Consider the following 57,671-nt stretch of genomic DNA (forward strand, 5'->3'; position numbering starts at 1 on the left):
TTGGCCTGCCGCTCCTCGACCGACTGGCAGGTGCGCATGGCGGGCGCCAGACGCCTTTCCAGAAAGCTGCCCATGGTCTCGTGCCCCTGAACCGGCGTTTCGGCAAGCGCGCGAATACGTTCATGCACGATGCCGTCATAGGCGCGGCTGGCGCCAAAACGATAGAGGCTGAGCGCGGCATTGGCTTCCAGTTCCGCCGCAAGCCGGGTCATCTCCGCCAGCAGCGCATCGGCCTCGTCGCGCGCGCCGTTTTTCATGCGCTGGGTGATTCCCGTCAGGCCATCTTCGATGCGACGGATTTCCGGCGACAGCGTCTGCGCCATCGGCAGTCCGAGCATGGCGAGCGTGCGATAGGTCTCGATATCCAGCAGCCGCTGCACCAGCGCACCGCGGCTGTAATCGCTCAAGCCACGGTCGATCACCAATATCTGCGTCAACCCGTCGCGATCCTGACGGAAATCGGTGAGGATCGCCGCCTGCCCGTCGCGCACGTCGCTGTAACAGAGGCTCGTCGGCTCGAACATGGTCTCCGCGTTGGGGGCCGTTGCGCCTTCTGGACGGATTTCCAGCCGTATGCCTGATATCAGGGAGCCGGGTGGTGAAAAACCGTCGCCGAACGGGTCGCCGACAATATCGCCGCCGAATTTTTCCGGCGCGGGGCCATCCCAGAACCATGTCGAGAATTCGGTATGCCGCTCCCAGCGCAGCGTGCCCTGCCCCCAGGGCATGGCATGGTGGCGGGCATCGCGTTCCGGCGGCGCGACACCCCGGCTGCGCGACATCTCCGCAATGACCGAGTGATGCACGGCAGAACCGCCATCCATCATGAAGGCAAGCTGGACGATGATGCGCGACGGCGCAAGAAGCACGGTCGGCCGCGCATGAACCTCGCCGAGAGCCAGCGATCTTTCCGGCGCGCTTGCGAAAGCAAATCTACCCTTGGCCATTGCGATATCGTCCCCGCCTGTTTTCGCCGGTTTTCTAGAACATCCATCGCGATGACGACACCGCAATCGAAGCAGATGTAATTGTTTTGATGCACCTGACGGAGAAAACCGCCATCACCACCCTGTGCGGGTGCTTTAACAAAAGCCAGTTTAAAAAGGCAGGTGCCGTGTTGCCGCAGGCATGGCGCGGAGCTTACGGCAGAACTGGACAGAATATTTGACCAGTGCGATGCTTCGCTGATAATTTGCCTCATCGAATACGGGGCGGGACTTCGCCGGAGAATGTTGCGATGGACGAAACACTGTTCGCCCGAATAGAGCACAGCCGCACATCGCAGGAGGTGATCTTACGTTTCGAGGAGCTCATCCTCGACGGCATATTGCGGGATGGCGACCGGCTGCCCGGCGAGCGTGAACTGGCGCAGAAGCTCGATGTCTCGCGGCCAATCCTGCGGGAAGCGCTGAAGGAACTCGAAACGCGCGGCCTTCTCACCAGCCGGCACGGCGGTGGGACTTACGTGGCGGATATTGTCGGTCCGGTCTTTTCCGATCCCTTGAGCGCGCTGATCACACGCCACAGCCGCGCAACGCGGGATTTTCTGGAGTATCGCCGATATATCGAAGGTATGACTGCCGAACTTGCGGCACAGCGGGCGACTGAACCGGACAGGCGCAACCTTGCGGCTATCGTCGAAAAAATGCGGGAGGCGCATGAGGCTGGCCGCTTCGAAGAAGAACTTGCAAGCGATGTGGAATTTCACAACGCCATCGGCGAGGCGGCACATAATATCGTGCTGATGCACACATTGCGGTCCTGCTACCGGCTCCTGAGCGACGACATCTTCTATAACCGCCATCTCATATTCAGTGTCGCAGGTGCGCATGACGAGGTGCTGAGACAGCATATCGCCATCCACGAGGCCATTGCGGGCGGTAATGCGGCAGGGGCAAGGGCTGCGGCGGAAACCCATATCGATTTCATCGTGGACACCACATCAAAGGCGCATCAGGCAAGGGAATGGGACCGGATTTCACGCCTGCGACAACAGCAGCGCAACGCCTGAAAACAGCTTCAGACGAAATGCGGCATCGCTTTTCTTCAGATTTTATGGAACCTTTTGTCCTCTTTGGTCTTTTTCTGGGGTTAATTGGAAAAATTTACCAAGATGGGACCCATGACGACCACGAGCGAAACTGAACGCTATCCAAGGATAGCTCTCATATCGACGCATGGCTATGTCGCCGCGCACCCGCCACTCGGCGCAGCGGACACCGGGGGACAAGTGGTTTATGTGCTTGAGCTTGCACGCAAACTCGGCCAGCTCGGTTACACCGTTGATCTCTATACCCGCCGCTTCGAAGACCAGCCGGAATTCGACGAGGTTGACGAGCGCGTCCGTGTGGTGCGCATTCCCTGCGGCGGGCGCGATTTCATTCCCAAGGAATATCTGCACCGCCACCTGATGGAATGGTGCGAAAACGCGTTGCGCTTCATCAAGAAAAACAACCTCAACTACTCTTTCATCAACAGCCACTACTGGGATGCGGGCGTTGCCGGGCAGCGGCTTTCCGAGGCGCTGAAAGTCCCGCATCTGCACACGCCGCATTCGCTCGGCCTCTGGAAAAAACGCCAGATGGAAACCGATTACCCGGAAAAGGCCGATACCTTCGAACTTGAGTTCAATTTCAAGGAACGTATCCAGCACGAACTCATCATCTATCGCAGTTGCGACATGGTGATTGCGACGACGCCGGTGCAACTCGACGTCCTGATCGAAGATTACGGCCTGAAGCGCAAGCACATCCACATGATCCCGCCGGGTTATGACGACAACCGATTCTTCCCCGTCTCGGATGCGACGCGGCAAATGATCCGGCAGCGTTTCGGTTTCGAGGGCAAGGTGGTGCTGGCGCTTGGACGCCTTGCCACCAACAAGGGTTACGACCTTTTGATCGACGGCTTCTCGGTTCTTGCGGCGCGCGAACCGGAAGCCCGCCTTCATCTGGCCGTCGGCGGCGAGAATATGGACGAGCAGGAAACCACCATTCTCAATCAGCTGAAAGAGCGGGTCAAATCGCTCGGGCTGGAGGACAAGGTGGCGTTTTCCGGCTATGTCGAGGACGAGGATTTGCCTGATATCTACCGGGCAGCCGATCTTTTCGTTCTGTCGAGCCGTTACGAGCCATTCGGCATGACCGCAATCGAGGCGATGGCGAGCGGAACTCCGACCGTGGTAACCATCCACGGCGGGCTGTTCCGCGCCGTCAGCTACGGCCGCCACGCGCTGTTTGCCGATCCTTTCGATAAGGAAGACCTTGGCATCACCATGATGAAGCCGTTCAAGCACGAGCGGCTGTATGGGCGGCTTTCCCGCATGGGGGCCCACAAGGCGCGCAGCCTTTTCACCTGGACGGGAATCGCGCAGCAATTGCTGGCGCTGGTGGAAGGCAGGCCGCTGATGCCGGTTCTGGAGGAATCCGATTGGGCAGAGCCATGGAACGACGGCGATTGAAACCGCTTCGCCTGTTTTCCACCGATCTCGACGGAACCGTCGTCGGCGATAACGCCGCTACGCGCCGGTTCCGCGATTTCTGGCACTCGCTGCCGGACGATCTTCGCCCGGTTCTGGTCTTCAACAGCGGCAGGCTGGTCGATGACCAGCTCGCCCTTTTGGAAGACGTCCCTTTGCCGAGGCCCGACTACATTATCGGCGGGGTCGGCACCATGCTGCACGCAAGAGAGCGGGGCGAGCTTGAAAGCGCCTATACGCATTCGCTCGGTACGGGTTTCGACCGGCAAAAGATCGCCGATGTTATGGCCGGCCTGCCGGGTGTGACCATGCAGGCGGAACGGTATCAGCATGGCCTCAAATCCAGCTGGTTCCTGCATGGTGCGGATGAGAAGACGCTCAGTGATATCGAAAACACGCTCGTTGCGGCGGATATCGATGCCCGGATCGTCTATTCCAGCAACCGCGACCTCGACATATTACCCAAGGCCGCAGACAAAGGTGCGGCATTGGCGTGGTTATGTGGACAACTGCACATTGGTCTCGACGAATCAGTGGTTGCGGGCGATACTGGCAATGATCGGGCGATGTTCGAGTTGAATGGTATTCGCGGTGTGATCGTTGGCAATGCCTTGCCGGAGCTTCTTTCGCTGGCGAACAATGACAGCCGTTTTTTCCTCTCGCGCGCGACCGAAGCTGACGGTGTGATCGAAGGTCTCCAGAATTGGGGATTGCACGCTGGCCAACGCAGTTCCGGCAATAATTCATAGCGGTTTTGCGTTCTGAATAGCGTAAAACAGAAAAAATGCAGTATTTCCGCGATCGGTCGCTGACAGTTACGTACCGGGCAAAGCCTTCGTTCGCACCCCTGCCAGATCCCCTGCTGCCTAGGATCTTCAACGGCATGAAGACAATCGTGGGTTATGCGTGAGAGGGGATTGGCGGGACATAAAGGATATCTATATTAGCAGTTACGACTAACAGGCGAAGAAGGATCCACACGGATTGAAGATTTTGAATCGATTGGCGACAGATGTAGGCTTGATGTTGCGCAGACCGCCGCGACAGCAATACGCAGCGCTGTGCTATCGATCGTCCAAAAAACATCATGAGCCGGAAGTCCTTTTGCTGACAAGCAGGGATACGGGGCGCTGGGTCATTCCCAAAGGCTGGCCCATGGCCAACAAGAAGGCGCATGCAGTTGCCGAACAGGAAGCCTACGAGGAAGCCGGTGTCAAAGGCAGGGTGGATAAGGCCCCCTTCGGCTTTTATGAGTATGAGAAAAAGCTGAACAGCGGCATCAATGTGCTGTGCAAGGTTCAGGTACATCTGCTCGAAGTGGCGGAGCTGCAGGACAGCTTTCCCGAGAAGGATTCCAGACGGCTTGAATGGGTCACTCCCGAAGAGGCCGCCAAACGGGTCAACGAGCCGGAACTGAAAGCGCTCATGCTCACTTTCGACAAGCGGATGGCGCTTTCGAAATAGCGTCCACGCCCGAATAGTGGCAATCTGCAGTTTGTTTTTCCAACATGGCTTTTACTGTCTTTCATTTTGGAAAGATGTGCGAGATGTAACAGTCTTTCTGTAAATTGCCTTCAGCCCGCGACATTGCCGGACGAATGGGAATGCTGGCGAACGAGGTCTGAATGGCAATGAAGCCGCCACCGAACATGAAGCCGACGCTCGACAAGGATCTCGAGAAGATCACCCGTGTCGAAGAGGCGACGCTGCACGTCACGCAGCAGCTTGCCGGCCTTGGTGCGGGGGTGATGTTCGTTGTTCTGGCGGCGATATTTGCCGGCGCCTTCGTCACGGGCACGGCGGGCGCCGTCATCATCATCGCAGCCGTCGCCATCGGCGCCTATATGGCAATCAACATCGGCGCGAACGATGTGACGAACAATGTCGGCCCGGCGGTCGGCGCCAAGGCGATGCCGCTTGCAGCGGCACTCATCATCGCCGCCATCTGCGAAATCGCGGGTGCCTTGATCACCGGCGGCAACGTCGTCGAGACCATTTCCAGCGGCATCATCAACATCCAGACCATTCCCGACCGCACCGTGTTTTCCTGGGCTATGTTGTCGGCCCTTCTCGCCGCCGGTCTTCTCGTCAATATCTCGACCTGGACGAAAGCGCCGATTTCCACCACCCATACGGTGGTTGGTGGCGTTGCGGGGGCTGGAATGGCGGCCTATGGCATCCGGGCAGTCGACTGGCTGTCGCTTGGCAGCATCGCCTTTGCCTGGGTTCTAGCGCCCTTTATAAGTGCGGCCATCGCCATCGCCCTCCTTGCCTTCATCAAGGAATTCATCATCTACCGGGAGGACAAGATCGACGCCGCGAAGCGTTGGGTTCCTGTTCTGATCGGCATCATGACCGGGGTCTTCACCGCTTATCTCATCTGGGTGGGGCTGAGGCAGATCGTGCATGTCTCGCTTGGCCATGCAAGCGGCATCGGGCTTTTGACCGGCCTCGTCGCCTGGCGGCTGTGCGTGCCGATCATCCGCAAACAATCGGTGGGATTGGAAAACCGCAACCAGTCGCTTCGAACCCTGTTCCAGTGGCCGCTCGTTCTTGCGGCTGGCCTCATGTCCTTCGCGCATGGGGCAAATGACGTTTCGAACGCCATCGGCCCGGTGGTGGCAATCGTGCGGGCACTGCACGACGAGGCAGTGGAGACGTCCGCCCGCGCGCCGCTCTGGGTGATGCTGGTCGGCGCATTCGGGCTTTCCTGCGGTATTCTTCTCTATGGCCCGCGCCTCATCCGCCTTGTCGGTGAACAGATCACCAAGCTCAACCCGATGCGCGCTTTCTGCGTTTCCGTGGCTACGGCGCTGACGGTTCTCGTCGCCTCACGCTTCGGCCTGCCGGTCAGCACCACCCATACGGCGATCGGCGCCGTGTTCGGCGTCGGCTTCTTCCGCGAATGGTACACGCAGGCGTCTCGACGGCGGCAGGAACTCGTCCAGGCCGGCACCAGTCAAATCCGCCGGGCCGATCGATATCTGGACAATCCTTCCGAGATACGCCGCCGTTATCTCGTCCGGCGATCCCACTTCATGACCATCATCGCCGCCTGGCTGGTGACCGTTCCCGCAAGTGCTACGCTTGCAGCACTGTTATATTGGCTTATGTCCTTCCTCTTTCTCTGACGCTGAAACCGAAAAGTCCCATGCGCGCAAATTTCCGGATGCAACGCCTGTTCGTCGAAACCCCGCTTGTTGCGGGCGCGGCGCAGGAAGCAACGACCGAACAGTTCAATTATCTCGCCAATGTGCTGCGCATGACCGATGGCGCGGAAATCCTGCTGTTCAACGGTCGCGACGGGGAATGGAAGGCGAGGCTCTCCTTTCCGAGCCGCAAGAAGATCACCCTCGTCCCTCTGGAACAGACACGGCCCCAGCCGCAGGCATCGGATCTGTACTACCTGTTTGCGCCGCTGAAAGTCGGACGCATGGATTATCTGGTGCAGAAGGCGGTCGAGATGGGGGCCGGTCTTTTGCAGCCGGTGATGACCCAGCATGTGCAGGGCAAGATCCACAATACCGAAAAGCTGCGCGCCAATGCCATCGAGGCCGCCGAGCAATGCGGCATCCTGTCGTTGCCTGGCGTGGCCGAGCCGGTGAAACTGAAAGACATGCTCGAGACCTGGCCCCAGGATCGACGGATCATCTATTGCGACGAGGGCGACGCGGGGCAAAATCCGCTGCCTGTCCTGCAATCCATCAAGGAACGCAAAATCGCTCTTCTGGTCGGCCCGGAAGGCGGGTTTTCCGAAGAGGAAAGAGAGTTGCTGCGCAGCCTTGCCTTCGTCACCCCCATCCCGCTTGGGCCGCGTATCCTCAGGGCCGATACGGCTGCGGTCGCAGCCCTTGCGGTCATTCAGGCATCGATCGGCGACTGGAATTGACCTATCTGGCACATGTCTTTATCGCAAAACCGCTGCACAGTTTTACGCGACATGCGCTGAACCATTGCGCTTCATGCATCTTTAAAAGAAATTCATTTGCCTCCGGATACGATCCGGCTCTATCTGCCACACATATGCCTCGCCGCAACAGAGACGTCATAACAAGGTAAGCCATGGCACGCGATACGACCGACCAGACACCCCTCTCCTCCGTCACGGAGCTTACAGATTATCTGGCCGGCGGTTGCAGAGCTGAAGCCGACTTCCGCATTGGCACCGAGCACGAGAAATTCGCCTTTTTCCGCGAGGGCAACCGGCCGGTTCCCTATTTCGGCGAGGCCAGCATTTCCGCTCTGCTGAAGGGCATGCAGGAAAAGCTCGGCTGGGAGCCGATCATGGATGGTGAAAACATCATCGGACTTGGCGAACAGCACGGCATGGGCGCCATATCGATCGAGCCGGGCGGCCAGTTCGAACTGTCAGGTGCCCCGCTCGAGAACCTGCATCAGACCTGCAAGGAATCCAACCAGCATCTGGCGACCCTGCGCGAAGTGGCGGAGCCGATGGGCATCCGTTTTCTCGGCATTGGCGGCAGCCCGCTGTGGAGCTATGACGAAACACCGCGCATGCCGAAATCGCGCTACGCGATCATGACGCGCTACATGCCGAAGGTCGGGACCAAGGGTCTCGACATGATGTACCGTACCTGCACCATTCAGGTTAACCTCGACTTCTCTTCCGAAGCGGATATGCGCCAGAAGATGCGCGTTTCCATGAAGCTCCAGTCGCTGGCAACCGCACTGTTTGCATCCTCGCCCTTTACCGAAGGCAAGCCGAACGGCCTGCTTTCCTGGCGCGGCGATATCTGGCGCGATACCGACAATCGCCGCTCCGGCGTGCTGCCCTTCACCTTCAATGACGATTTCGGCTTCAAGGATTATGTCGAATGGGCGCTGGATGTGCCGATGTATTTCATCGTGCGCGACGGCAAGTATCACGATTGCACCCATGTCACCTTCCGCCAGTTCATGAACGGGGCGTTAAAGGGTGAAATCGCCGAATGGGAACCGACCATGGGTGACTGGACGAACCATCTCTCCACGCTGTTCCCCGATGTGCGCCTGAAGCGCTTTCTGGAAATGCGCGGTGCCGATGGCGGCCCATGGAGACGCATCTGTGCCCTGCCCGCTTTCTGGGTCGGCCTTCTCTATAATCAGGAAGCGCTTGACGCAGCCGATGCGCTGACAGCCGGCTGGAGTTTCGATGAGGTCATCGCCCTTCGCAATACCGTGCCGGCCAAGGGGCTGGCGGCGGAGATCGCCGGCAAACCGCTTCTCGGTTTCGCCCGCGAGGTGCTCGACATTTCCCGCACCGGCCTCAAGAACCGCAACCGGCTGAACGGCGAAGGCCAGGACGAAACCGTGTTCCTGTCCTCGCTGGACGAGGTTCTTGCCAAGAAGACCACGCTCGCCGAAGACCTGCTTGCGCTCTATAACGGCCGCTGGGGTGGAACGGTGCTGCCAGTATTCGATGAATATCAGTATTAAAGCATTTCGCTGAAACTGCGCAGCGGCTTTACGTCCGGACAGTGCGCAAGACAGGCAAGGCGTTGCCATAAAAAAACCCGGTGCGGCCGAGGGGCCTGACACCGGGCAAAGGCAGGGTTATTGGCAAATCACCCTGCGGGGAAAACCTTATCGGTTCGCAAGCAATCCCGGCGTCTGGAGGTACGCCGGAATTGCACGAACACAAGCCTAGAGCGTCTTGAACCGCGTGACTGAGCGCGTGCGTGCGGCGCGGGTCAGATGGGCGGTCGGATCTTCGAGCAAGCCGGTATTGAGCGCGTTGGTCACATCCGAGCGCGCCAGCCCGATATCGGCGAGCAGGCGATCGTCAAGCTCCGTGAGACCATTTGCGACGATACGATTGTAGATGCGCTGCACAAACGTTTTCACGGTGGAAGCAACACCGAAAGCGATGCGACGCAGGGTGTCGCTCTGCTGGCCGGTTGCGAATTCCAGTTCCATTTTCCGTTCTGCCGTGCGCATAACAATGATCCTTCCGTAACGGCACGATGCGGCACCGCTCCCGACGCACCGTGCGCGGGAAGCTGCCTTGGGTTGGGGGCCTGACGATGTGCCCGCCCCGGGGTTGAGATTGATTTGCTGGGTGTCAAAATGTCGCAAGACTATTGATCAGTCCAACGAATGTTTCTAATGTGAGACATCAATCATTCTGATGGATGAGTATCAATGTCCGCACCTCTCGACATAGACCAGCTGCACACCTTCATCGCCATTGTCGATACCGGCAGCTTTACCAAGGCCGCTGAGCGCGTTTTCAAGACGCAATCCGCCGTATCCATGCAGATGCGGCGACTTGAGGAGCGGATCGGCAAACAGCTCTTTGCAAAGGACGGGCGCGGCAACCGCCTGACGGCCGAGGGCGAGAAACTGATGAATTATGCCCGCCGCATCATTCGCCTTAACAACGAGGCGATTGCGGCCTTCGATGACAACAGGCTAGAGGGCACGTTGCGCATCGGCACCCCGGACGACTATGCCGACCGCTACATGCCAGAGATCATCGGGCGTTTCGCCAAGACGCATCCGAATGTCGAGCTTTACATCGTCTGCGAACCTTCGGTGAGCCTTGCCGAAAAAATGGCGCGCGGCGAGCTGGATATAGCACTCGTCACCCACAATCCCCGCGCCCGCTCCTCCGATGTCGTGCGCACCGAGCCGCTCTGCTGGGTCACCTCCGCGAACCATCCGCTGAAGGATGATGCGCCAGTGCCGCTGGCTGTCGGCCGGCGGGACTGTCACTGGCGCCAACTTGCCTGCTCGGCGCTCGATGCCGACGGGCGGGATTATCAGGTGCTGTTCACCAGCTGGTCTTCCACCGTGGTTGCCGCCGCCGTGCTGGCAGGCATGGCGGTTTCCGTGCTGCCGGAATCGGCGCTGCGTACCGGCATGAAGGTTTTGACCGCCTCGGACGGTTTCCCGCCGCTGCCGCCGGTCCAGATCGGCCTGATGAAACGGCCCGGCCTGTCGCCCTCGCTGGTGAACGCCATTACAGACCACATCACCGCCTGCCTCGACAACATCTCTCCGATGAACGTCGCCGATGAGCTGGATAACGATGTGAAGACCTACCCGAAGATGCCGCGCCTGCGCGCCGGGCACATGCTGCCGGGCTGGTGAATGGGTCCGCAAATGCGGTCGTGTGAGACGCCTTAACCGGGTAAGCTCGGCCTTTCCATCGTCCGTCTTCGCTTTCCAGCCTACCGCGCACGCAGCGATGCGACAGCCAGCAGCGTGTCGCCGCTGATGCCCACCGAGCCGCTGCCGTTGAACAGCATCATGATCGGGTTGGTGGTGTTCTGCTTGTCGTCGTACATGATGGTAAAACGGGCGATCAGCTTCTTGACCTTATCGGGGTCCTGAAAGTCCTCGATGTCGAAATATTTCTTCATCATCGCCACCTGCGTATCGACCCCGGCATTGCCGAGTTCATCGGGAATGCCAAAGGTGGTCGTGATGAAGTTCTGGATCGCGGTGTCGGCAAGAATGGAGTAATAGGATGTTGTTCCCGCCGCCATTCGCTTGAAATAGAGCGCCAGACGCACGCCCGCATTTTCTTCACCTGCCTGCGTCTCCAGCGTCTGCGTCAGATAATTGTCCAGCGTCTCGTAGAGGCCGCGACGAGTCTGGATGGAGCTTCGATCCTCGCGCAGGATATTACCATCCGTATCGAAATTGAACGCGGTGACGAGACGGCGAAAAGCCGGGTCCATCTCCTTGTTGAGATAGCTGTCCTTGTCATCCAGATTGGACGTGAACATTTTTTGCAGCTGGTCCTTGGTGACCTTCGTCGGGTCGATGCCAAGCGATTCCATCGCGAATTTCGTCAGGCGATCATTCCCCAGAAAATCGCTGAGCGTCTTGACCTTCTGTAGCTCCGAACGGAAAAATTCCGCCTCCTTCTTGGCGGCTTCCTTTTCCTGGTCTGTTCCGAAGGCTGATTTCTTCTTGATGTAGTCGACCGACATGCTCTGAATTTCAAGTTCGGACTGCGCAAGAACCGGAGAGCCTGGCGATCCGTCAGACTTGAAGTTGAAGAGTTCCGCGAGTTTGACGTAACGGTCGTCTTTCAGCGCATAAACGTAGCTCTTCTTGTCCAGCAGGTCGCTGGTCAAGGCTCTACGAACGTCCGCAATATTCACCTTCGTCGGATCGAGGCCGACCGCCTTGAGCGCATAGGTGTAAACCGCGCTGCTTTCCAGGAAGTCCGCAACGGATTTGACGTTGGCAATATCGCTCTTGAACAGCTTCAAAGCGTTTTCGTCAGCGGCTTCGTCCTTGTCGTTATAATGGTTCATGTACCCGTTGGTCGTGGTAACGGTCTGGGTCGTCGTCTGTGGTGCCGTACCGTCCGGCAGCGTTCCATCCGCCTTGAAATTGAACGCTTCACGCAATGCGATGTAACGTTTGTCGCCATTGCCAAACTTGGCGATATAGTTGTTGGGATCGCTGAGATCGCTGGTCAAAATGTTCTCGATCGTCGCATTGACTATGGTCAAGTCATTCAGATCGAATGCGACCTTGATGTAATTCACCAGACGCGGGTCTGCCATCAACTCATCGACGGTCTTGATCGAACCGATCTTCGATTCGAAATAATCCCTGTTCAAGGTGGCAACGGTCGGGGTCACACGCGGGGCACTGCCGACATAGGCCTGGGTCAGGATCTTGACGTTGTCGGCCGTCTGCGCCTGGCCGGCCGCAACGGTACCGTCATTGGCAAATTCGAAAGCCTGGGCCATCTGCGCCATCGTATTATATTGCGAGACGGTATTGGAGAGCTGGGTCTGCTCCGCCGTGATGGAGGCAAGGGTCGCCGCCCACTGGTCCTTCGGCGGCAGCACGGCTTCAAGCTGGGTGAGCTGATCCTGCCGGGTGGTTTTCTCTGTTTCAAGGGCGGTTCGCTGTTCGGCGGTCAGCGTGGTATCAGCCAGCGCGGTATCGATGGCCGTTATCCGATCCGTCACATCCCCATGCAACTCGATATTGCCCTTGGTCGTAAGCTTTTCCACGGCAGCGGAATAGGCCGCGCCGAACTTCTGGTTCAGATAGCTGTTCGGGTCATCGATATCGCTCGTCATCAATCCCTTGATGTGAGAATAGCTGTAGGTCTTCTCATCAATGCTGAAGACCTCGAAGATGTAGGCGCGGGTTCTATCGTTCTGAAGCAGCTGGTCCACGTTCGTGACCGTTCCGATGATCGCCTTATAATAACGGGTTTCTTCGGACAGGCTGTCATCGAGATTGGTGATCGAGGTGTCGTAAAGCCCGATCATCTTGTCGAGCTGCGCCTCCGTCTGCACCGTGGTGGTGGACTGCGTGAAGTTGAAGGATGCGGCAAATTCGCGATAACGTTCATCGGTCAGCTTGTTGGCAAAGCTGTTCTGGTCGTTCAGGTCGCTTTCCAGCACCTTCTTCATGAAGGCCTTGGCGTAGGTCATCTCGCCGAGACCGAAGGCATCCATGGCATAGGAATAGAGCTGGTAGTTATTGAGGAACTCGTCGACGCTTTTTACATTGCCGATGTTTTCCTTGTAATATTTCGTCTGCCGCTCGACGATCCCCTGCTGCGACACGCGTGAAATGCTTGCCTTCATATCGCGGTTGATGAGGTCGTAGCTCAGAAAAGTCGATACCATGCGAATGCCCCCTGGAGCACCGCGCATCACGCTGGATACGGCCGGCTCCGGTTTTTAATTCGCCCACCACACCTCTATCCGGACGCACGGCAGGCCTTGGCGCGACTGTGCATGACGCGCCTTGCCCGGAGCTTGAAAGAGCACAGTTTCGGGACTGAGAAAAATCGCATTGTCTCAATCGGCTTTACCTCAGCGAAACCATGCCACGGTGGGTTTTGCTAACCATTTGGGAATGCAAAGTTTTCTTAACCGCGATTTTTAAGCAGTCTCGAACATGCGGCGGATATTCTCCTGACATCAGAGGACGAAAAGTCCCGATGAGAAGACCGGAAACCGGCTCTCAGGTAAAACAAGGGTAGAATAAACATGACCAAGACCGTTCTGAAGCCCGACTGGGCCGTCGCCACACTCAGACTCGACCCGGCACGTTTTCCGCAACAGGTCACCTATGGCAGGGGCAATGGCGCAACCCATGTTGCCGTCACGCTCGATGAACGGGGCGCCGTTCTGCGAAAGGTCCTGTCCTCTTCCGGCCTGCCTTTGTCCTTCGCCCTGCCAGCCCGCGCTTTCAAGGGCGTTGCCGCCCGCGCCATCGACCATGGTGATGGACAGGTGACGGTGACGCTGGAGCTTCACCACGACGATCCGGAACTTTGCGTTCCGCTTCTCGTCGCCCATGATCTTTGCGACATCGCCGCCGACTGGCGCAGCTGGTCCGAGGCCTATCGTATTCCGATGCTGATGGTGGAGGCCGATGGCGTCGCCCGTCCGCTGGAAGAACATCTCGGCAAGGTGCGCACCAAGAACAGCCGCCCCCGTCGCCGGCACTCCTATTTCGCGGATCGTCGCCCGCGCTTCCTCGTGCGCCGCTCCACCGGTTCTCTCGGCATGAGCATGAAGATCGAGGGCAAGGAAATCATCGCTCGCAGCTGATAATCTTCAGACAAAACAATAAAAAGCCCGGCGCGGATATCGCGGCCGGGCTTTTTTGCATCTTGCCTTTCAACAACCTCACGCCAACAGAAGCGGCACAATGAGGCCGGCGAAAATCAGCACGCCGACGCGGTTGTTGGATTTAAACAGCACAAGGCATTGCGCCACGTCGTCGATATCGAGCACCCAGACCTGCCGGAAAAGCATGATGGCGGCGGCGGCAAGGCCGCTATAGGCGATCAGGTTAACGCCCGCTCCCCAGAAGGACAGGGCGATCATGACAAGGGCTGTGCCATAAAGAAAAACCAGCCAGCGATGTGTGTTGTCTCCAAACAGCAGGGCAGTTGAACCGATGCCCACAGCCGTGTCGTCTTCCTTGTCCTGATGGGCGTAGATTGTATCATAACCGATCGTCCAGGCGATGGAGCCGACATAAAGCAGGACAGCTGGCCAGGCGATGGACCCGAACTGCCCGGCCCAGCCCATCAGCGCACCCCAGGAAAAGGCAAGGCCGAGAAAAAATTGCGGCCAGTTGGTGAAGCGCTTGGCGAAGGGATAGATTGCCACGAAGACCAGCGAGAATATGCCGGTGGCAATCGCAAATCCGTTGAACTGCAACAGCACCACGAGTCCGGCGAGCGCCTGCAACACGATAAAGACCTTCGCCTGCGCCCTGCTCACGCGACCAGATGGCAGCGGCCGCGAGCGCGTGCGCGCCACGGCCATGTCGATCTTGTGGTCCGCAAGATCGTTATACGTGCAGCCCGCGCCGCGCATCGCCACCGATCCGATGAAAAACAGCGCCAGATGCCAGATCAGCGTGCCCCAGGAAAAACCGCCGCTTGCTACCGCGGCATTGGCCGCGAGTGCTGCGGACCAGAAACACGGCCACATCAGCAATTGCCAGCCGATGGGGCGGTCCCATCTTGCCAGCTGCGCATAGGGCCAGAGGGGTCTCGGCAAAATCCGATAGACCCAGTTGTTGGATGGTGCGTCGGAGACGCGGTCTGACAAATCGCTGTGGTGAACCATGGGGATGGTTCTACAGCATCGGCAGGCGAATCGGAATCGATTTCAGCACTTGGCCGTAGACACAAAAAAGCCCCGCAACGCTTTCGCGGCGGGGCTTGTGGTGGGCATATTCGTCTCGCCTCAGGGCAGCGTGAAGCCGAATTTGTAGCTTGCCTGGACGCCGACGACGAACTGGTTCTTGGAGCCGCGCTCACGCACCAGCGAGCTGTCGGCGGCATCGCCCGTCAGGCGGCGATATTCGGCGAAGGAACCAACTTCAGCGGCTTCCGTGACCTTCCACGTAATGGCGGCGCCGACGCCGGCGGAATGCAGGCCGCCGCCGGGGCTGTAGGGCGATGGCGCGCCGGCCGCTGTCTGCGCGGCGCTTACGCCGTAATAGCGTTCATTGTATTTGCTGCTGACCCATGTGGCGCGCGGGCCGGCGGAAATCTGGATACCGGGGGCGATATCGGTGAAGACGTCGGCCGAGAGGTCGGCGACCACGCCGCTATGGCTGCGGATGCCCTGACGGGCTTCGCCGCGAATACGCAGCCAGTCGGTGGGATAAGCCTCGGCGAAACCGCCAAGCTCGCCGCCGCGCTTGATGCGGGTCATGCCTTTCAGATCGGCCGAATCCTTCTGGTCACGCGGAGACACCAGCTTTCCCGCAAGACCCATACTGATCGGGCCATTGTCCAGCAGCGAGATCGAGGCGCTGTCGTTGCGCGAGGTGAAACGCGCGCCCTGACCCTGACGGCCGAGAGAAATGATGGGCGAAAAGCCGAATTCGTTCTTGTTGTCGCCCTGATATTTCGGCGCAGAAAAACCCGAACCGCCGAGCTTCAAATACCAGTCGCCGGAAAACCAGCCATCGGCATGGGCGTTACCGACGGCAAAAAGCGATAAAACACAAGCGGCGACGGCCGCTGATGGCTTGAACATGAAAATAACCCCAGGAAACGCAATACAAACAGGTAAGCGTAGAATTAGAGGGATTCCGTTTCCATTCCATTAACCAGCGCGAGAAGGCGGCGATTAGCTCTTCCGTCATTCCGGCCCTGAGCCGGAATTCAGCCGTCGCGCGTCTGCGCGGCAGGAAGCCTTCTTTCAGCCCGAGGACTTGGGCCGACTGGAGGCCGGATCAGGTCCGGCATGACGGTGGCGAATGGACAAGCCTTAGAACATAACCTTCTCAAGCGGCGGCCGCGTCTTTTCGAACTCCAGCAGCTTTTCCTCGTTGCGGGCAATGTAGTCGCGATTATGCGGAACGGCGTCGCGATCCTTGGCGAGCTGGATCTGGAAAATATGGAAATTTTCGTGGGTAAAGGCCATTTCGGACCCCGCCAGATAAAATTCCCACATGCGGAAGAAACGTTCGTCATAAAGTGCTACCGCCTCTGCCTTGCGCGCCACGAAACGTTCGCGCCAGTGCCGCAGCGTATGCGCATAATGCATGGGCAGGATTTCGATATCCTTCACCAGCAGCCCCGACTTCTGGATGGCTGGCAGCACCTCAGCGAGCGAGGGGATGTAACCACCGGGGAAAATATATTTTTCGATGAAGGGATTGGTCGCCAGTGCCGGACTGGGCTGGCCGATGGAATGCAGCACCATCACGCCCTTGTCGTCCAGAACCTCCGCCACCTTGTCGAAATAATCGCGGTAATGGGTCGGCCCGACATGTTCGAACATGCCGACCGAGACGATACGGTCGAATTTCTTCGAGGCAGGCAGGTAACGGTAGTCCTGCAATTCGAAACGAACATTGCCGGCAAGCCCACGTTTTGCTGCACGGTCGCGGGAAACGCGCAGTTGCTCCTCGCTGAGCGTGATGCCGGTCACATCGGCACCTGCACTTTCGGCAATATACATCGCCATGCCGCCCCAGCCGGATCCGATCTCCAGTACGCTCTGGCCCGGCTCCGTCATCAGCTTGGCGGCGATGTGCCGCTTCTTGGCGACCTGCGCCTCATAAAGGCTGATGCCCGGCGGATTGAAATAGGCGCAGGAATATTGCCAGTCCTCATCAAGGAAGATGTCGAACAGCTTGGCGCTCAGATCATAGTGATGGGCGACGTTGCTCTTGTTGTGGTTTACCGGCAGATGCATCCTGATGCGGGCGGCGATGATGCGGGCCATACCACGCCACACCATGCCGAAGGACAGCGCCTCGCTTAGCGTGTTGCTTTTAACCAGCGCCAGAAAGTCGTAGATGTCGCCCTCGACGACCTGCATACGGCCTTCCATATAAATTTCGGCGAGTTTCAGCGCAGGATCGGCAGCGATCTCCTGCATGGCAGCTTCGTCGGTGAAATTCAGAACCACCCTTGTTCCGGTACCGTTACCAAATGTACGGCTACCACCCGGGCTATTGACGACAAGATTACCGTTCTTGATTATCTTTTCGAGAAGAACATGCAGAGACGACGCCATGGCACCCCCAATTGCTAAGTCTCACTTATCAATTTTTCTGACCGTATTCCTTTCGGCACAAGTTTCAAGATAGTCTTATTTCAAAAAAATTGAACGATTTCATCAAGCAAAAAGCCCCACCGGGGTTTCCGGCAGGGCTTTTCCATAGAAATCATTTCAACCGGAGGTCAGCGTCGCTTCATCGCTTCGGCCAGAGCCGCAGCAAGAGCACCACCGGATTGCGACCCTTCGTTGTGTCCCTGCGGTTTGGAATTCGCGTGGCGCATGGCGCCCGCATTGCCCTTTTCGCGCATTGGCTGGGGTGCCGCCTCGCCGCCGTCCTTGCGCATGGTGAGGGCAATACGCTTGCGCTTCACATCCACTTCCACGACACGGACCTTGACGACATCACCCGCTTTCACGACCTCATGCGGGTCTTTCACGAAACGGTCGGCCAGCTGCGAGACATGCACGAGCCCGTCCTGATGCACACCGATATCCACGAAAGCGCCGAAGGCGGCGACATTGGTGACGGTACCTTCCAGCAACATGCCCGGTTTCAGATCGGTGATCTCGTCCACGCCGTCAGCAAAGGTCGCCGTCTTGAAGCTTGGGCGCGGGTCTCGGCCGGGCTTTTCCAGTTCGGCGATGATGTCCTTTACGGTGGGCAGGCCGAATTGCTCGTCGATGAAGCGCTTCGGATCAAGCCCCTTCAGCGTGGCGCTGTCACCCATCAGCGTGCGCAGGTCGCGACCGCAGGCGGCAACGATCTTTTTCGCAACGCCATAGGCTTCGGGGTGCACGGAGGACGAATCCAGCGGTTCCTTGCCGTTGGGAATACGCAGGAAGCCGGCGCATTGCTCGAAGGTGCGCTGGCCAAGGCGCGGCACCTTCAACAGCTCCTTGCGGCTGGCAAAGGGGCCGGTCTGGTCGCGGTGTGCGACGATGGCATCGGCAATCGAAGCACCGAGGCCGGAAACGCGCGCCAGAAGCGGCGAGGAGGCGGTATTGAGATCGACACCGACGGCATTCACCGCATCTTCCACGACCGCGTCGAGTGAACGGCTAAGACGGCCCTGATCGACATCGTGCTGATACTGCCCGACGCCGATGGATTTCGGCTCGATCTTCACCAGTTCGGCCAGCGGGTCCTGAAGGCGGCGGGCGATGGACACCGCGCCACGCAGGGACACGTCGAGATTGGGGAATTCCGCCGCCGCCCGTTCCGACGCGGAATAGACCGATGCGCCCGCCTCCGAAACGATGACCTTGGTGGGCTTTGCGCCGGAAGCCGAAGCCGGCATCTGTGTCAGCAGATCGGCGACCAGCTTTTCCGTCTCACGGCTGCCCGTGCCGTTGCCGATGGCGATCAGCTCGACATTGTGCTTGCGGATGAGCATGGCGAGTTCCGCCTGCGCGCCGCGCACGTCGTTCCTCGGCTGGAAGGGATAGACCGTCGTGGTGTCGAGCAGCTTGCCGGTGCCATCCACCACGGCCACCTTGACGCCGGTGCGGATGCCCGGATCGAGCCCCATGGTGGCGCGTGAGCCCGCCGGTGCGGCCAGCAGCAAATCCTTGAGATTGCGGGCGAAAACATTGATCGCCTCTTCTTCCGCACGTTCGCGCAATTCGCGCATGAGATCGAGCGAAAGCGACATGGAGAGCTTCACCCGCCAGGTCCAGCCTGCCACTTCCATCAACCATTGATCAGCGGGGCCGGCATTGCGGATATCGAAGGCGGCCGCGACGGTACGCTGCGCGGGTTTGACCGGAGAGGGATCATCCGCATCGACATCGATGGTCAGCGTCAGAATTTCCTCGTTCCAGCCGCGCAGCATGGCCAGCGCGCGGTGTCCCGGCACCGTCGCCCAGCGCTCGAAATGATCGAAATAATCGGAGAATTTTTCGCCTGCCGCCTGCTTGCCGTCGACCACCTTGGCGCGGAAAATGGCGTTCTGGCGCATATAGTCGCGCAGGCGTCCAAGAAGATCGGCGTTTTCCGTCATGGTTTCCGCCACGATGTCACGCGCGCCTTCAAGCGCTGCCTTCACATCCGCCACCTCGCCCTGCACATAGGCTTCGCCAAGCTTTGCCGGATCGGCTGCGCGGTTTGCCCAGATCGCTTCGGCCAGCGGACCGAGACCGCGCTCGCGGGCGATTTCGGCGCGGGTGCGGCGCTTCGGCTTGTAGGGCAGATAAAGGTCTTCCAGCTCCGCCTTGGTGCCCGCCTGCATGATCTTGACCATCAGGGCGTCCGTCATCTTGCCTTGACCGTTGATGGTATCAACAATGGAGGCGCGGCGCGCATTGAGTTCACGCAGATAGACGAGGCGTTCGGCAAGCGTTCGAAGCTGGGTATCATCCAGCCCTCCCGTCGCTTCCTTGCGGTAACGGGCGATGAAGGGCACGGTCGCTCCCTCGTCCAGCAACGCCACTGCCGCCTTCACCTGATCGGCGCGGGCGTTGATTTCGGAGGCGATGAGCGTGGCGAGGCGGGCATTATCTGCGGTCATGGGGTTCTCTGATGTCACATCTGGAGCGGCGAACATAATGTCTGATTGTGGCGTGACAACAAGAGGCGGCAACGATTCCACAGGAAAGGCTGAGTTCGAGGGAAAGACGGGCATTTGCGGCGCTTTCTCCTTGACCTTTCGCCCCCCTGCCCTTAACGCCCCTCAAACAAGGTTAAAGGCGAATTTGCAGGGGTGTTGACCATGAAAGTTCTGTTGATCGGTTCCGGCGGACGCGAACATGCGCTGGCGTGGAAAATCGCCCAGTCTCCCCTGCTCGATGAACTTTATGCCGCTCCCGGCAATCCCGGCATAGCCGACCATGCGACACTCGTTTCGCTTGACATGGAAGACCACGCCGCCGTTATCGCCTTTGCCAGGGAAAAGGCGATCGACTTCGTCGTCGTCGGACCGGAAGCGCCGCTGGTTGCCGGTCTGGCAGATGATCTGCGTGCGGCTGATATTGCCACCTTCGGGCCTTCGAAAGCAGCCGCTCAGCTTGAGGGTTCCAAGGGGTTCACTAAGGATCTATGCGCCCGTTACGATATTCCAACCGGGGCTTACCAGCGTTTCAAGACCGCCGAACCGGCAAAGCAATATGTCCGTGAACAGGGCGCACCCATCGTCATCAAGGCCGACGGGCTTGCCGCCGGCAAGGGCGTAACGGTTGCCATGAGCGAGGCGGAAGCGCTTGCCGCCATCGACGACTGTTTCGACGGCGCTTTTGGCGCTGCCGGCGCCGAGGTTGTGGTGGAAGCTTTCCTCGACGGTGAGGAAGCCAGTTTCTTCTGCCTTTCCGATGGCAAAACCGCGCTGGCGTTGGCAACAGCCCAGGACCACAAGCGCGTGGGTGATGGCGACACCGGCCCCAACACCGGCGGCATGGGCGCCTATTCCCCCGCCCCGGTGATGACACCGGCCATGGTGGAGCGCACCATGAAAGAAATCATCGAGCCGACGATTTCTGGCATGGCGAAAGACGGCAATCCCTTCTCCGGCGTATTTTTCGCCGGTCTGATGATCACCGCCAAAGGCCCCGAGTTGATCGAATACAATGTGCGTTTCGGCGATCCGGAATGTCAGGTGCTGATGATGCGCCTCAAGAGCGACCTGCTGCCGATCCTCTACGCCACTGCTACCGGCACGCTGGACAAGGTGGAAGCGGAATGGCGCGACGATGCGGCGCTGACCGTTGTTCTAGCTTCCAAGGGTTATCCCGGTGCCTACGACAAGAACACGCCCATTGCCCATATTCCCGATGCCAGCGAAGAGGCAAAGGTGTTCCATGCCGGGACGGCGCTGAAGGACGGCAGACTGGTGGCGACGGGCGGACGCGTGCTGAACGTCACCGCCTTTGGCAAGAACGTGACGGAAGCGCAGGCGCGCGCCTATGCGCTGGCGGACAAGGTGGAATGGGAAAACGGCTTCTGCCGTCGCGATATCGGCTGGCAGGCCGTGGCGCGCGAAAAAGTCTGACCATTCAAGGCATACAGCGGCCTGGGCGCAGATTTCGCTCAATTTTTACCAAGTTTGCTGACCTGATGGAAACGAAAGACCGATAATATCTGCCGAACATTGAAGGGCGCATTCTGTCTCGATCGTGAGGCTGCGCCGTCATTTCGGGGGTTTTTCGATGCGTCGTCTTCTTTTGACAGCGGTTGTCGCGCTGACCGGCGGGTCTGCGATGGCGTCTTCCATCGAATATGTAAACGGCACCCACACCAGCAATGGCAGCTTCGTTCGCCTCGACTGCGCCCGCTGCCAGCCCGTGAAGGACAACCCTGCCCCCGAGGGCTTTGCCATCCCCTCCATCGAGCCGGGCACGCAGCACACGGAAATGCGTGAAATCGAGGGTAAGCGCACGCTGGTGCGCACCGAAGCCTGGCTTGGCGGCGCGCCCGTCACCTTCGTCAGCACCAATCCCGCTTGGATGCCGCAGGAAACCCCCGGCACCGCAATTGCCACCTATGATGAGGGTGAAGCTGGCACTCCCCCCGAGGAAACGGCAGCCACGCCAGCAGGCATAGACATGACCGCGACCACGGCAGCGACGAAGACAATTTCGGCGGCCAATGCCACGGCACCGTCAAGCGCATCAGCAATGGCGGCACCCGATTTCCAGGATTTCAAATTGCGCGGCAATTGACCGACAGTGTCGGCGGCGTCTTTGATGACAAAAGTCAAATAATCGCGTCATCGCTGCATTTTTCGAAGTGCACGGCAACCATCCGGTGAATAATAAATTATGCATCCATTATTCTGCCAAGCACGCTCATAAAGCTTTTGCTAATTAAATATTTATTCAAATTTTTTGCCGCTAAGTGACCTCATAGTGCGATGCAGCACGACATGAGGGCTTGGAGCGGACTTTCGCTTTCAGGCTGATCACAGCGCATCAGGCGCCTTCCCATTTTCGAAACTTCGGCAGCGCGCGGCTTTTTCCGGCTCGCGACGCAAAAGCTTGTGAGCGCCCATGAAGAATCTTTCCATTTCCCGTCAGCTGATCGTGCTCGTGGTGGCCCTTATGGCCGCCTTCGCAGCAGCAACATTTTACCAGCTGAAATCTGCCACCGACGCGATCTATGAAGAACGCTACGGCATGCTGCGGACACAGGTACAATCCGCGATTTCCATCCTGCAATCCTTCCACGACAAGGAAAAGGCCGGGACGCTTTCACACGAAGACGCCATGAAGCAGGCCTTCGCCACCGTCAGCGCCATGCGGTTCACCCCAGATGGCTATCTGTTCGGTTACGACTACGACGTGACGATGAAATTCCATCCCGACGCGAAGCGTGTCGGCGAGAACTACAAGGGCAAGCCGGACAGCAAGGGCTTCCAGTATCGTGACGAGCTCGTACGGCTTGGCCGCAACGGTGGCGGCCAGACGGATTTCTACGGTCCGAAGCCCGGCATGGAAGGCAATGACTACGCCAAAAGCTCCTACGCCCTTGCTTTTGAGCCCTGGCAGGTGGTGGTCGTGACCGGCGTTTACATCGATGATCTGAATGCCCAGGTTCGTGGCGAGGTGATGAGGGCGCTGTCCATCGGTGCCGCCATCTTCGTGCTGGCACTTGCCGCCGCCTTCTACGTTATCCGGGGGATCTCGAAGCCGCTCGGCGACATTCACAGGGCGCTGGGTGAAGTCGCCAATGAGAACGTCTCGCTCACCATACCCCATACCGGGCTGACCAACGAAGTGGGCATGATGGCGAAGGCCACGGCCTCGCTTCAGGACAAGGTGCGGGAGCGCCACGCCATGCAGCGCCGGGAGGAAGAGCAGCAGCAGCAGCTCAACGCCGAGCGCCAGAACAACCTCGACATGCAGCGCGACGAGGCCGCATTGCAGGCGCGTGTCGTTACCACCATTGGCGAGGCGCTGGAAAAACTCGCCGGCGGTGATCTGACCGTGCGTTGCGCCGATCTCGGCAACCGTTACGCCGCGCTGCGCGACAACTTCAACGAGGCATTGACCCATCTCGACGCCGCCATGGCCAAGGTGAATTCCAAGAGCATCGATATCGGCGGCTCGAAGGAAGAAATCCGCAAGGCCTCCAACGAGCTTTCGCAGCGCACCGAACGGCAGGCGGCAAATCTCGAGGAAACCTCTGCCGCGCTCGACGAGTTGACGGTTGCGGTGCGCCAGACGGCTGAAGGTGCAGCCGACGCCGCCAAGCGCGTCACGACAGTCAGTTCCGAAGCGATGCGCAGCGACCGGGTGGTGGAAGAAGCGATTGCGGCGATGAGCGGCATCGAACAATCTTCCGATCAGATTTCGAACATCATCGGCGTGATCGACGACATCGCTTTCCAGACCAATCTTCTGGCACTGAATGCGGGCGTGGAAGCGGCGCGTGCCGGGGAAGCGGGCAAGGGCTTTGCCGTGGTGGCACAGGAAGTGCGCGAACTTGCGCAGAAATCTGCCGCCGCCGCCAAGGAGATCAAGGACCAGATCGCCCGCTCTTCCAACCAGGTGGAAAACGGCGTGCGTCTTGTCGGCGAAGCCGGTGACGCGCTGAAACGCATCTCTGACCAGATCAAATCCGCCAACGAGATCGTCGGCAAGATCGCCCATTCGGCGGCCGAACAGGACACGACGCTGCGCTCTATCTCCACGTCGCTCAACCAGCTCGACGTCGCCACCCAGCACAATGCGGCGATGGCGGAAGAGACCACGGCTTCGGCGGAAGCGCTGGCCGTCGATACCGAAGAGCTACTGAACCTCATCCGCGGCTTCCGCGTCTCCTCCGGCAACCAACTCCACGGCATGGCAGAGCAGATGCGCATGGCGGGGTGATAGACGCTGAGGTGATGTATAAACGAAAACGCCGGAGGAAACTCCGGCGTTTTTTTGTTTCAACGTGTCAAAGTATCCAGCCGGTCGATATCGGCAGGCGAAAAGACCGTAATTCCCGCTCTTTCAAGCAGCGCCGCCGTCACGCCATTGCCCGCATGTTTGATGCCGGAGAACGAGCCGTCATAGATCGCAACCGATCCGCAGGACGGACTGCCGTCGATCAACAGCGCGTGCGTGCAGCCATTGGCTTTAGCAAGGGCCAACGCCTTTTCCGCACCGGCAATAAATTCCGCCGTGACATCGCCACCGGTTACTTCCAGCACCCGGGCGCGGCCTTCCAGCACATCGAGACCGGAGGCGCTATTCTCAATTTCCGCCGGCGGGCGCGGCACCGGCATGCCGCCCGCCATTTCCGGACAGATTGTCACCAGCCTGCCTTCATCCCGCCAGCGGTCTATCGCCGGGTGGACGAGAGGTTTGCCCTTGCCGTCATAGCGGACCGCCTGGCCGAGGAGACAGGCGCTGATTAGGATTTTGGTGATCATCAGGCCGCTGCGACAGCGAGATGTATACCCGAGTTCTTCTGAAGCGCTTGAATGACACTAAACAGATTATCGGCCCGGGGATTTCCCTTCGGGCCGAACATGCGCATCAGGCTTTTCGCAGGCACATCCACGTGTTTGGATAAAGTCTCGAAACCGATCGTGGCGTTGATGAAATCTCGCAATACCGACTTGCCGGTTTCGACATCTCCCTCCAGCAACAGTTCCACAGCATCCGACAAGAGAGCCGCCCGGAAGGCTGGGTCTTTTTCCGCCCTCGCCTTGACTGTCTGTTTGAATTCCCGCGTTAGCGCCATGTCACTCACCCGTCCCGGCACCCTTTCGGGCGCCCTTTCTGGATTTATAATCCTGCCAGAAGGCCTTGGCCGCTTCGATGTCGTTCTGCTGCCGGGCCTTGGTTCCGCCAATCAGCAGGATCACCAGCTCATCGCCGTCACGACCGAAATAGACACGATATCCGGGACCATAATCGATCCGGTATTCGAGAACACCGGAGCCAACGGATTTTACGTTGGAGAGATTGCCCTGCCCCATCCGGGTCACGGCAATCGTTACCTTCGACGCGGCAAGCGCCTCGATCTTTACGAACCATCGCCCAAATGGGCTCGATCCGTTCGGGTCCAGATATTCAACGACCTTCATGGGCCAATGGTAACATAAACATTACCATTGGCAAGCCTGTCTCAGCCGGTAATCTTCGAGAAATCCGCAACCGTTCCGGTGGCTTCACGAATGGCCTTCAACAGCGCCAGACGGTTTGCGCGGATGGCCGCGTCCTCGTCGTTGACGAGCACATCCTCGAAAAACTTGTCGACGGGCGCGCGAAGCGTCGAGAGCGCCTGCATGGCGGAGCGGAAATCTTCCGTCTCGACGGCCTTTGCGGCATCGGCGGAAGCGGTCTTGATCGCCGCGTAAAGCGCCTTTTCGGCGTCGAGCTTCAGCAGTTCTTCTGAAACGCTGTTCGCAACCACGGTGCCCTTCTTTTCCTCTGCGGCCAGAAGCTGGGTGGCGCGCTTTGCACCGGCCAGCAGGTTCCGGCCATCTTCGCCGGTGATGAAGGCGGTCAGCGCCTCGACACGGCGGGCGATCATCAGCAGGTCGTCGGATTCCGGCGTCAGGACGGCGTCGATCAGATCGTAACGGGCGCCGAGGTCGCGCAGATAGACTTTCAGGCGGTCGTGGAAGAAGGAGAGAAGGTCAGTATCCTTCGCGACGCTCAAGAGCGGCAGGCGCACGTTCTTTTCAAGCAGAATACGAACCACGCCCAGCGCCGCACGGCGCAGTGCGAAGGGATCCTTCGAACCGGTAGGCTTTTCATCGATGGCCCAGAAGCCGACGAGCGTGTCGAGTTTGTCGGCGAGAGCAACCGTAATCGCCACCTTGTCGGCTGGCAGGCGGTCGGAGGGACCCTGCGGCTTGTAGTGATCCTCGATCGCCGCGGCGACACTTTCGTTTTCGCCCTGCAAGGTTGCGTATTTTCGGCCCATCAGGCCCTGAAGCTCGGGGAATTCGCCGACGGCTTCGGTGCGCAGGTCGGCTTTCGCCAGCACCACGGCGCGGTCCACCAGAGCAGCATCGGCACCGACGACGGGGGCCAGAGCCTTGGCCAGTTCGCGAATGCGGGCCACACGCTGCCCTTGAGTGCCGAGCTTGGCATGGAAGGTAACGTTCAGCGCATCGAGCTTGGCCATGCGCTGGTCGAGCGGCTTCTTGAGATCGAGGCCAAATTTCGCAGCCGAATCCTTCAGCGTCTCCAGATCGGGCAGATCGCCCTGGTCACGGTTCCAGAAATGGCGGGCATCCGACAGGCGGGCGCGGACGACCTTGCCGTTGCCATGGATGATTTCCTTACCGCCGTCGCTTGCCTCGATGTTCGAGATCAGGATGAAGCGGTTAGAAAGACCCTCTTCCGCACCCTGATTGCGGGTGACGAAACACTTCTGGTTGGTCTTGATGGTCAGCCGGATGATTTCCGCCGGGATTTGCAGGTAATCCTCCTCGAAAGTGCCCATCAGCACCTGCGGCCATTCAACAAGGCCGGAGACTTCTTCCAGCAGGCCTTCGTCTTCCACCAGCTCAAGGCCGTTGGCAAATGCCAGATCCTTGGCATCGTGCAGGATGATATCCTTGCGGCGGTCGGCATCGAGAATGACCTTCGCCTTTTCAAGGCTCGAGACATAATCCTCGAAACGGCGCACGGTGATCGGACCCGGCGCATGGAAACGGTGGCCATAGGTGACGTTGCCAGCGACGATGCCGTCGATGACAAAGGGAATGACCTGGGTTTCGTCATGTTCGGGGCCGAACAGGCAGACGATGGATTGCAGCGGGCGCACCCAGCGCAGGCTCTCCGAGCCCTTGCCTTCGATGCCGGCATAGCTGGAACCCTTCGGCATGGAGGCCGGGCCGGAGCGCATGGATTTCGGCCAGGGGAAGGAGCGGATGATGCCGGGCATCACTTCGGCGATAATCTCTTCCGCCGGGCGGCCGGGCTTGTTGATGATGGCGATGTAGAAATCGCCTTTCTTCGGATCGGAAACGACCTGAGCCTCGGAGACATCATTAAGGCCAGCGCCGCGTAGAAAGCCCTCAATCGCCTTTTCGTTGGCATCGGTGCGCGGACCCTTCTTTTCCTCACGCACATCGGCGGAGCGGGCGTTGAGGCCGCGAATATCCAGCGTGAGGCGGCGCGGCGTCCAATATTCGCGCGCACCCTCATAGGTCAGCCCTCTCTCCACCAAGGCGTCAGTGACGAGTTTCTTCAGATCGCCCGCCGCCTTGCGCTGCATGCGTGCGGGGATTTCCTCGGAGCGAAGTTCAAGCAGAAGATCGGGCATGGGATAAGGACTTTAATCTGTTGCAAAAGAGTGTCGCGGACTTAGCAAGACCAGCGGCAAAAGTCATCAGCTATCGGTTAAATTACCGCCGGTGGACGTTACCAGCCGCCACCACCACCGCCGCCGCCGCCCGAACCGGAAGAACCACCGCCACCGCCACCTGAAAAGCTGGAGGAAGATGAGCTGACAGGCTGTGGAATGGTGGAAGCGATTGTATTCGCCATGGAAGTGGAGAACCCACCAATCCGGTCTCCGAAGCCGCCGTAATTGCTGCCCAAATACCAGCCGGGCGCATAACTTGCCGCGGCGGCACCAGCGGCGGCTGTCGCGAGCCAGGTCTCGAAGGTACGGCTCCAGGGTTTTTCCACGCCGAGCGCGACCGCATAGGGCAGCAATGTCTCAAAATGCTGCGGCGACATGGCGGGGACATCCGACATATTCATCCGGTCCTTTTCCGCCAGCGTCAAATACGTTCTGAGGCCCTCGATGCCGTCCATCAGCTTGCGGCCGAGCGGCGTCGGCGCACCCATCAGGAACAGGAACAGCGCGTTGGTAAGCACGATGCCGCCGATGGCAGCCAGCGCAAGCGACTTGGTGTCATGCGTCACATCCAGCAGGATCTGCGTGGCAATGCCGCCAATGACGGAAAAAGCCACAAAACCGGCAAAGGCCAGCATGACGATGCCGCCGATGCGCTTGCTCAACGACGCGCCACGCGAGAACTGTCGGCCGATGCCGATCGACAGGATGCTGAAGAAGAAGGCGAAAAAGCCGAAGACCAGCACGGCGGCAATGGCGCTTTCATCGAGATCACCGAACACCAGCGTCGCGACGATGATGGCGACGCTGAAGAAGATGCCGAAAACGATGTAACCGGCATTGCTGCGGTAATATTTGCCGCGGTGCTCTTTCTCTATCGCCGCACGAAACTGCTTGCCGACCTTTTCGACTTCCGTTCCATGCGCCTTGTCGATGGTGAGCGTCTCGCCCGGACCACCGATGGAGGACAACAGCGTCTTCTGCCCGCTCGGCAACTCCGCCCCAGCCTGCTTTTGCGTGCGGCGGATGACGATGGAGTTCTTCAGATCCTCCAGAACGACATAACCCTTGACAGCCAGATCAAGTGCCGAGGCGGACAGCGCTGTCCAACCTGCGCCGGAAAAACCCCTGTTATCAACGTAATTGACCAGAGCCGGCGAAAGCCCCTCCGGTGCATCCCAGCGCGGCACGACTACACCCTTGGCCGGATCACGGCCGACCGCGAACCATGCTCGCAGATAATAGAGCAGCACTGCGAAAAGCCCGCCGCCCGAAAGCAGGATGGCAAGATTGTCACGTAGCCACCAACCTGCCTCCTGGGAGGAGTCGGGGGCGGCAATGGCGCCCTTCGGTAACTTCACGGCAACTGTCATGCCCTCGCCCACTGAAAACGGGCGGGTAGAGGCAAAAAACACCTCGTTGCCTTCGCTCAAAATGCGCGCATCCTTGCCCTTGGCACCGAGTGGACCGGTGAAAACGGCAGTATCGGTGGCCTTCACGCCCTGTGGCAAAGTGATGGTGGCGGAAATCTCACCCATCGGAAACTGCCAGCCATTGCCGGTGACATTCCAGGTGAGTTCGTCATAGTCGCTGAAATAACGGATCTGCCGGGCGGTGGTGTAGGTGATCTGGAAGATATGCTCGCCGGTCGGAAGAAAACGGTCGGCGCTGCCGGTATAAATGCGAATGCCGCCATCGATATTCTCGGTGCGCCAGTTCTCCGGCGCGCCATCGCGCTCCACCGATACGACGTTAAAATCCACCTTGGTGCGTCGGTTATTCGCATCCAGCGCATAAAGCGGGAAATCGCGGAAGATGCCGCGCTTGATGTTCTGACCTTCAGCACGGGCGGTGATGGTTTCCGTCACCGTCAGTTCGCCACTCTTCGCAACCTCGACGACGGAATGATAGGAGCGGATGAATTCTTCCGCAAAGGCCGGGCAGGTCGCGCCCAGGAAGACAAGCAGCGCGAGAAGTCTTGCGGCGATGGTCTTCACGGGGCGGTCTCCTCCAGCCGGTTTCAGTGCTGCGGCTCGGCAGCACTTTCCTTTTCGTTATAGTCGACGCCGAGCGAGGCGAGCGCCTTCCAGTAGCCCGGATAGGTCTTGCCAACGCAGGCAGGGTTCTGGATGGCGATGCCGCCGATCTTCAGCGCCGCCAGCGCAAAGCTCATGGCGATGCGGTGATCGGCAAAAGTATCGATGGAGGCATCGACCGTCTGGCCCGCCAGCGCCGGGTCGGCATGCACGATCAGGTCGTCGCCTTCCTCATGCGCCAGACCGTTGCGGATTTCGTTGAGGCCGAGCGAGACGGCACGGATACGGTCGCATTCCTTCACACGCAGATTGGCAATGCCGACGAAACGTACCGGCGTTTCGTTGAACGCGGCGAGAACGGCGATGGTCGGAATGGCGTCCTGCATCTGCGAACCGTCGATTTCAGCGGGCAGATGCGGAAACTGCGCCATGACCTCATAGGCCTTGGCATCCGGCTGGGTGAACTTGTCGGCGGGCGTGCCGATGTCGATCGCACCGGCGGTCAGAAGCTCCGCGCCCCAGAGATAGGTGGCGGCGGATGCATCCGGTTCGATGTGGAAATCGGTCGCGGTGTAGCCGGTCGGATGCACGCGCCAGATGGCGTTGCTGACCCGCTCCACCTTCGCACCGAAAGCTTCCATGGCTGATGTGGTGAGGTCGATATAACCCTTCGCGCCGATTTCCTCGCCCTTGAGGATGATATCGACAGGCTTATCGCCGCAGGCGGCCGCCATCAGAAGTGCCGACACATATTGGCTGGAGAGGTTGGCGTCGATTGTGACGCTGCCCTTCGGGAAACCCATGCCCTTGCCCCGCACGGTAACTGGCGGGCAGCCGGTCGGCGCATCCGCTTCGACGCCGAGGGCGCGCAGCGCTTCCACCAACGGCATGATCGGGCGTTTGCGCATGTGCTCGTCGCCATCGATGATAACGGCGCCATCCACCAGCGCTGCAGCCGCAGTCAGGAACCGCGTGGCTGTGCCGGCATTGCCAAGAAAAAGCGGCTTTTCCGGCTGTTGAAGCACGCCTGTACCCTCCACCACGAAGGTCGTGGCGTCAGGTTCTGTCACCTTAACGCCCATGGCGCGCAGGGCTTCGGCCATATAGAGCGTATCATCGCTCTTCAACGCGCCGGTTAGGCGGCTTTTTCCCTTGGCGAGGCCAGCCAGCAGAAGCGCGCGGTTGGTGATGGATTTGGAGCCGGGCGGCTCTACCTTGCCGGAAAGCGGGTGGCCGGGCGGGGTGATGGTCAGTTCGATCATGATCGTCGTCTTGTCAAAGAATGCGGCAGAGAGCCGGGATACAGGAATGTCGGCGGGAGGACTTGGACCCGGGGAACGGTGGCCTTAGAATTTCACGGTCGGCACGGCGCGGTCTGCCGGGTTGTCGATCTCGAAATAGGGTGCCTTGGCAAAACCGAACTGGCCGGCGATCAGATTGGATGGGAAGCTTTCCACCCTGACGTTCAGATCGCGCGCGGCGCCATTGTAATAACGGCGCGACATCTGCAGTTCGCCCTCGATGGTTTCCAGCGAGCGCTGCAATTCCAGAAAGTTCGTATTGGCTTTCAGATCGGGATAGGCTTCAGCGAGCGCAAAGAGCTTGCCGAGCGCCTGCGACAGCATGCCTTCCGCCTGGGCGCGGCCTTCGACATCGCCAGCCGGTACGGCCTGGGCCCGGTTGCGCATGGCAATCACCTCTTCGAAGGTGCTTTTTTCATGCGCCGCGTAGCCCTTCACGGTCTCGATGAGATTGGGAATGAGATCGGCGCGGCGTTTTAACTGCACGTCGATGCCCGACCACGCCTCTTCCTTCATCTGCCTCGCCTTGACGAGGCCGTTATAGATGAAGACGACATAGAGCGCGATTGCCGCGATGATTGCCAGCGTGATGAACATTCCCGACCCCTCCTCAAGAGGCGCGAGCGCCGCAACGGCACCCGCACGTTAGACTGTTGCCCCGCCTTACATAAAGGTTCAGGCGGCCCTGTTCCAGTTCAACCCGCCCGCATCCGTGAGCAGGAAGGCTTCGCCGCAGGCTTTTGCCAGCGTGCGCACGCGCAGGATATAGCTCTGGCGTTCCGTCACCGAGATCACGCCGCGCGCATCCAGCAGGTTGAAGACATGGCTTGCCTTGATGCACTGGTCATAGGCCGGGAACACGCATTTATGCAGGCGCTGATTGTCATCATCACCCGGCGCGCCCGCGGCGAGAAGCGCCAGGCATTCCTTTTCCGCGTCGATGAAATGGCGATGCAGCATGCCGGTGTCGGCAAATTCGAAATTATGGCGGGAGTATTCCTGCTCGGCCTGCAGGAAGACGTCACCATAGGAGATCTTCTCTTCACCCTCGCGGCCGTTGAAGTTGAGGTCGTAGACATTGTCGACGCCCTGAACATACATGGCCAGACGCTCCAGACCGTAGGTCAGTTCGCCAGCGACCGGCGAGCATTCGATGCCGCAGACCTGCTGGAAGTAGGTGAATTGCGACACTTCCATACCGTCGCACCAGCACTCCCAGCCGAGACCCCAGGCGCCGAGCGTCGGGCTTTCCCAGTCGTCTTCGACGAAGCGCACATCATGCAGCAGCGGATCGAGACCGATGGCCTTCAGCGAACCGAGATAGAGTTCCTGAAGGTTGGAAGGGTTGGGCTTCAGAATGACCTGATACTGGTAATAATGCTGCAAACGGTTGGGGTTTTCACCGTAGCGACCATCAGAAGGCCGGCGCGAGGGCTGCACATAGGCAGCCTTCCACGGCTTCGGTCCCAGCGCGCGCAGCGTCGTTGCCGGATGAAACGTACCCGCGCCCACTTCCATATCATAGGGCTGCAATACCGCACAGCCCTTGTCGGCCCAGTAATTGTGCAGCGTCAGGATCAGCGCCTGAAAGGAACGCTTGGGGTTCATATGGTCTGGAATATCGGTCATTGCAGTCATCGCGGCGTTGTGAGGATAAGTAAGCACTGACTTACTTCGGATGCGGACTGGTGCCACGGCATGGCGAAGGGGTCAAGGATTTATGCGTGGAGACACCGGCTTACGTCTCATCCTCACGCTTCACGCGGTATTCGCCGGTTTCGGGATCCTTGATCAGCGTGCCGATGGCGCCGGTTTCGCGTTCCTTTTCGCGCTGCTTCGATTTTGCCGAAAGCTTTTCCGCATCGCGAACGAAGCGGCGGTAGAGGATGACGGATCCCACCACCAGAAGAACAATTGTAATAAGCTGCGCCATAAGGCCCTATTCCTGCGACATCATAGACCGAAACGCGACCACAATGCCTTTTCTTCGGCAACTTCCGCAAGTCCCGAGACGGCGCCTGCCGCAAGCCTTTCGGCATTGAGGCCGAGTGCCGCATTCACGCCCGGCACTTTTTTGCCGAACAGCGAGCGCCCGCCGGTGACGAGCTGAAGCTTGACCTTCGTCCCGTAACGGCGGCGCAGAACTTCCCTCATGTCGCCCAAGCCGTCGATCAGGCCGAGATCCAGGCCGCGCATACCGGTCCAGAACAGGCCGGAGAAGACCGTCTCATCGCCCTTCAGTTTTGCACCGCGGCGCATCTTGACCATATCGATGAAAACATTGTGGATTTCGACCTGAAGCGACTTCAGATATTCGATGTCGCCCTCTTTTTCCGGCTGGAAGGGATCGAGGATGACCTTGTTCTCGCCGGCCGTATAGACGCGGCGCTCCACCCCGATCTTCTTCAGCATTTCAGGGAAACCGAAACCACCGGAAACGACGCCGATCGAACCGACGATGGAGGTGGGGTCGGCGATGATCTCGTCGCCGGCAAGCGCGATCATGTAGCCACCGGAGGCCGCCACATCCTCAACGAAGATCAGGACCTTCTTGTCCTTTTCCTCGGCAAGCTGGCGGATGCGATTATAGATCATTCGCGCCTGCACCGGCGAGCCACCGGGAGAATTCACGGAAATGGCGACAGCTGGCGCGTCCTTGATGGCAAAGGCCTTTTCCAGCAGCGGTGCATAGGAGGCAAGATTGAGAGCGGGGCGGAACTGGTTGCCGCCAGCCATGATGGCGCCATGCATGCGCACAACCGGGATGACGAGTTCTTTTTTGCGAAAGCGTTTCGGCACCAGATACTTCAGAAAACCCACAATTCACTCCTCGCAGCATTTGCCTGTTCGTCACGGATGTATGTACTGCCCTGCAAAACACAATGGTTTGCGGCCGGAGGAACGGCGAATTTATAGGCCAGGCCCGATTGCCTTTACATTACGGCGATAGGCGGTGCGGCCATTATTTAGGTCATCCACGATGTGCGTGAAGGCATGGCTGCCGGTCTCGTGCATGACGAGCGGCGCCCGGAACGACAGCCGCGCCCGTGACCCCTTGATCGCCGTTACGAGCATGCGCACCGCATCCTCACCAGGGCGTGGATGGATGAGTGTGATCTCGATGCCGCCGAAACGGCTGCCACAGGCGGCAATGATCTCCGCCACCGATTGCGGCCGTGCAATAAGGGAAAGCTGCCCGCCTGGAACCGTGATCGCACCTGCGGTCCTGATCCAGTCCTCGAACAGGCCCTCCGTCATGGCGTGGGCCTCAGCCTTCAGCGCATCGGGCGTGCGGCGGTCGCCTGCATCATTATAGGGCGGGTTCATGATGACGTGGTGAAAATGCCCGTCCGGCAGACCGGCCTCGACGCGCGCCTTGCCACGCAGCGTCACGTCGGCCTCACGCACGCTGACACGGGCGGAAAAAGCGGCATTTTCCGGCAACGCCAGGCTGCGGCGGGCAAATTCCACCATTTCCGGCGAACGTTCGAACAGGGTCACTTCGGCCTTTTCAAGCCGCGTGGCAACCGCGAAACCTGCCGCGCCCGCGCCCGCGCCGAGATCGGCTATGCGGCAGGCGCGCTCGTCCGCCACCATCGAGGCAAGAAGCATGGCGTCCATGCCGGCGCGGTGCCCCCTGCCCTTGGGCTGGAGAATGTGAAAACGGCCCCGGTGAAACGCATCCAAAGTTTCCGAAATCTCGCCGCCCACGTTCGTTTACGCCTCTTCGTTGCGCAATTCGTCGCCCAGACCGGCATCCACGAGAATGCGGCGGGCCTCACCGGCGCGGTCTTCCTCCACCAGGAACCGGCGGGGCAAAAGACCGAGCGAACCTTCCAGAATGCTCATTGCCTGATCGGCGACAAGGCAATGTATACCAGCGTCCTTCATCAGGCTTTCGGCGAAGGATAACAGCACGGCATCGTTGGTACGGATCAGTTCACGCATGGATAAGCCCCAAATTCCCATTTTTTTGAATGGCTAGCGGCAATTCGCCCCTTGCCGCGACAGGCGCCAGTTTTTATTGTCGAACTCAAATTCGAACAGGAGTCCTGTCCCTTGGGCGTCGTCATACCGCTTGAAGAAAGCAAAAACAAACTCGCATCCGTCAAGCCGCTTGTCGACCTGACCCGTGCCGACATGGAACGGGTGAACCAGCTTATCCTTTCCAGAGCCGGTTCCGATGTCCAGATGATACCTGAGGTGGCCAACCATCTGATCTCGTCCGGAGGCAAACGCCTGCGGCCGATGCTGACGCTGGCCTCTGCCTCGATGTTCGGTTACGAGGGCGACCACCATATCAAGCTCGCCACCAGCGTGGAATTCATGCACACGGCGACGCTGCTGCATGACGACGTGGTGGATGAAAGCGATCTGCGCCGTGGCAAGTCCACCGCCCGCACCATCTGGGGCAACCAGGCAAGCGTTCTCGTCGGCGACTTCCTGCTCGGCCAAGCCTTCCGCATGATGGTGGACGTCGGCTCGCTGGATGCGCTCGATGTGCTGTCCACCGCCGCTTCGGTCATCGCCGAGGGCGAAGTGCTGCAGCTTTCGGTCGCCAAGAACATGGAAACGACCGAGGACGATTATCTGCAGGTGATTCGCGCCAAGACGGCTGCCCTTTTTGCAGCGGCCGCGGAAGTTGGCCCCATCGTCGCCAAAACCGACAAGGCAAGCCGCAGTGCACTGAAATCCTACGGCATGAATCTCGGCCTTGCCTTCCAGCTCGTTGACGACGTGCTGGATTACGGCGGCAAATCCGCCGATCTCGGCAAGAATACGGGTGACGATTTCCGTGAGGGCAAGATCACCCTGCCGGTCATCCTGTCCTATCGCCGCGGCACGCAGGATGAGCGCGCCTTCTGGCGCAACGCCATCGAAAACGGCGAAAGCAGCGACGAGAACCTCGAAAAGGCGCTCGGTCTCATCACCAAATACAACGGTCTTGGCGATACGATCGGCCGCGCCACGCATTACGGCACCATTGCCCGCGATGCGCTTGCACCGCTGCCGGAAAGCCCTTGGAAAAACGCGCTTCTGGAAGTCATCGACTTCTGCATCGAGCGTCTCAACTGACGCTGGAGGCCTTAGGCAAACGGCGGATGGACAAGACCGTCCGCCGCTGTTTCGGACTGGGTGTCCCGCAAGGGGAGATTGTGGCGCGGGCCATAATTTCTTGCGGGGTTGCTTCAAAAAAGCCATTCTATCGTGACCAAACAATGGAAACTGATTTTTCCGTGCTTCTGCACAAAGGCAAAGGTTCCCTCATGCGGCGTAAACCAGCACTTCGTCTTCTCTGCAGCGCGGCTCTTGCCGCCGCTCTCGCACTTGGCGCGGGTGCAAGCCCCGGCTTTGCGGAGACGAAAACGGAAGCCAAGGCCGTTACTTTCGATCCTGCCAAGGTAAATACCTTCTCCGGCGCATTCCTTGCCGCGCGCAATGCCGATGTCGATCAGGATTACCCCACCGCGATTTCGCTCTACAAGAAGGCGCTGGAATTCGATCCGGCCAATTCGGAAATCCGCCAGCGCCTGATGATCGCCGAACTATTGAGCGGCAATTTCGAGGCTGGCGCCAAGATTGCCGATTCGATGAAGGACGATACCTCCGTCGAACGCGTGACGACCATCGTGCGCGGCCTCGACGCCATCAAGGACAAGGAATTCGTCAAAGCCGAGAAAATCCTGAAATATACCGGCCCGAACGATCTCGACCGCATGGTCAACACGCTTCTGACGGCATGGGCGCGCGCCGGTTCAGGCAAGCCCAAGGAAGCGCTGGCCCTCGTCAACAACATGAAGGGTCCGGGCTGGATTTCGATTTTCCAGAAATACAATGCCGCGGCGATCGCCCTTGTCTCCGGCAACACAGATGCTGCCCGCAAGAGCCTCAATGAGGCCGTGACGGATCGTGAAGGCGGGGCAACCGCTTCCGACACCTATATGCGCGCGGTGATGGCGCTTGCACGGCTGGAGGCTTCAGCCGGCAACAAGCAGAAGGCGCTGGACGCAATTGCGGTCGGCGACACTTTTGCGCCAAACTATGCGCCTCTCAAAGCGCTTCGCCAATCCATCGAGAAGGGCGAGAAGCCGCCGCAGCAGATCACCAATGCCGTTGAAGGCGCGGCTTCCGTGATGTTTTCCATCGCGGGCGCGCTGAACCGCGAAGGTGCCGAAGAGATCGTCACGCTTTACCTTCAGACGTCGCGGGCGCTCGATCCGCAAAGCGCTGATACGCTGATCCTTCTCGGCGGACTTGCCGAGGCGATGAAACAGCCCGACCGCGCCATCGCCTTCTACCGCGACGTGCCGAAAGATTCGCCGATGCACCGCATCTCCGAGCTGCAGCTCGGGCTGACGCTGGCGCAGACGGGCAAGGTGGAGGAAGCGCGCAACCACCTGCAATCCCTGCTGCAATCCGATCCGAAGGATATCCGTTCTTACCTCGCCTATGGCAGCGTGCTTTCCGACGCCAAGGACTACAAGGCCATGGCCGAAAACTACGACAAGGCTGTCGAGGTGATCGGTGCCGTACCGCAGAAGTCGGACTGGACCGTGTTCTTCCAGCGCGCCATCGCCCATGAGCGCCTGAAGGAATGGGACAAGGCCGAGCCGGACTTCAAGCGTGCGCTCGAACTCAACCCGGAACAGCCGCAGGTGCTGAACTATCTCGGCTATTCCTGGGTGGACAAGGGTATCAACCTCGACGAAGCGATGAAGATGATCAGCCGCGCGGTCGAGCTTCGGCCGAATGACGGCTATATCGTCGACTCGCTTGGCTGGGCGCATTTCCGGCTGGGCGCGTTTGACCAGGCTGTCACCGAACTGGAGCGGGCAATCGAGCTCAAGGCCGGCGATCAGACCATCAACGATCATCTGGGCGATGCCTACTGGCGTGTCGGCCGCAAGATCGAGGCCGTGTATCAGTGGAACCGCGCGCTGATTGGCGACAATGACGATCTGGACAAGGCCAAGGTGAAGGAAAAGATTGCCAACGGCCTGCCGCCGCTGGAAAAGGACGCCGAAAACACCGCCAAGAAGGAGGCCGCGCCGCAGCCGCCGGCTCCGCCAGCACCGGCCCCTGTTGCCCCTGCCCCGGACAAGAAATCCTGACGCGACATGCGCGCGGATGACATTACCGGGGCTGTCGAAACAACCGAGGCGGCCCCGGCCAAGATCAATCTGGCACTGCATGTAACCGGTCAGCGGGCAGATGGTTATCATCTGCTCGAGACGCTGGTGACCTTCACCGAAGCAGGCGACGCGATCCATGTTCGCGATGCCGATGCCGACACTTTTTCCATCTACGGCCCGTTTGGCGATCTGCTGCGCGCAGGCGATGGCGGCAACAATCTCGTCGTCCGTGCCAGAGACCTTTTGCGTGATGCGCTTGTGGCGGCAGGTCAATCGGCACGCCCGGTTGCCATCCATCTCGAAAAGAACCTGCCGGTCGCCTCCGGCATTGGCGGCGGCTCAGCGGATGCGGCAGCGACACTGCGGGCGCTGTTGCGGCACTGGAATGCCGGGATTGTTCCTGAAAATCTCGCACCCATCGCGCTTGCGCTTGGCGCTGACGTGCCGATGTGCCTTGAAAGCCGCCCACTCATCGCACGAGGTATCGGCGAGGATATCGAGCCGGTCTCCGATCTGCCGGAATTCTTTCTGGTGCTGGCCAACCCTCTGAAAGCGGTCTCGACGCCGGAGATTTTTCGGCGACTGCTCGACAAGGCCAACCCGCCCCTGCCGGAGCGCAAAGAAGGCGGCTGGATGGATTTTCTGGCGCAAAGCCGCAACGATCTGGAAGTCCCCGCCAAGGCGCTCCTGCCTGATATCGGCGCAATCGCCGGCATGCTGTCGCAGGAAGGTGCTTCCCTTGTGCGCATGTCCGGTTCGGGTGCCACCTGTTTTGGACTATTTCATTCCTTCGAGGCCGCCCGAAAAGCGGAAACATCGCTTCGAAACAAGCGCCCCGGCTGGTATTTTCAGGCGACGCGGACCATCTGAATACAACACAATTCGAGGATAAGGCCATGGCAGGCGAAAGACCCTTCATTCCCCTCGGCATCGCGGTTCTGACCGTTTCGGACAGCCGCACGCTTGAGAATGACAAGTCCGGCGACACGCTAGTCGCACGCATAGAGGAAGCCGGACACAAGGTCGCCGCCCGCACCATCGTGGCAGACGACAAGGCTGCTATTTTCAACACCGTGCGCGACTGGACGCTCAACGGGAGCGTGGATGTGGTCATCACCACCGGCGGCACCGGCTTTACAGGCCGCGACGTGACACCCGAGGCGCTGGAACCCCTGTTCGAAAAGCGCATGGACGGCTTTTCTGCCATCTTCCATCGCATTTCCTATGAAAAGATCGGCACCGCCACCATCCAGTCACGGGCGACCGGCGGCGTGGCAAACGCCACCTTCATCTTCGTGCTGCCCGGCTCTCCCAGCGCCTGCAAGGATGCCTGGGACGGTATTCTCAAAGCCCAGCTCGATTACCGCCACCTGCCCTGCAATTTCGTTGAGATCATGCCCCGGCTTGATGAGCATTTGAAACGCGGGGCTGGCGGCGTCTAGAGCGGGATTTCAGGGGTTGTCCGTCACAGCGGACCGAAACCCCACTACGCCAGATATTTTTTGAAGAACTCCGTCGTCCGGCCCCAGGCGAGATCGGCCGCGGCCTTGTCGTATCGCGCCGAGGACGTATCGTTGTTGAAGGCGTGGTTGACGCCGTCATAAACGAAGATTTCGAAGGTCTTGCCGTTTTCCTCCAGCGCCTTTTTATAGGCGTCGATACCGGCATTGATGCGCTCATCCAGACCGGCATACTGTAACAGCAGGGGCGCCTTGATAGCAGGCACATCGGCCGCCGGCGGTTGCTGGCCGTAATAGGCGACGCCGGCATTCAGGCCTGCCGATTTGGTGGCGAACCGGTTGACCAGCCCGCCGCCCCAGCAGAAACCGACCGCACCAACCTTGCCGTTCGCACCCTGCCTTGCGGCGAGCCACACCCGACCGGCTTCGGCATTGGCGACTGTTGCCTCCATATCGAGGCCACTGAACATCTCCCGTGCCTTATCTTCATCCGAAGGCGTGCCGCCCTGCGGCGACAGGAAATCAACCGCAAGCGCCCTGAACCCCGCAAGCGCCACGCGTCTTGCCACATCGCGGATATGGTCGTTCAGGCCCCGGTTTTCATGGATGACGATAACCGAGCCAATGGGGCCGGAAACCGATTTCGGCGTGACGAGATAGCCCTTCATCTCGCCACCGGGCGCGGGATAGGTCACCTCTTCCGCAACGATACCCGCATCATCAGGCGCGACGATTGCCGCACGGGCGCTGTTGGCCGAAAGAAGCGGCGCGATTGCGGCCGCAGCTGCGCCGGAGCCGGCAAGCAGGCTGAGCTTTTCCATGAATTTGCGGCGATCGAGGCTGAGATGGGTATATTCATCGTAAGCGTCGATCATGGCCTGCGTAATCTTCGGCTTGTCGTCCATCGCTCTCTTCTCCCTGAACGCGCAGATGCACAGGGAGGATAGCGCAGATCGTCGCCCGGTGAACAAGCGGCGGCACACTTTTGCGTGAGCGCCGCCGCTGGTCATCTGTCTCAGGCGGCAAGGTCCACGACGATACGGCCGTCGATCTTGCCCTCTTCCATGCGACGGAAGATGTCGTTAATGTTTTCGAGTTTGTCCCAGGAGAAGTGAGCGGCTACCTTGCCTTCACCAGCGAAGGAAAGCGCCTCCTCCAGATCCTGCCGAGTGCCGACGATGGAGCCACGCACCGTGATGCGCTTCAGCACCGTTTCGAAAACCGGAATGGAGATGAAGCCCGGCGGCAGGCCAACAAGTGCCATCGTGCCCTTGGAGCGCAGGAAACCGTAGGCCTGCTCCATGGCTTTGGGCGAAACCGCCGTCACGAGCGCGCCGTGGACGCCGCCGGTCGCCTTCTGCACCTGTTCCACCGCATCCGGCGCCCGACCGTTGACGGTGAAATCCGCGCCCAGCTTTTTCGCAAGCTCCAGCTTGTCGTCATAAATATCGGCGGCAACGACATGCATGCCCATGGCCTTGGCATATTGCACGGCCATATGACCAAGCCCGCCAATGCCCGATATGACCACCCATTCGCCGGGCCTCACTTCGGTTTCCTTGAGCCCCTTGTAGACGGTGACACCGGCGCAGAGCACGGGTGCAGCGGGGCCGAATTCCAGATTGTCGGGAAGTCGGCCAACGAATTTCGGATCAGCAAGCCCGTATTCTGCAAAGCTGCCATTGACGGAATAACCCGAGTTCTTCTGACTTGGGCAAAGAGTTTCCCAGCCGGTACGGCACGGAATGCAGCATCCGCAGGCGGTATAAAGCCACGGCGTGCCGGCGCGGTCGCCTTCCTTGATGCCGGTCACGCCAGCGCCGATCTTGGCGACGTAGCCGACGCCTTCATGGCCGGGAATGAATGGTGGATTGGGTTTGACCGGCCAATCGCCCGTTGCGGCGTGCAGGTCCGTGTGGCAAATGCCGGTCGCCTTGTAATTGATGAGAATTTCACCCGGGCCGGGATCCGGTATCGCCACTTCCTCGATGGTCAGCGGTTTGCCAAATGCGCGGACAACCGCGGCCTTCATTGTTTTAGCCATGACATACTCCCTAATCGCTGCTCGCCTGAAATTCTCGACGGCGAGGCAGAGACTACCGGGGATGGGGCGTCACGGAATTGACCCATCGCAAATCGCAGCATTTTAGAGGCGCGATTGTCTCACTTATGAAGCAACCTTACGGTGCCATCTCACTCCAGCGCCAACCAGATGGCGAGCCAGCCCCAGAGGCAGACGAGAAGCGCGAAACCAATCGCGAACAATGGCGCACGATAACGCAAACGGTTGCTGGTGACGTGAACGAAGGAGTGCGCATAACGGGAAATCACGAACAGCCAGGCCAGAACGACGGTAACGATATTGTCCGCGTCGGTAATATAAAGCAGCAGGCAGACGGGGTGGAAGAGAACCGGAAGCTCGAACTGGTTGGCAATGTTTCGGTTGACCAGATAGCTTTCGCGCCCTTCCTGTCCCGTATCGCGATATCTGAGCGCGGTATCACGGTCCGTCAGCGTGTATTTTTTGCGGCGGTAAAGCAGTAGGGCGTAAAGAACGAACACGAGAAATGCATGGGCTATCATCGGCCAGAACATTGCGGTCGTTGGTGACATGCTTTCTCCTCCAATCACAATAACGCTCCCCGATCCGGCGTGAATCGGGGAGCGCCAAATACTGAGACTATGTTGTTGCGGATTCGGTTCGAAAGATCAAACCGCGCCGGGGTAGTTCGGGCTTTCGCGGGTGATCGTCACGTCATGGGCGTGGCTTTCGCGCAAGCCCGCGCTGGAAATGCGCACGAAGGTGGCGCGCTCCTGGAATTCCTTGATCGTGCCGCCGCCGACATAACCCATGGCAGCCTTCAGGCCACCGGCCAGCTGGTGCAGGACGCCGGAGACCGGACCCTTATAGGGAACCTGACCTTCGATACCTTCCGGAACGAGCTTCAGCGTGTCGCGCACTTCCGCCTGGAAATAACGGTCGGCGGAGCCGCGCGCCATGGCGCCAACGGAACCCATGCCGCGATAGGCCTTGAAGGAACGGCCCTGATAGAGGAACACTTCGCCCGGGCTTTCATCCGTGCCGGCCAAAAGCGAGCCGATCATGACGGCGGAGGCGCCGGCGGCAATAGCCTTCGCCAGATCGCCCGAGAACTTGATGCCGCCATCGGCGATGACAGGAATATCTGCAGCATTGGCCACTTCGACCGAGGCCATGATCGCAGCAAGCTGCGGAACGCCAACGCCGGCGACGATACGGGTGGTGCAGATGGAACCAGGGCCGATACCGACCTTGACGCCATCGGCGCCGGCATCGATCAGTGCCTTGGTGCCGTCAGCGGTCGCAACATTGCCGGCGATGATGCGAACGGAGTTCGACATCTTCTTGACCACCGAAACGGCATCGAGCACGCGCTGCGAATGGCCATGCGCGGTATCGACGACCAGAAGGTCAACACCGGCATCGATGAGGCGTTCTGCGCGTTCGATGGCATCGGCACCGACGCTGATGGCGGCAGCGGCGCGAAGACGGCCCTGCGCATCCTTGGTGGCGTTGGGGTTGAGCTGCGACTTCTCCATATCCTTGACGGTGATGAGGCCGACGCAATTGCCCTTTCCATCCACCACCAGCAGCTTTTCAATGCGGTGCTTGTGCAACAGACGGCGCGCTTCCTGCTGATCGACGCTGCTTTCCTTGACCGTAACAAGGTTTTCGCGGGTCATCAGTTCATAGATCTTCTGCTGCGGATCGGATGCGAAACGCACGTCGCGGTTTGTCAGAATGCCGACGAGACGGCCATTCTTGTGGCCGCCGGCACCGCCGTTTTCAACCACCGGAATGCCGGAAATGCCGTGCGCCTTCATCAAAGCCTGTGCTTCTGCCAGCGTGGCATCCGGGCCGATGGTGACCGGGTTGACGACCATGCCGCTCTCGAACTTCTTTACCTGCCGGACTTCTTCGGCCTGTTCGATGGGGGTAAGGTTGCGGTGGATGACGCCGATGCCGCCGGCCTGCGCCATGGCGATGGCAAGACGGCCTTCCGTGACCGTGTCCATGGCGGAAGAGAGGATCGGCAGGTTGAGATCGATATCACGGGCAATGCGGGTGGCGATATTCGTCTGTCCCGGCATAACCTCGGAATGTCCGGGTTGCAGCAACACATCGTCAAATGTGAGGGCGTCCAAACCAGTGGGTGTTTGAATGATGCGTGCCATGACCAAATTCCTTCATAATGAAAATGCGTGGCCGTCCCGGAACGAAAAGTTCACCCCGGCGCCCTGCAAGGATTGCTTGGAAGTTGGCGAGGGCTGGTAACACGTTCATGACAGGAAGGAAATAGAAAAAACCCGGAATGACCTTCCGGGCTTATTCTGTTGCTGCATTGCAGCAGGCGTTAAAGAGCGTCCTGTGGATCCCTGTTCCGCACGACGCGCTTTAACTGCTTGTTTTTACGCATGTCGTTATCGCAAAACCGCTCAACGCTTTTGCGCGATATGCATCAGATGTCGAACTGGTAGGACTTCGGCACGAAACGGTACCCCGTATCCAGCTTTTCCGCGTAACCGACAGCCGGGAAAGGCATGTGATAGCCGAGGAACGGCAGCCGGTCCGTGGCGATCATGTCGTAGATCTTCTTGCGGGTTGCAGCGGCCGCCGCCTTGTCCATGTCGAACTTCACTTCCCAATCCGGCTTTTGCAGCGACAGGACGAAATGGTTGGCCGTATCAGCCGTCAGGATCAGCTGCTTGCCTTCCGATTCGACACGGAAGATCATGTGGCCCGGCGAATGGCCAAACGCCGCAATGCCGGTGATGCCGGAAACCACGTCAGCGCCGTCGCCTATGAAGGTCGCCTTTTCCGCCAGCGGTTTGACGTTGGCGATGACGCCCTTCTGGCCGCCTTCGGCAGGCGTGCCAACCCGCTTCTCGTCCGTCCAGAAATCATATTCCGCCTGGCCGAAAACATAACGCGCCTTGGGGAAGGCCGGCGCGCCCTTTTCCATCAATCCGCCAATGTGGTCTCCGTGCATGTGGGTCAGCACCACCACGGTCACTTCGTCAGGAGAGTAACCGGCAGCCGCCATGCCTTCGATAAGACGGCCATTACCAGCGCCACGGCCGGACTCGCCGAAACCCGTGTCGAACAGCACAAGGTCCGTGCCGGTATTTACGAGAACCGGCGAGAAGGAATTGACGAATTGCTCCTTCGGCAGAAAATTGTCTTCCAGCAACTTGCCGACGGTTTCCGCCGACTGATCGGTGCCGAAGGTCTCGCCCGGATTGGGCGCGGCGCGCGCGCCGTCCTTCACGACAAGCACTTCGAAATTACCAAGCTTGAAGCGATTGGTTTCAGGCGGCATGGCGTGTTTGATCTCCATGGAAGTTTGCGGCTGGTTCGTCTGCGCCGTTGCGGTGCGCGCCATCAGAAGCGGCGCGCCGAGAACGCTTGCTCCCGCCACACCGATAAGGCCGCGTCTGCTCATGCTCAAGGATTGAGTCATCATTTTTCTCCCGATTCTCGCCAATGTCACTTTGCCCAACGGACAATAGAGCGAGAAAGTTGCAAGAAAACCGGCCTCACGCAGGTTTGATCGGAACTTCAGAAATTGATAATTAACGTGTTGGCAAGTCGGCCCATCAGGCGTAGGAGGAACTGCGATACCATTGTCGCAGCGGAGAGCCGCAGGCAGCCTCATGAACCGCATCATTCCCCTGATCCTGGCAGTCGCTCTCTTCATGGAGCAGATGGACTCCACCGTCATCGCCACATCGCTTCCAGCCATTGCGGCCGATCTTCATGTGGGTCCGATCACGCTCAAGCTCGCACTGACGGCCTATATGGTGTCGTTGGCGATCTTCATTCCCATCAGCGGCTGGATGGCTGACAAATACGGCGCGAAGAAAATCTTCCGTTTCGCCATCGGCGTCTTCGTCGTCGGTTCGATCTGCTGCGCAGTCTCGTCATCGGTATTCGAATTCGTTGTTTCGCGCTTCCTGCAAGGTATGGGCGGGGCGATGATGACGCCCGTCGGCCGCCTCGTCCTCCTGCGGACGACGCAACGCAGCGAACTGGTTTCCGCTATGGCGCTTTTGACGATACCGGCGCTTGTCGGGCCTCTGACCGGCCCGCCGATCGGCGGCTTCATCACCACCTATTTTTCATGGCACTGGATTTTCCTCATCAACGTGCCCATCGGCGTTATCGGCATCTGGCTGTCGACGATCTTCCTGCCGGAAATCGAGACCACCAATCCGCCACCGATGGACGGCAAGGGTTTCGTGTTATCCGGTCTTGCAGCATCGGGCGTGGTTTTCGGCGTGTCGGTCGTCAGCCTTCCGGCACTGCCGCCCGCCATCGGCATCGCCTCGACGGTCATCGGTTTCATCTGCGGCTTTCTTTATGTGCGCCACGCGGCAAACCACCCTGCCCCCATTCTGGATTTCCGCATTTTCCGCAACCCGACATTCCGGGCGGCCACCGTTGGCGGCACCGCCTTCCGCATTTCCACGGGCGCCATTCCCTTCCTGATGCCGTTGATGTTGCAGATCGGTTTCGGGCTCAACCCGTTTCAGTCAGGCATGATCACCTTTGCCGGGGCAATCGGCGCGATCACCACGAAATTCATGGCCAAGCGGGTCTTTGCCGCAACGGGGTTCAGATCAACGCTGATCGGAGCCGGCATCGTCGGAGCCTTCACGACGCTCGCCAACAGCTTCTTCACGCCGGAAACGCCTTACCCACTTATCATGATCTGCCTGGTCACGGCGGGCTTTGCCCGTTCCTTCTTTTTTACGGGATCCAACGCGCTCAGCTATTCCGATATAGACGACAGCCAGGCAAGTCAGGCAACTTCGATGGCATCCGTGCTGCAACAGATCAGCCTTGCGCTCGGCGTGGCTTTCGCAGCCGCCATCCTGGAAGTCAGCAGCATGTTATCCGGCTCGCATCTGCAGCTCGCCGATTTCCACGTTGCCTTCACCATCGTGGCGCTCGTTTCGCTGTTTGCAATCGTGCCGATCATCCGCATGGACGCGCAAGCGGGCGCGGCCGTTTCCGGCCACCGCGGCAAAGTCTCGCAACCGGCAGAGTGATTAGTCTTCGTCCGCCTCATCCACGTGCATAACGGACTGCGTTTCGGCTGTCCGGCCCTTGAAATGCTTGGCGAGCAGGAACATTTCGACCGATTCCGAGCGCGAGGACGCCGGCTTGATATGCAGGACCTGCTTGAAGTTCTTCTTCAGCATGTCGAGCAAGGCCTTTTCCGTGCCGCCCTGGAAGGTCTTGGCGAGGAAATGGCCGCCTTCCGCCAGCACCTGAACCGCGAAATCGGCCGCGACTTCGCACAGATGCATGGTGCGGATGTGGTCCGTCTTCTGGTGGCCCGTGGTTGGTGCCGCCATGTCGGACAGTACCAGATCCGGCGTGCCGCCAACGGCCTCCATCAACTGGTCCGGTGCGGTCGGATCGAGGAAGTCGAGCTGCAGGATCTTCACGCCGGGGATGGGATCGATTTCGAGAAAATCGATAGCGGCGACGCGGATATCATCCTCGGTGGAATCCGTCACCTTAGAAGCGATCTGCGACCAGCTTCCGGGTGCCGCACCAAGGTCGATGATGCGGGTGGCACCCTTCAGGATCTGGTGCTTGTCGTTGATTTCCAGAAGCTTGAAGGCGGCGCGGGCGCGATAGCCTTCAAGCTTTGCGCGCTGCACATAGGGGTCGTTGATATGACGTTCCAGCCAGCGGCGCGATGAGGCCTTGAGCTTGGTCTTCTTGACCTTCTGACCGATCTTTCGGCCGGTGCGATTGGTGCTTGTGGGCGCCTTGCTCATGTCAAACCTTCCGTTCTGTCCTGCCGTGCCATCTGCATGCGCCTTATCCGGTTACGCCGCCATGCGCCGTCATCCGCCATCATATCCGTCAACAGGCCTTCGCGCAGCCCGCGATCGGCCACACGCATGCGCCGCGCCGGCCAGCGACGGCGAATGGCCTCGAGGATGGCGCAGCCGGCCAGAACCAGATCGGCCCTGTCAGGACCGATGCAGGCATTGGCGGCGCGGCCGGCAAAATCCCATGCCAGAAGCTTGTCCTGCATCGCCGTCACCTCGGTATCTGAAAGCCAGAGGCCATCCACCTTGCGGCGATCGTAGCGCGGCAGGTCGAGGTGAACGCCCGCAAGCGTCGTCACCGTACCCGAGGTTCCGATCAGGTGAAAATCCTCGTGATGCGCAAGCGGCGCCAGAGGCGGGCACTGGAAGGCATCCAGCAGCCCTTCGACTTCCCGCACCATGGCGGCAAACACATCCGGCGTCACATCGCGGCCGCCATGGCGTTCCGAGAGGGTAACAACGCCGACCGGCAACGATGTCCAGTGGGTGATGTGGTTGGCGAGCCGGTTGGAACGGTTTTCGCCGACCTTGATGACCGCGATTTCCGACGATCCGCCGCCTATATCGAAAAGTACCACCGAACGGGCTTCACGCCCGACCAGGGAGGCGCAACCCGAAACGGCGAGACGCGCTTCCGTCTCGCGGCTGATGATCTCAAGCTTGAGCCCGGTTTCCCGGGTAACCCGCTCCAGAAACTCCTCGCCATTGGTTGCTGCCCGGCAAGCTTCGGTGGCGATGAGGCGCATACGCCTGATCGGGCGTCCAGCAAGTTTCGAGGAGCAGACCTTGAGAGCCTCCACCGCGCGATCCATGGCATCGTCTGAAAGACGGCCGGTCGATACCAGCCCCTCGCCCAGCCGGACGATGCGCGAAAAGGCATCGACGACCCGGAACTGGCCGGGCCGTGTCGGCTGCGCGATCAGCAGTCGGCAATTATTGGTTCCGAGATCGAGCGCCGCATACATGTCCGTTGCGAATTCGGAGCCATGCTCTTGATGGCGGGCGCCGTGACGGGCGGACATTTCTGATTGTTGCCGGTGCGGTTCCTGAGCCGTCCCATTGGCGCGCCCGTTCTGCTTGCCGACATGTCGGGGCGCATGGGAGGGAACCAGCGGGCGACCCTGCGGATCGCGGCTGCGCGGATCACGGTGAGCCCGCTTGCGGTTACGCGACTTGCGACCACCGGCAGGCGGCACGGAGGATGGATTGGTGGCATCCGTTGCGACGACAGCCTCTGGCTGTTCACTGGCCGCAGGCGGCGTCTGATGGGAGGTGCCTTTGCCACGGGAACGCCGACGCCGCTTTCTTTTGCGCGGTTCGGCATCCGGCTCGAGAGCCGATACATAGGGGGAACCGGCCGGAACATCCGCGGCAACATCATGCGACAGCACAGCAACGTCACGGGGTTTACCGTCACGCCTGTTTTTCTTGCCACGACGGGATCGCTTCGCTTTCCCTTTGTTTGCCACCGACGCCCCTTGTTCCGACGGCTTTGGGCCGTTTCCGGGGTCGATCACTGTCTTGTCCATTTCGCCGCGCACAAGCGTAGACGCTATGCTGCTGGCTTTCATAAGGTTTCGTTGGGCGGACAATACCAGCGCAAGAGATTTTAGCCAAATGGTTTTTGGAAGCGAGGAAACCGCACCGTCGACGCGCAGCAAAGACATGCGTTTGCGATAACCCAAATCGGGTTTGAAATCGCTGCAATGATTTTCAGGAATTTTAGGAAATTGGAGATGGTACGGTTGGGGGGTCTCGAACCTCCGACCTCAGGTGCCACAAACCTGCGCTCTAACCAACTGAGCTACAACCGCACATCAAACGCCGAACCGGCGCCACGGGGGGTGACATAAAAGGTGTTTTCGCTATTTGCAAGTCCTTCAGCGAATTTTGCGAAAAAAGGCTTGGAAAGGCAAGCGGTTTTCATGGCGCCAGAGCTGGCAACAGTCGATAGCCAGGTATACCGCTTGCAATCTGGAACGGGGCCAGAACGGGTCTCGCCGGGCCTGTTCATGTTAACTCTATTTGGCGATTCATTCAGGCGGCGGTGGACCGCGCCGCCCTGTGAAGTTATTTAAAATTCTGTTAACGTGGTGCCTCAGCGGGTTTACGTTTCAGCTTCATGAGGAAGCCGAAAGCCTCGCAAGGTCCGGTAGTGCCAGAATAGGTTTCGACATGCCCGCCGTCCAGTATCCCTTTATCGATATCGCAGTGCATGAACGGGTGCGCGAAGGTTTCGGGCGCGGCGAGGCGATGGCTTTGTTCTCGCTCGATCTTCAGAGCGCGCTCTGGGCCAATGGGCGCGGCGCAGCGCTGTTCGGCACGCCGATGGTCTATGATTTTCTGGAACAGGGGCCCAAACGGCAGGACGTGACCTTCCGGCAGCTGGCCGCGACGGCGGCGCGTCTTTCGAAGACGGGCGACAGCCTGCCGTTTACCATTCGTATCAATGCCGGCTTCCGCAGCCTTGCCGTTACCGCCAAGGCGGAAATCATCGAGGCCGAACCGGGCCAGCCTGCTATTCTGTTTTCCGCCCTCACCGATCAGGCCGCACCTGACACGGCGGAATGCGCAAGGCGCATGATTGAAGGCTTTGACGATCCCGATATCCATATCGCTGTCATCAATGGCGATAACGAGGTCGTTGCCGCCTCGGCCAAGTTTGTGTCGCTCGGCATCACGCCGCATACGGCAAGGACGCTGGTTAGGATGGCTGCAGGTCAGGCTGGCCACCTCGTCAAACGGCCCGTGCCGACCGGCAAGGGTTACATGCCCGCCGCCGCCGGCCAGATCACGATATCGCCAGAACTCAATCTGTTGTTCGTGGTCGAAACCGCGCTCGGGACGCTCGATCCCGTTAACGGCTTTGCCGAAGACAAGCCGCAGGAAACCCCGGTTGCCTCCCAACCGGCCTTGCCGGTTGCCGAGACCGCGCCTGTTGCCGCAACGGCTGCCTCGTTCGATTCCGTGCTCGACGCCGTCGCCGGGATAGAAGATGTGGAGGACGTGCCGGAACTGCCTTCCGACGTCGAAGACGAAGTGACGGTGGAACAGGATGAAGAAGCCGTCCTGCCATCGCTTGCAGCAGAAGAAGAAACGGATGCTCCGGCGGATGTCCCGCTGGAGGATGCCGATACGGCTGCGAATGCGGCTATGACGGACGATATTGCCGATCTCTTCGAACTGGATGCGAATGATGCAGAGGTTCCGGCAGCTGGTCAGGCTTCCAGCGAAGACCATACCGAACAGGCCCCGGACGTGGAGCGCGCAGAGGCGGAAGATGAGGTCGCTGAAACAATAGCGGCGCAGGACGCTGCACCCGTTGAAGAGGATCTCCCGGCGGCCGTGGAACCGACCGACGAACCCCGGCCTTTTGTCTTCAACGCCGGTGCGCGAGCATCCCGTTTCGTCTGGAAAATCGATGCCGAGGGCCGCTTCAGCTCGATCTCGCACGAATTTGCGGAGGCTGTGGGCGCGAAGGCGGCAGCTGTAGAAGGCATGAGTTTTGCCGATGTGGCGGCACTGTTCAATCTCGATCCGGAAGGCAAGATTCGCGAGCTTCTCGGCCGCCGTGATACCTGGTCTGGCAAGACGATCTATTGGCCGGTTGAAGGCACGTCTCTCATGGTGCCGATCGATCTCGCCGCCCTTCCCACCTATACGCGCTCGCGCGAATTTGACGGTTTCCGTGGTTTCGGCATCGTGCGGCTGGCCGATGCCGCAGAGGATCCGCACGCCACCGGCCTCACCTTCCTGCACGGCGAAGACATCCTTCAAACCGAGGTTTTGCCGCAGCCGGCTGCCGAGGATGAAGACGAGGAATTGCTGGCTTTTCTCGATGAGCTCGATGAGGAAATCCCGGCCGCTGAAGATGCGCCAGCCGAGATTTCGGACGAAGAGCGGCCCCACGATTACAGCCCGCCGGAATTCGAAGTGCCGGCCTTGGCAATCGTACCGACCCCGGAACCAGAGCCGGAGCCAACCTCCGACAAGGTCGTCCATCTGGAAGAGCGCCGCTGGCGCTCCCGCGAGGGCCTGACCGCAGGCGAGCAGGCCGCCTTCCGCGAAATTGGCCGGACGCTGGCACCCGTAGATGCCGTTTCAGACGAAGGCCCGAAGGCGGAAGAAGACGCTCCTTCTACCGATCCGGCTGCACAGCATATCCAAGACGATATCGACGCGGTAACGCAGGTGGACCTGCCGCCCGTGCTGGAAGAAGACGTTAATGTCGCAGAACCGGCTGAGGAAGACGATCTCTTCGCGGACTATGTTCGCGGCGAACGCCCTGCGGCCACTAACAAGCCTGCCGATGAAATCCAGATCGAAGAAAAGACAGTCGCCTTCAACGAGGTGGTACCGGCGGCCGATATCGCCGCTGCGATGGTTAGCCCACCGCTGCGACCCGCCGATGCGCTGAGCGCCGAAACGCTGGACCAGATGCCCGTGGCACTGCTGGTGCATGCCGGTGACAGGCTGATCCATGCCAATCCGGATTTCCTGCGGCTGACGGGCTACGGCTCTCTTGATGAATTGGACGAGGTCGGTGGACTGGAAGCCCTGCTGCAACGGCAGGAGCTTGAGGATATGCCTGATAACGAAGGCGGCATGGTCGTCGTCAGCGCCGAAAATGACATCATTCCGGTCAAGGCACGGCTGCAATCCATCCGCTGGGAAGACACCAAGGCGCTGATGCTGTCGCTGGTTCCGCTGGAAGAAAAGCAGGCATCGGTTACGGCAGCCAACGAGAATACGTCAACGGCCGAAACCGCGAATGCCGACGCAGGCAGCGTTTCCGTATTGCAGGGCGAAGTCGAAGAACTGCATTCCATTCTGGAAACGGCAACGGATGGCGTGGTGCTTTTGGGAGACGACGGCGAAATCCGTTCGCTCAATCGCTCCGCCAGTGCGCTATTCAACTACGACAATGGCGAAATCGCAGGAAAGCCCTTCGTCACCCTGTTTGCGCATGAGAGCCAGCGCGCGGTGCTGGACTATCTTTCCGGCCTTGCCAATAACGGTGTCGCCAGCGTGCTGAACGATGGCCGCGAGGTGATTGGCCGCGAGGCATCCGGCGGTTTTCTGCCGCTGTTCATGACGATCGGGCGGCTCAAATCCTCGCACGGCTATTGCGTGGTCATCCGTGACATCACCCAGTGGAAGCGCACGGAAGAAGAGTTACGCAACGCCAAGCGCGCGGCGGAAACCGCCAATGCGCACAAGACCGATTTTCTTGCGCGTGTCAGCCACGAAATCCGCACGCCTCTCAACGCCATCATCGGCTTTGCGGACATGATGGCGACCGAGCGTTTCGGGCCGATCGGTCATCCGCGTTATGTGGAATATTCCAATGATATCGGACGTTCGGGCCGGCATGTGCTCGATATCGTCAACGACCTCCTCGACATCTCCAAGATCGAAGCCGGGCAGATGGATGTCGATTTCATCGCGGTTCCGCTGAACGAGACGGTGGCCGAGGCGGTCTCGCTGGTGCAGCCGCAGGCCAACAATCAGCGTGTCATCATCCGCACGGCGCTTTCGCAATCCGTTCCACAGATCGTTGCCGACCTGCGCTCGATCAAGCAGATCGTGCTCAACATCCTGTCGAACGCCATCCGCTTCACGCCATCAGGCGGCCAGATCGTAGTTTCCACTGCCTATGAGGCCAATGGCAGCGTCGCGCTGCGTATCCGCGACACCGGCATCGGCATGACCCGAGCTGAGCTGGAACAGGCCATGAAGCCGTTCCGGCAGGTGGCGTCATCGGGCAAGCGCGTGCGCGGCGATGGCACCGGGCTCGGCCTTCCCTTGACCAAGGCGATGGTGGACGCCAACCGTGCGAACTTCTCCATCACCTCGACACCGAACGAGGGAACGCTGGTGGAAATTACCTTTCCGTCGCAGCGGGTTCTTGCCAACTGAGGCCATGCGGGCGTAGCAATGCGGGAACCGCCGGCTAAACGGACAGCCGGTTGAGGCTTTCGCAGGACAGCAGGCTGGCATTTCCATGACGGTTTCCATTCCGGCAACAAGACGCGTTTCATTGTTGCCCATCACGGCGGTCATCGTCGCAGCCATCGCCGCCATGCCTGTTCTGGCGGTCTTCTGGCTGGCGCTGACCGGCAGCACGGAAGGATGGCAACACCTTCTAGCCAATGTTCTGCCGCGCGCCGGGTTTCGAACCTTCCTGCTGCTGGCGATGACGGCCGCAACGACGGCATTCTTCGGCATTGTCTGCGCCTGGCTCGTCACCACATTCGAATTCCCTTTGCGGCGGGTATTGTCGGCGGCACTTGTCCTGCCGCTCGCCATTCCCTCGTATCTGGCAGCCTATGCTTTCGGCGAGTTCCTGGATTTCACCGGCCCGGTACAAAGCGTCCTTCGCGCCGCCTTCGGCTATCACAGCATCCGCGACTACTGGTTTCCGGACGTACGCTCGCTTGGCGGCGCCGTGGTGGTTCTGAGTTCGGTGCTTTACCCTTATGTCTATCTCTCGGCCCGCGCCGCTTTTTCCATGCAGGGACGGTTTGCGGCCGAAGCTGCGCGCACACTTGGTGCGAAACCGCTTGGCGTATTCTTTTCCGTGCAATTGCCAATGGCGCGGCCGGCGATCGCTATCGGTCTTTCGCTGGTCCTGATGGAAACGCTGAACGATATTGGCGCTGTCGAATATCTCGGTGTCCAGACGCTGACTTTCACGATTTACGAGACCTGGCTCAATCGCGGCAATCTTGCCAATGCGACACAGATCGCCGCTGTTATTTTGCTCATCGTTGGTGCGTTGATCTTCATCGAACGCAATGCCCGCGAAAAACAGCGCTTTGCCGCTCCAAAAGCCACGACCATGGCGCAACGCCACCGGTTGAAAAGCCTTCGCGGCTGGCGGCGCTGGTCTGCAAGCCTCTTCTGCATCGTTCCCGTGGCGAGTGGTTTCCTCATTCCCGTCATCGTTCTTGGCGGTTACGCCGCAAAAAGGCTGGATGCGCTGTTTGCGCCGAAGCTGCTGAAAGCACTCGGCCACAGTCTCGAGGTCTCGCTTTCCGCCGCCTTCGTCACCCTGATTGCGGCTTTCGTATTTTCCTATGCCATCCGCACCGAGCGCTCGCGCACGTCAAAGGTGGCCGCGCGACTTGGCTCCATGGGATATGGCGTGCCGGGAACGGTGCTCGCCATCGGCGTGCTCATTCCCCTGGCCGGTCTCGACAATCACGTCGACGGGTTTGTCCGCTCCCATTTCGGATTTTCGAGCGGCCTGCTGCTGTCAGGCACTGCCTTTGCCATCATCTACGCCCATTCGGTACGCTTCATGACCATGGCGGAGGGAACGCTTGATGCCGGGTTCCAGAAGCTCTCGCCGCATATCGACATGGCCTCGCGAACGCTTGGGCGCAACCGGTTGCAGACACTGTTCAAGGTGCTGCTGCCGAATATGCGGCCTGCGGCGCTGACAGCCTTTCTTCTGGTACTGATCGAATCCATGAAGGAGCTGCCGGCGACGATCCTGCTGCGGCCCTTCGGCTTCAACACACTCGCCACGCTGGTCTATGAAGACGCGTCCCGCTCAAGGGTGCAGGATGCCGCCGTGCCGGCGATCATCATCATTATTGCCGGGCTTATCCCCGTGCTTCTCGTGTCGAAATCGATGGATCATCCGGAAAACCGCTGAAGGCAACGCGCATGGCGGCAAAAAGAAAGGCGGCCTCTCGGCCGCCTGTATTAGTTGTGCTTTTTTAACGAGAGAAAGGGGGACAACCTCGCCATATGGAAATTATCAATCCCGGCTATCTAAAGTTTGACAGCCCTGCGTTGGGATTTACTTTCCGCCAACTCCTATTAACAAGCGGTTAAAACCAAAATCGATCAATTACCGACGATAATTCCTATTTTGAGACCGTAAAAGTCAAAAACTAAATTACAGGTTTCTAATTTTATCGACGCCTCAACAGTAACGCGTAGAAATCGGAGAGGAATATTCGATCAGTTGCGCGCGGCTGCGTGTTCGTCCTTCATCCGCTGGAGTTCCGTGCGTTTGGAGGCGATGGAAGCGACAATCACGCCGATTGTGACAAGCCCGATAAGGATCGTGCAGATGGCGTTGATCTCAGGTGTGACGCCAAGACGAACCTGCGAATAAATCTTGATCGGCAGCGTCGTCGCACCTGGACCAGTGGCGAAACTTGCGATCACGAGATCATCGAGCGACAGCGTAAACGCCAACATCCAGCCGGCGATGACGGCCGGGAAGATCAGCGGCAGGGTAATTTTGAAGAAGGTCTTGACCGGCGGGCAACCGAGATCGAGCGCTGCTTCCTCGAGGCTGCGATCAAAGGTCAACAGACGCGACTGCACGACGATTGCCACATAACACATGGTGAAGGTGGTGTGGGCGATGACCACCGTCCAGAAGCCGCGATCCACCCCAACGGCCACGAACAGCAAAAGCAGCGACAGACCGGTAATAACCTCCGGCATGACGAGCGGCGCATAGATCATGCCCGAAAACAGCACGCGTCCCGGAAAGCGCGCAAAGCGCGTCAGAGACAGCGCCGCCAGCGTTCCGAGGATGGTGCCGATGGTGGCGCTCAAAATACCCACACGAAGCGTCACCCAGGCTGCATCCATCAGCCCCTGGTTCGACCACATGGACTTGTACCATTGCAACGAAAATCCGCCCCAGACGGTGACCAGCTTCGAGGCATTGAAGGAATAAACGATCAGGATGATGATCGGGATATAGAGAAAGGCAAAACCGAGGGTCAGGACGGTGATGTCGAATTTTCCGCGTTTCATGGCCTCACCCGACTTTCTTCTGCTGGTTCTGGAAGATGGCGATGGGCACCACCAGCAACAGTAGAAGCAGCACCGCAACGGCGGATGCCAGGGGCCAGTCGCGGTTGCCGAAGAATTCAGTCCAGAGGGTCTTGCCGATCATCAGCGTCTGCGCACCGCCAAGCAGATCGGGAATGACGAATTCGCCGGTTATCGGGATGAAACAGATCATCGACCCGGCTACGACGCCCGGCAGCGACAGCGGGAAGGTAATCTTCCAGAAGGCTTTCCAAGGCGGGCAACCCAGATCGGCCGCCGCTTCCAGAAGCGTATTGTCGAATTTTTCCAGCGCCGAATAAAGCGGCAGCACCATGAACGGCAGATAGGAATAGACGATTCCGATGAAGATCGCCGTCTCGGTGCGGAAGATATTGACCTGCTGGTCCGGCCCCAGAAAACCGAGCCATTGGAACAGCACCGTCAGCAGACCTTCGGGCTTCAGAATACCGATCCAGGCGTAAACGCGGATAAGGAACGAGGTCCAGAACGGCAGGATGACCAGCATCACCAGCGTCGGGCGGATGGATGACGGCGAACGCGCCATGGCAAGAGCCATGGGATAACCGATCAGCAACAGCAGGAAGGTGGAGATGAATGCGATGCGCAGCGACGAGAGATAGGCGTCGATGTAGAGCGGGTCTTCCGTCAGAAACAGGTAGTTTTCGAAATCCAGCTGCGAGAAGAATGCGCCAAGCTTCGAAAACCCTTCGAAGACTGGCGTATAGGGCGGCATGGATATCGCCGTATCCGAAAGCGATATTTTGAAAATGATGAAAAAGGGCGCTGCGAAAAACAGCATCAGCCAGAAATAGGGAACCGCGACGACCAGCCATCGCCAGGGACTTTGCCGGTTTTCAGGAGTGGTGATCGCCATAAAAGCCTCCCTCAGTGCGTTAGCACAAGACCGGAATCCTGTTTCCAGTTCAACCACACCATATCGCCGAAGGTGATCGGGCGATCCACGAGACGCGAGACATTCGCCTGCGCTGCACGGATGACACGGCCATCGGCAAGCTTGACGATGAACACCGAGAAGTCACCGAGATAGCCGATATCCCAGACTTCGCCATAAGCGGAATTGACGGCGCTGTCGGTGGGTTGATCGAGCGAGATGCGGACCTTTTCCGGGCGGATGGCGAAAGCCACCCGGCTTCCGGTGACAGCGGCGCATTCCTGCTCCACGGCAACTGTCAGCCCGTCGCAATCGAGTGTCACCAGTCCCGGTTTGCCGATATCGGACGCGTTAGTGACGACATTGGCGTCGAAAATATTGATGTCGCCGATGAAATCCGCCACGTAACGACTGTTCGGCGCCTCGTAGATTTCGGCAGGCG

Annotated in this window: 48 protein-coding genes and 1 tRNA gene (2 of these 49 running past the window's edge); 19 read left to right on the plus strand and 30 right to left on the minus strand. The window is 59.4% G+C overall.

The genetic code is table 11. The features are described 5' to 3' along the window. Window positions 1-947: the 5' portion of a DUF3422 family protein gene (locus ACQZ5Y_RS02840; protein ID WP_174049199.1), read on the minus strand. Its footprint begins 328 nt before the window's first position; only the first 947 of its 1,275 coding nucleotides appear in the window; the start codon lies at window positions 945-947; its stop codon lies off the left edge, out of view. Window positions 948-1,237: 290 nt separating this feature from the next. Between ACQZ5Y_RS02840 and ACQZ5Y_RS02845 the strand changes: the two genes are divergently transcribed. The 7 genes from ACQZ5Y_RS02845 (at window position 1,238) to ACQZ5Y_RS02875 (ending at window position 8,914) form a co-directional block, all read left to right on the plus strand. Then, window positions 1,238-2,011 carry a FadR/GntR family transcriptional regulator gene (locus tag ACQZ5Y_RS02845; RefSeq protein WP_004432249.1) on the plus strand — a complete coding sequence of 258 codons (774 nt, stop codon included), beginning with the start codon at window positions 1,238-1,240 and terminating at the stop codon, window positions 2,009-2,011. Window positions 2,012-2,113: 102 nt separating this feature from the next. Further along, window positions 2,114-3,460: a glycosyltransferase family 4 protein gene (locus ACQZ5Y_RS02850; RefSeq protein WP_004432251.1), complete on the plus strand. Its 1,347-nt coding sequence runs from the start codon at window positions 2,114-2,116 to the stop codon at window positions 3,458-3,460. Then, the gene (locus ACQZ5Y_RS02855; RefSeq protein WP_174049198.1) at window positions 3,457-4,227 is read left to right on the plus strand and encodes an HAD-IIB family hydrolase; all 771 of its coding nucleotides are present in this window, start codon (window positions 3,457-3,459) and stop codon (window positions 4,225-4,227) included. Before ACQZ5Y_RS02850 ends, ACQZ5Y_RS02855 begins: the two co-directional genes overlap by 4 nt. Window positions 4,228-4,501: 274 nt before the next feature. Beyond that, the gene (locus ACQZ5Y_RS02860) at window positions 4,502-4,942 is read left to right on the plus strand and encodes an NUDIX hydrolase (protein ID WP_013635535.1); all 441 of its coding nucleotides are present in this window, start codon (window positions 4,502-4,504) and stop codon (window positions 4,940-4,942) included. Window positions 4,943-5,103: 161 nt separating this feature from the next. After that, a complete protein-coding gene (locus tag ACQZ5Y_RS02865; protein WP_035252035.1) occupies window positions 5,104-6,609 on the plus strand; it encodes an inorganic phosphate transporter in 1,506 nt (501 codons plus the stop codon). A 20-nt stretch (window positions 6,610-6,629) separates the two neighbouring features. Continuing rightward, window positions 6,630-7,367, plus strand: coding sequence for a 16S rRNA (uracil(1498)-N(3))-methyltransferase (locus ACQZ5Y_RS02870; RefSeq protein ID WP_174049197.1), 738 nt, complete (start codon window positions 6,630-6,632; stop codon window positions 7,365-7,367). A 173-nt stretch (window positions 7,368-7,540) separates the two neighbouring features. Further along, window positions 7,541-8,914: a glutamate--cysteine ligase gene (locus tag ACQZ5Y_RS02875; RefSeq protein ID WP_003515206.1), complete on the plus strand. Its 1,374-nt coding sequence runs from the start codon at window positions 7,541-7,543 to the stop codon at window positions 8,912-8,914. A 207-nt stretch (window positions 8,915-9,121) separates the two neighbouring features. Here the strand turns inward: ACQZ5Y_RS02875 and ACQZ5Y_RS02880 are convergent, their stop codons facing one another. Further along, the gene (locus tag ACQZ5Y_RS02880; RefSeq protein WP_003515205.1) at window positions 9,122-9,415 is read right to left on the minus strand and encodes a DUF1127 domain-containing protein; all 294 of its coding nucleotides are present in this window, start codon (window positions 9,413-9,415) and stop codon (window positions 9,122-9,124) included. Between the two features lie 204 nt (window positions 9,416-9,619). On the opposite strand from ACQZ5Y_RS02880, the gene ACQZ5Y_RS02885 reads away from it, so the two are divergent. Then, complete coding sequence (locus ACQZ5Y_RS02885; protein WP_003515204.1) at window positions 9,620-10,570, plus strand: LysR substrate-binding domain-containing protein; 951 nt, start codon at window positions 9,620-9,622, stop codon at window positions 10,568-10,570. Between the two features lie 80 nt (window positions 10,571-10,650). Here the strand turns inward: ACQZ5Y_RS02885 and ACQZ5Y_RS02890 are convergent, their stop codons facing one another. Then, window positions 10,651-13,089 carry a DUF1217 domain-containing protein gene (locus ACQZ5Y_RS02890; RefSeq protein WP_013635531.1) on the minus strand — a complete coding sequence of 813 codons (2,439 nt, stop codon included), beginning with the start codon at window positions 13,087-13,089 and terminating at the stop codon, window positions 10,651-10,653. 366 nt (window positions 13,090-13,455) lie between these two features. Between ACQZ5Y_RS02890 and ACQZ5Y_RS02895 the strand changes: the two genes are divergently transcribed. Beyond that, the gene (locus ACQZ5Y_RS02895) at window positions 13,456-14,022 is read left to right on the plus strand and encodes a DUF6101 family protein (protein WP_174049196.1); all 567 of its coding nucleotides are present in this window, start codon (window positions 13,456-13,458) and stop codon (window positions 14,020-14,022) included. Between the two features lie 78 nt (window positions 14,023-14,100). Here ACQZ5Y_RS02895 and ubiA read toward each other — a convergent pair whose 3' ends face one another. The 4 genes from ubiA to ACQZ5Y_RS02915 all read right to left on the minus strand — a co-directional run bounded on the left by ubiA (window position 14,101) and on the right by ACQZ5Y_RS02915 (window position 19,958). Further along, entirely contained in the window at window positions 14,101-15,054 is a 954-nt protein-coding gene (gene ubiA / locus ACQZ5Y_RS02900; RefSeq protein WP_174049195.1) for a 4-hydroxybenzoate octaprenyltransferase, read from the minus strand. A gap of 120 nt (window positions 15,055-15,174) precedes the next feature. Next, window positions 15,175-15,975 carry a MipA/OmpV family protein gene (locus tag ACQZ5Y_RS02905; protein WP_003515199.1) on the minus strand — a complete coding sequence of 267 codons (801 nt, stop codon included), beginning with the start codon at window positions 15,973-15,975 and terminating at the stop codon, window positions 15,175-15,177. Between the two features lie 234 nt (window positions 15,976-16,209). Then, window positions 16,210-17,466, minus strand: coding sequence for an SAM-dependent methyltransferase (locus ACQZ5Y_RS02910; RefSeq protein ID WP_003515197.1), 1,257 nt, complete (start codon window positions 17,464-17,466; stop codon window positions 16,210-16,212). Window positions 17,467-17,633: 167 nt separating this feature from the next. Beyond that, window positions 17,634-19,958: a Tex family protein gene (locus ACQZ5Y_RS02915; protein WP_065658323.1), complete on the minus strand. Its 2,325-nt coding sequence runs from the start codon at window positions 19,956-19,958 to the stop codon at window positions 17,634-17,636. Window positions 19,959-20,159: 201 nt separating this feature from the next. Here ACQZ5Y_RS02915 and purD point away from each other — a divergent pair, with 201 nt between their 5' ends. The 3 genes from purD (at window position 20,160) to ACQZ5Y_RS02930 (ending at window position 24,252) form a co-directional block, all read left to right on the plus strand. Beyond that, complete coding sequence (gene purD, locus ACQZ5Y_RS02920) at window positions 20,160-21,431, plus strand: phosphoribosylamine--glycine ligase (protein WP_174049194.1); 1,272 nt, start codon at window positions 20,160-20,162, stop codon at window positions 21,429-21,431. A 157-nt stretch (window positions 21,432-21,588) separates the two neighbouring features. Next, window positions 21,589-22,101 carry a plant virulence effector HPE1-like domain-containing protein gene (locus tag ACQZ5Y_RS02925; protein WP_111790191.1) on the plus strand — a complete coding sequence of 171 codons (513 nt, stop codon included), beginning with the start codon at window positions 21,589-21,591 and terminating at the stop codon, window positions 22,099-22,101. 327 nt (window positions 22,102-22,428) lie between these two features. After that, the gene (locus ACQZ5Y_RS02930) at window positions 22,429-24,252 is read left to right on the plus strand and encodes a methyl-accepting chemotaxis protein (protein WP_111782792.1); all 1,824 of its coding nucleotides are present in this window, start codon (window positions 22,429-22,431) and stop codon (window positions 24,250-24,252) included. Window positions 24,253-24,311: 59 nt separating this feature from the next. On the opposite strand, the gene ACQZ5Y_RS02935 is transcribed toward ACQZ5Y_RS02930, so the two are convergent. The 12 genes from ACQZ5Y_RS02935 to ACQZ5Y_RS02990 all read right to left on the minus strand — a co-directional run bounded on the left by ACQZ5Y_RS02935 (window position 24,312) and on the right by ACQZ5Y_RS02990 (window position 34,976). After that, window positions 24,312-24,797 carry a 2-thiouracil desulfurase family protein gene (locus ACQZ5Y_RS02935; protein WP_174049193.1) on the minus strand — a complete coding sequence of 162 codons (486 nt, stop codon included), beginning with the start codon at window positions 24,795-24,797 and terminating at the stop codon, window positions 24,312-24,314. Then, window positions 24,797-25,111, minus strand: a complete 315-nt coding sequence (locus tag ACQZ5Y_RS02940; protein WP_003515190.1) for a helix-turn-helix domain-containing transcriptional regulator — start codon at window positions 25,109-25,111, stop codon at window positions 24,797-24,799. Before ACQZ5Y_RS02940 ends, ACQZ5Y_RS02935 begins: the two co-directional genes overlap by 1 nt. A 1-nt stretch (window position 25,112) precedes the next feature. Further along, a complete protein-coding gene (locus ACQZ5Y_RS02945) occupies window positions 25,113-25,457 on the minus strand; it encodes a type II toxin-antitoxin system RelE/ParE family toxin (protein WP_025592539.1) in 345 nt (114 codons plus the stop codon). A 41-nt stretch (window positions 25,458-25,498) separates the two neighbouring features. Further along, on the minus strand, window positions 25,499-27,652 hold the full coding sequence (gene glyS, locus ACQZ5Y_RS02950) for a glycine--tRNA ligase subunit beta (protein WP_003515188.1): 2,154 nt from the start codon (window positions 27,650-27,652) through the stop codon (window positions 25,499-25,501). Between the two features lie 98 nt (window positions 27,653-27,750). After that, complete coding sequence (locus ACQZ5Y_RS02955; RefSeq protein ID WP_174049191.1) at window positions 27,751-29,688, minus strand: DUF2207 family protein; 1,938 nt, start codon at window positions 29,686-29,688, stop codon at window positions 27,751-27,753. A 23-nt stretch (window positions 29,689-29,711) separates the two neighbouring features. Then, window positions 29,712-30,989 carry a 3-phosphoshikimate 1-carboxyvinyltransferase gene (locus tag ACQZ5Y_RS02960; RefSeq protein WP_174049190.1) on the minus strand — a complete coding sequence of 426 codons (1,278 nt, stop codon included), beginning with the start codon at window positions 30,987-30,989 and terminating at the stop codon, window positions 29,712-29,714. A gap of 84 nt (window positions 30,990-31,073) precedes the next feature. Further along, window positions 31,074-31,625: a LemA family protein gene (locus ACQZ5Y_RS02965; RefSeq protein WP_025592535.1), complete on the minus strand. Its 552-nt coding sequence runs from the start codon at window positions 31,623-31,625 to the stop codon at window positions 31,074-31,076. Between the two features lie 78 nt (window positions 31,626-31,703). Continuing rightward, complete coding sequence (locus ACQZ5Y_RS02970; RefSeq protein ID WP_013635520.1) at window positions 31,704-32,666, minus strand: glycine--tRNA ligase subunit alpha; 963 nt, start codon at window positions 32,664-32,666, stop codon at window positions 31,704-31,706. Window positions 32,667-32,766: 100 nt separating this feature from the next. Further along, the gene (locus tag ACQZ5Y_RS02975) at window positions 32,767-32,961 is read right to left on the minus strand and encodes an NfeD family protein (protein ID WP_003515179.1); all 195 of its coding nucleotides are present in this window, start codon (window positions 32,959-32,961) and stop codon (window positions 32,767-32,769) included. A 20-nt stretch (window positions 32,962-32,981) separates the two neighbouring features. Next, complete coding sequence (locus ACQZ5Y_RS02980; RefSeq protein ID WP_025592532.1) at window positions 32,982-33,851, minus strand: S49 family peptidase; 870 nt, start codon at window positions 33,849-33,851, stop codon at window positions 32,982-32,984. An 87-nt stretch (window positions 33,852-33,938) separates the two neighbouring features. Then, window positions 33,939-34,739: a tRNA1(Val) (adenine(37)-N6)-methyltransferase gene (locus ACQZ5Y_RS02985; RefSeq protein ID WP_112402552.1), complete on the minus strand. Its 801-nt coding sequence runs from the start codon at window positions 34,737-34,739 to the stop codon at window positions 33,939-33,941. Between the two features lie 6 nt (window positions 34,740-34,745). Next, on the minus strand, window positions 34,746-34,976 hold the full coding sequence (locus ACQZ5Y_RS02990) for a putative signal transducing protein (protein ID WP_003515173.1): 231 nt from the start codon (window positions 34,974-34,976) through the stop codon (window positions 34,746-34,748). 111 nt (window positions 34,977-35,087) lie between these two features. Here ACQZ5Y_RS02990 and ACQZ5Y_RS02995 point away from each other — a divergent pair, with 111 nt between their 5' ends. The 4 genes from ACQZ5Y_RS02995 (at window position 35,088) to moaB (ending at window position 39,603) form a co-directional block, all read left to right on the plus strand. Next, window positions 35,088-36,104, plus strand: coding sequence for a polyprenyl synthetase family protein (locus ACQZ5Y_RS02995; RefSeq protein ID WP_003515172.1), 1,017 nt, complete (start codon window positions 35,088-35,090; stop codon window positions 36,102-36,104). 191 nt (window positions 36,105-36,295) lie between these two features. Next, complete coding sequence (locus ACQZ5Y_RS03000; protein ID WP_013635516.1) at window positions 36,296-38,140, plus strand: tetratricopeptide repeat protein; 1,845 nt, start codon at window positions 36,296-36,298, stop codon at window positions 38,138-38,140. Between the two features lie 6 nt (window positions 38,141-38,146). Beyond that, window positions 38,147-39,031, plus strand: a complete 885-nt coding sequence (locus ACQZ5Y_RS03005; RefSeq protein ID WP_038489896.1) for a 4-(cytidine 5'-diphospho)-2-C-methyl-D-erythritol kinase — start codon at window positions 38,147-38,149, stop codon at window positions 39,029-39,031. Window positions 39,032-39,057: 26 nt separating this feature from the next. Next, window positions 39,058-39,603: a molybdenum cofactor biosynthesis protein B gene (moaB, locus tag ACQZ5Y_RS03010; RefSeq protein WP_038489893.1), complete on the plus strand. Its 546-nt coding sequence runs from the start codon at window positions 39,058-39,060 to the stop codon at window positions 39,601-39,603. Between the two features lie 44 nt (window positions 39,604-39,647). On the opposite strand, the gene ACQZ5Y_RS03015 is transcribed toward moaB, so the two are convergent. The 5 genes from ACQZ5Y_RS03015 to ACQZ5Y_RS03035 all read right to left on the minus strand — a co-directional run bounded on the left by ACQZ5Y_RS03015 (window position 39,648) and on the right by ACQZ5Y_RS03035 (window position 45,122). Next, window positions 39,648-40,526, minus strand: a complete 879-nt coding sequence (locus ACQZ5Y_RS03015) for a dienelactone hydrolase family protein (RefSeq protein ID WP_019564276.1) — start codon at window positions 40,524-40,526, stop codon at window positions 39,648-39,650. A gap of 110 nt (window positions 40,527-40,636) precedes the next feature. Then, window positions 40,637-41,665, minus strand: a complete 1,029-nt coding sequence (adhP, locus tag ACQZ5Y_RS03020; RefSeq protein ID WP_003515167.1) for an alcohol dehydrogenase AdhP — start codon at window positions 41,663-41,665, stop codon at window positions 40,637-40,639. A 149-nt stretch (window positions 41,666-41,814) separates the two neighbouring features. Further along, a complete protein-coding gene (locus ACQZ5Y_RS03025; protein ID WP_003515166.1) occupies window positions 41,815-42,216 on the minus strand; it encodes an MAPEG family protein in 402 nt (133 codons plus the stop codon). A 114-nt stretch (window positions 42,217-42,330) separates the two neighbouring features. Further along, entirely contained in the window at window positions 42,331-43,836 is a 1,506-nt protein-coding gene (gene guaB / locus ACQZ5Y_RS03030; RefSeq protein WP_003515165.1) for an IMP dehydrogenase, read from the minus strand. 284 nt (window positions 43,837-44,120) lie between these two features. Beyond that, window positions 44,121-45,122: an MBL fold metallo-hydrolase gene (locus ACQZ5Y_RS03035; protein ID WP_174049189.1), complete on the minus strand. Its 1,002-nt coding sequence runs from the start codon at window positions 45,120-45,122 to the stop codon at window positions 44,121-44,123. Window positions 45,123-45,315: 193 nt separating this feature from the next. On the opposite strand from ACQZ5Y_RS03035, the gene ACQZ5Y_RS03040 reads away from it, so the two are divergent. Next, window positions 45,316-46,713 (plus strand): MDR family MFS transporter, encoded by a 1,398-nt coding sequence (locus tag ACQZ5Y_RS03040; RefSeq protein ID WP_003515163.1) that lies wholly within the window; start codon window positions 45,316-45,318, stop codon window positions 46,711-46,713. Here the strand turns inward: ACQZ5Y_RS03040 and ACQZ5Y_RS03045 are convergent, their stop codons facing one another. The 3 genes from ACQZ5Y_RS03045 to ACQZ5Y_RS03055 all read right to left on the minus strand — a co-directional run bounded on the left by ACQZ5Y_RS03045 (window position 46,714) and on the right by ACQZ5Y_RS03055 (window position 49,325). Then, window positions 46,714-47,454 (minus strand): RlmE family RNA methyltransferase, encoded by a 741-nt coding sequence (locus ACQZ5Y_RS03045; protein ID WP_003515161.1) that lies wholly within the window; start codon window positions 47,452-47,454, stop codon window positions 46,714-46,716. Beyond that, entirely contained in the window at window positions 47,451-49,082 is a 1,632-nt protein-coding gene (locus ACQZ5Y_RS03050; RefSeq protein WP_003515160.1) for a Ppx/GppA phosphatase family protein, read from the minus strand. The genes ACQZ5Y_RS03045 and ACQZ5Y_RS03050 overlap by 4 nt, the downstream gene beginning before the upstream one ends. 166 nt (window positions 49,083-49,248) lie before the next feature. After that, window positions 49,249-49,325, minus strand: a tRNA-His gene (locus tag ACQZ5Y_RS03055). Between the two features lie 361 nt (window positions 49,326-49,686). On the opposite strand from ACQZ5Y_RS03055, the gene ACQZ5Y_RS03060 reads away from it, so the two are divergent. Then, window positions 49,687-53,430 carry an ATP-binding protein gene (locus ACQZ5Y_RS03060; protein WP_174059792.1) on the plus strand — a complete coding sequence of 1,248 codons (3,744 nt, stop codon included), beginning with the start codon at window positions 49,687-49,689 and terminating at the stop codon, window positions 53,428-53,430. 85 nt (window positions 53,431-53,515) lie between these two features. Then, window positions 53,516-55,174, plus strand: a complete 1,659-nt coding sequence (locus ACQZ5Y_RS03065; protein ID WP_162633642.1) for an ABC transporter permease — start codon at window positions 53,516-53,518, stop codon at window positions 55,172-55,174. A 311-nt stretch (window positions 55,175-55,485) separates the two neighbouring features. On the opposite strand, the gene ACQZ5Y_RS03070 is transcribed toward ACQZ5Y_RS03065, so the two are convergent. The 3 genes in view from ACQZ5Y_RS03070 to ACQZ5Y_RS03080 are tightly spaced (at most 11 nt apart) and all read right to left on the minus strand, a layout consistent with a single transcriptional unit that may run on beyond the window. Continuing rightward, complete coding sequence (locus ACQZ5Y_RS03070) at window positions 55,486-56,298, minus strand: ABC transporter permease (RefSeq protein ID WP_003515157.1); 813 nt, start codon at window positions 56,296-56,298, stop codon at window positions 55,486-55,488. A gap of 4 nt (window positions 56,299-56,302) precedes the next feature. Next, entirely contained in the window at window positions 56,303-57,211 is a 909-nt protein-coding gene (locus ACQZ5Y_RS03075; protein WP_003515156.1) for an ABC transporter permease subunit, read from the minus strand. A gap of 11 nt (window positions 57,212-57,222) precedes the next feature. After that, on the minus strand, window positions 57,223-57,671 hold the final stretch of the coding sequence (locus ACQZ5Y_RS03080; RefSeq protein WP_013635505.1) for an ABC transporter ATP-binding protein. The gene runs 709 nt beyond the window's last position; only the last 449 of its 1,158 coding nucleotides appear in the window; the start codon falls outside the window, past its right edge; its stop codon occupies window positions 57,223-57,225.

This window comes from Agrobacterium sp. A3-95, from assembly GCF_053521785.1.

Bases quoted from the DNA above. Each gene is read 5' to 3' on its own strand.
- ACQZ5Y_RS02845 (WP_004432249.1), top strand. From the start codon at position 1,238: ATGGACGAAACACTGTTCGCCCGAATAGAGCACAGCCGCACATCGCAG.
- ACQZ5Y_RS02850 (WP_004432251.1), top strand. From the start codon at position 2,114: ATGGGACCCATGACGACCACGAGCGAAACTGAACGCTATCCAAGGATA.
- ACQZ5Y_RS02860 (WP_013635535.1), top strand. From the start codon at position 4,502: ATGTTGCGCAGACCGCCGCGACAGCAATACGCAGCGCTGTGCTATCGA.
- ACQZ5Y_RS02865 (WP_035252035.1), top strand. From the start codon at position 5,104: ATGGCAATGAAGCCGCCACCGAACATGAAGCCGACGCTCGACAAGGAT.
- ACQZ5Y_RS02870 (WP_174049197.1), top strand. From the start codon at position 6,630: ATGCGCGCAAATTTCCGGATGCAACGCCTGTTCGTCGAAACCCCGCTT.
- ACQZ5Y_RS02875 (WP_003515206.1), top strand. From the start codon at position 7,541: ATGGCACGCGATACGACCGACCAGACACCCCTCTCCTCCGTCACGGAG.
- ACQZ5Y_RS02880 (WP_003515205.1), bottom strand. From the start codon at position 9,415: ATGCGCACGGCAGAACGGAAAATGGAACTGGAATTCGCAACCGGCCAG.
- ACQZ5Y_RS02885 (WP_003515204.1), top strand. From the start codon at position 9,620: ATGTCCGCACCTCTCGACATAGACCAGCTGCACACCTTCATCGCCATT.
- ACQZ5Y_RS02890 (WP_013635531.1), bottom strand. From the start codon at position 13,089: ATGGTATCGACTTTTCTGAGCTACGACCTCATCAACCGCGATATGAAG.
- ACQZ5Y_RS02895 (WP_174049196.1), top strand. From the start codon at position 13,456: ATGACCAAGACCGTTCTGAAGCCCGACTGGGCCGTCGCCACACTCAGA.
- ubiA (WP_174049195.1), bottom strand. From the start codon at position 15,054: ATGGTTCACCACAGCGATTTGTCAGACCGCGTCTCCGACGCACCATCC.
- ACQZ5Y_RS02905 (WP_003515199.1), bottom strand. From the start codon at position 15,975: ATGTTCAAGCCATCAGCGGCCGTCGCCGCTTGTGTTTTATCGCTTTTT.
- ACQZ5Y_RS02910 (WP_003515197.1), bottom strand. From the start codon at position 17,466: ATGGCGTCGTCTCTGCATGTTCTTCTCGAAAAGATAATCAAGAACGGT.
- ACQZ5Y_RS02915 (WP_065658323.1), bottom strand. From the start codon at position 19,958: ATGACCGCAGATAATGCCCGCCTCGCCACGCTCATCGCCTCCGAAATC.
- purD (WP_174049194.1), top strand. From the start codon at position 20,160: ATGAAAGTTCTGTTGATCGGTTCCGGCGGACGCGAACATGCGCTGGCG.
- ACQZ5Y_RS02925 (WP_111790191.1), top strand. From the start codon at position 21,589: ATGCGTCGTCTTCTTTTGACAGCGGTTGTCGCGCTGACCGGCGGGTCT.
- ACQZ5Y_RS02930 (WP_111782792.1), top strand. From the start codon at position 22,429: ATGAAGAATCTTTCCATTTCCCGTCAGCTGATCGTGCTCGTGGTGGCC.
- ACQZ5Y_RS02935 (WP_174049193.1), bottom strand. From the start codon at position 24,797: ATGATCACCAAAATCCTAATCAGCGCCTGTCTCCTCGGCCAGGCGGTC.
- ACQZ5Y_RS02940 (WP_003515190.1), bottom strand. From the start codon at position 25,111: ATGGCGCTAACGCGGGAATTCAAACAGACAGTCAAGGCGAGGGCGGAA.
- ACQZ5Y_RS02945 (WP_025592539.1), bottom strand. From the start codon at position 25,457: ATGAAGGTCGTTGAATATCTGGACCCGAACGGATCGAGCCCATTTGGG.
- glyS (WP_003515188.1), bottom strand. From the start codon at position 27,652: ATGCCCGATCTTCTGCTTGAACTTCGCTCCGAGGAAATCCCCGCACGC.
- ACQZ5Y_RS02960 (WP_174049190.1), bottom strand. From the start codon at position 30,989: ATGATCGAACTGACCATCACCCCGCCCGGCCACCCGCTTTCCGGCAAG.
- ACQZ5Y_RS02965 (WP_025592535.1), bottom strand. From the start codon at position 31,625: ATGTTCATCACGCTGGCAATCATCGCGGCAATCGCGCTCTATGTCGTC.
- ACQZ5Y_RS02970 (WP_013635520.1), bottom strand. From the start codon at position 32,666: ATGACTGCAATGACCGATATTCCAGACCATATGAACCCCAAGCGTTCC.
- ACQZ5Y_RS02975 (WP_003515179.1), bottom strand. From the start codon at position 32,961: ATGGCGCAGCTTATTACAATTGTTCTTCTGGTGGTGGGATCCGTCATC.
- ACQZ5Y_RS02990 (WP_003515173.1), bottom strand. From the start codon at position 34,976: ATGCGTGAACTGATCCGTACCAACGATGCCGTGCTGTTATCCTTCGCC.
- ACQZ5Y_RS03000 (WP_013635516.1), top strand. From the start codon at position 36,296: ATGCGGCGTAAACCAGCACTTCGTCTTCTCTGCAGCGCGGCTCTTGCC.
- ACQZ5Y_RS03005 (WP_038489896.1), top strand. From the start codon at position 38,147: ATGCGCGCGGATGACATTACCGGGGCTGTCGAAACAACCGAGGCGGCC.
- moaB (WP_038489893.1), top strand. From the start codon at position 39,058: ATGGCAGGCGAAAGACCCTTCATTCCCCTCGGCATCGCGGTTCTGACC.
- ACQZ5Y_RS03015 (WP_019564276.1), bottom strand. From the start codon at position 40,526: ATGGACGACAAGCCGAAGATTACGCAGGCCATGATCGACGCTTACGAT.
- adhP (WP_003515167.1), bottom strand. From the start codon at position 41,665: ATGGCTAAAACAATGAAGGCCGCGGTTGTCCGCGCATTTGGCAAACCG.
- ACQZ5Y_RS03025 (WP_003515166.1), bottom strand. From the start codon at position 42,216: ATGTTCTGGCCGATGATAGCCCATGCATTTCTCGTGTTCGTTCTTTAC.
- guaB (WP_003515165.1), bottom strand. From the start codon at position 43,836: ATGGCACGCATCATTCAAACACCCACTGGTTTGGACGCCCTCACATTT.
- ACQZ5Y_RS03035 (WP_174049189.1), bottom strand. From the start codon at position 45,122: ATGACTCAATCCTTGAGCATGAGCAGACGCGGCCTTATCGGTGTGGCG.
- ACQZ5Y_RS03040 (WP_003515163.1), top strand. From the start codon at position 45,316: ATGAACCGCATCATTCCCCTGATCCTGGCAGTCGCTCTCTTCATGGAG.
- ACQZ5Y_RS03045 (WP_003515161.1), bottom strand. From the start codon at position 47,454: ATGAGCAAGGCGCCCACAAGCACCAATCGCACCGGCCGAAAGATCGGT.
- ACQZ5Y_RS03050 (WP_003515160.1), bottom strand. From the start codon at position 49,082: ATGAAAGCCAGCAGCATAGCGTCTACGCTTGTGCGCGGCGAAATGGAC.
- ACQZ5Y_RS03060 (WP_174059792.1), top strand. From the start codon at position 49,687: ATGCCCGCCGTCCAGTATCCCTTTATCGATATCGCAGTGCATGAACGG.
- ACQZ5Y_RS03065 (WP_162633642.1), top strand. From the start codon at position 53,516: ATGACGGTTTCCATTCCGGCAACAAGACGCGTTTCATTGTTGCCCATC.
- ACQZ5Y_RS03070 (WP_003515157.1), bottom strand. From the start codon at position 56,298: ATGAAACGCGGAAAATTCGACATCACCGTCCTGACCCTCGGTTTTGCC.
- ACQZ5Y_RS03075 (WP_003515156.1), bottom strand. From the start codon at position 57,211: ATGGCGATCACCACTCCTGAAAACCGGCAAAGTCCCTGGCGATGGCTG.